Raw genomic sequence first — 53,867 nt, 5'->3', positions numbered from 1 at the left:
GCGCACAGCAGGCCGTTGGCGACACGTGCGGTGAGTCGCATGATTCTCTCTCCTCAGGGTGCCCCGCCACGGATGCGCGGGGGGGCAATCGGGAAGGCCGGCACCGGTGTGGTGCCGGCCGGACGTACCCGGACTCAGAAGCGCAGGTCGTAGGTGGGTTCTTCGCAGTCGCCGCAGACCCAGGGATAGCGCCAGTTCGCCACACGGTCTTCGTTACCTTCGACGTAGTCGCTCCAGGGTTCGGCGCGGACCACGTCATCGGTTTCCCAGACCGGGAAGAACTGACCATCCGGCTGGATTTCGCCAATGATCACGGGCTTGTGCAGATGGTGATTCTCGTCGTCCATGCACACCTCGAATCCCGACGGCGCAGCGACGCACTGCCCGTACACCGCCTGGCGGACGGCGTCGACATCCGTGGTCCCCGCCTGCAGGACCGCCTGGGCCCACATGCGCATGCCGATGTGCGTGGCCTCCATCGGATCATTGGTCACCCGGTCGGAACCACCGGACAGGCCTTCCTGTTCCACGTATTCCATCCACCGCTCGGTGAAGCGTTCGTTCTCCGGGGTCTCGATGGACATGAAGTAGTTCCAGGCGGCGAGGTGGCCCGCGAGGGGGTCGGTGTCCATGCCGCGGAGTTCTTCCTCGCCCACCGAGGTCGCCAGTACCGGAACGTCGATGGGGTCGATCCCCTGGTTCGCGAGCTCCTGATAGAACGCGACGTTGGAGTCGCCGTTGATGGTGTTGATCACCGCGGTGGGGCCATCCTGGGAGAAGCTGTCGATGTCGCTGACCAGGGTCTGGAAATCGGCATGTTCGAACGGGAAGTAGACCTCCTCGATGGCGTCGTCCGAAATCCCGTGGGCATTCAGATAGGCACGCACGATGCGGTTGGTGGTCCGCGGGAAGACGTAGTCAGTGCCGACCAGGAAGAAGCGCTCGGCGCCGCCGCCCTCGTCGCTCATCAGATATTCCACGCCGGGCAGGGTCTGCTGGTTCGGCGCGGCGCCGGTGTAAAAGATGTTGCGCGAGGACTCCTCGCCCTCGTACTGAACCGGGTAGAACATCAGCCCGTTGAGTTCCTCGAGGACCGGCAGGACCGCTTCACGGGACACTGATGTCCACGAGCCGAAGATGACGTCCACGTTCTCGCGCTCGATCATCTCACGGGCGTGTTCGGCGTAGGTGGGCCAGTCGGAGCCGGGGTCCATCACCACCGGTTCGAGTTCGCGGCCCAGCAGGCCGCCGTTTTCGTTGATGTCCTCGATGGTCATCAGGGCCACGTCCCGGAGGGACGTCTCGCTGATGGCCATCGTACCCGACAGCGAGTGGAGGATGCCCACCTTGATCGGATCTTCGTCGGCCTGTGCGGTTATGCCTCCGCCGGTTGCCAGGCCCAGGGCCAGTGCGACACCGGTGGCGGTGCGGGTGGCCCGGCGCGCGAGCGAAATTTGCGGGGGGTGGCTCGTGTTTGGATGCATCGACTGTCTCCGTTCTCCGCTAGGGATCGTTTCCAGGGAACAACCCGGCACTCCGTAATACCGGCGCCGGACATTCCCGGGGCAGCAAGCTGTGTGCCATGAACGGAAAACGGGGTCTTGCGCCCGGTGTCCGCAGTCATCTCCGGTCGGGAGGGGAGGGCGGACTGCATGCACATGGTGCATCTGTCTCGTGATGGGGCGGAGGTTGCCGCACGGGTGTGCATCGTCCGCCGGGCGGTCGCTGCTCAGGCCGATTCCCTGGCGGGGAGCATCCCATGCTCGATGATGAACCGGACGACTTCATCCAGGCCCTCGCCCGTGCGCATGTTCGTGAAGACAAACGGGCGCTCGCCGCGCATGCGCCGACTGTCGCGGTCCATGACCTCCAGCGATGCACCGACCCCCTCGGCGAGATCGATCTTGTTGATCACCAGCAGGTCGGAACGGGTCACGCCGGGCCCCCCTTTGCGCGGGATCTTGTCGCCCGCGCAGACGTCGATCACGTAGATCGTCAGATCGGACAGCTCCGGACTGAAGGTCGCGGACAGGTTGTCGCCGCCGCTCTCGACGAATACCACCTCGAGGCCGGGAAAACGGATGCCGAGGTCGGCCAGGGCCGACAGGTTCATCGAGGCATCCTCGCGGATCGCCGTGTGCGGGCATCCGCCGGTTTCCACCCCGACGATGCGTTCGGCCTCCAGCGCGTCGTGGCGGGTCAGGAACTCGGCATCCTCGCGGGTGTAGATGTCGTTGGTGACCACGGCGATGCTGTACGTCTCGCGCATGCGCTGACACAGGGCCTGGAGCAGGGCCGTCTTGCCGGAGCCGACCGGCCCGCCGATGCCGACGCGCAGGACTCGGGGATTCAGTGACATGGGTGCCTCCCGGGAATTTCGCTAACTGCGGAACAGGCGTGAATACTGGGTTTCGTGCAGGGCGCTGGCGATGGCGACACCGGGGGCCGTGCCGCCAATCGCCGCGTCGTCCCGCGCAAGCCCCTCCCGTGCAGCCCCGCCGATGGTCGAGGCCAGGCGGTGGAGCAGGCGCTGACCGGCGGTCTGCCCCAGCGGGACCAGCTTGATCGCGGCCGCGACCTGGTTCTCGCACCAGGACCAGAGAATCGCCTCGGCTCCTTCCTCGACCGGGATGGACCAGCGCGCCAGCGCCAGCGCGAACAGCGTGGCCCAGGTGGCTTCGGGATGACCCTGCCACCGGTCGGCCTCGTTCAGATCGAGCTCGGACAGCAGACGCGCCAGCGCCTGCCCGAGGTGACGGTCTTCGGCGCGCAGTTCGCGGGTCTCGCGACTGGCGCCCAGCCACGCACTGAACCGTTCGACGGCCTCGTCGTCGTCCTCCAGCCAGGCCCGGTGCAGGCGTGCGAGCAGGGGGATGTCGATCCGGCTCAGGCTGTGGCGGATCTGGCCCTGCATCCAGTCGGCCACCGCGTCCTCGTCCGCGAGCCAGCCCGCTTCGATGGCCCATTCCATGCCGCCGGAATAGCTGTAGGTCCCGACCGGCAGCGTGGGGCTCACCAGTTGCCAGAGACGTCGCCGTGCCAGGCCCGGGTCAGTCAGTTCCGGGTCAGTCAGCCCCGGATCAGTGCGAATGGCCATGGCCGTGACCGCCGTGGGCGTGTCCGTGCCCGTAGGCGCCGGCCTCCGGCTCGAACGGGGCGTGCTCGAAGATCGGATCGAGTCCGATGCCGCGCAGCATGTCGTCCAGCACGTGGTCGTGCAGGTAACGCAGCCGGCCCGGGTCGATCTGCAGGGCAATGTGGCGGTTGCCGAGGTGGTAGGTCGCGCGTGCTAGCAGCAGCGGGTCCTCGCAGTACACGGTGCTGACGGGTTCCGGCGCGGCACGCACTGTGACCCACTCGCCGCTGTCCGCGCGCAGGGCGGACCCGTCGCGCAGCATGCCGCCCCGCTCGAGGAATACGCCGACCTCGTCGCCGGTGTCGAGGGTGGCCCGGAAGCGGCTCTTCATCCGGGTCTCGACCGGCAGATGCAGGGTTCCGGTCACGGTGGTCGGGGCGCTATCGGCGCGTTCGATCAGGTGAATCATGGGGACCTCAGAACAGGAAGTAACGCTGACTCAGCGGCAGCTCGGTAGCGGGTTCGCAGGTCAGAAGCTCGCCGTCGGCACGGACCTCGTAGGTCTCCGGGTCCACTTCCATCTTCGGCAGCCAGTCGTTCAGCCGCATGTCCTGCTTGCCGATCTCGCGGCAGCCGCGGATCGCGACCAGCCTTCGCTCCAGACCCAGCTGGTCGCCGATCCCGGCGGTCAGGGCGGCCTGTGAGACGAAGCTGACGGAGGTGCCGGTCATGGCCGGGCCGTAGCTGCCGAACATCGGCCGGTAATGCACCGGCTGTGGCGTGGGGATGGAGCCGTTGGGGTCGCCCATCGGGGCCGAGGCGATCATCCCGCCCTTGATGATCAGCGCCGGCTTGACGCCGAAAAAGGCCGGATCCCACAGGACCAGATCGGCCAGCTTGCCGGGCTCGACGGAGCCCACTTCGTGGGCCATGCCATGCGCCAGAGCGGGATTGATGGTGTATTTGGCGACATAGCGCCGTGCGCGGAAGTTGTCGTGCTCGGCCGGGTCGCCGGCCAGCGAGCCGCGCTGGGTCTTCATCTTGTGGGCGGTCTGCCAGGTCCGCAGGATCACCTCGCCCACGCGTCCCATCGCCTGTGAGTCCGAGGCGATCACCGAGAACGCACCGAGGTCGTGCAGGATGTCCTCCGCGGCGATGGTCTCGCGCCGGATCCGGCTCTCGGCGAACGCGACGTCCTCCGCGATGTGCGGATCCAGGTGGTGGCAGACCATCAGCATGTCCAGGTGTTCGTCGATGGTGTTCACCGTGAACGGCCGCGTGGGATTGGTGCTGGACGGCAGGACGTGGGCCTCGCCGCAGGCCCTGATGATGTCCGGGGCATGGCCGCCGCCGGCGCCCTCGGTGTGATAGGTGTGGATGGTGCGCCCCTTGAATGCCGCCAGGGTGTCCTCGACAAAGCCGGATTCGTTCAGGGTGTCGGTATGGATGCAGATCTGGATGTCGTGCGCGTCGGCGACCGACAGGGCGCAGTCGATCGAGGCCGGGGTGGTGCCCCAGTCCTCGTGCAGCTTCAGGCCCAGTGCCCCCGCCTTGACCTGCGCGTGCAGGGCGCCGGGTTCGCTGGCGTTCCCCTTGCCCAGAAAGCCCAGGTTCATCGGGAATGCCTCGGCGGCCTTCAGCATCTGCTGGATGTGCCAGGGTCCGGGGGTGCAGGTCGTGGCGTTGGTGCCGGTGGCGGGGCCGGTCCCGCCACCCACCATGGTCGTGATGCCGGAGGTCAGGGCCTCTTCGATCTGCTGCGGACAGATGAAGTGGATATGGGCATCGATGCCACCGGCGGTCAGGATCCGGCCCTCGCCGGCGATGACCTCGGTTCCCGGACCGATGACGATGTCGACACCCGGCTGGGTATCCGGGTTGCCGGCCTTGCCCACCGCGTGGATCCGGCCCTGCTTCAGGCCGACATCGGCCTTGACCACGCCCCAGTAGTCGAGGATGACCGCGTTGGTGATCACGGTGTCCACCACGGCTTCGTCGTGCCGCTGACTCTGGCCCATGCCGTCGCGGATCACCTTGCCGCCGCCGAACTTGACCTCGTCGCCGTAGACGGTCCAGTCGCGCTCCACCTGGATCAGCAGCGCGGTGTCGCCGAGGCGCAGGCGGTCACCGGTGGTGGGGCCGAACATCTCGGCATAGGCGCGGCGGGGAATGGTCTGGCTCATTGCGCATCTCCGTCCAGCGGGCCACCGATGCGGCCCTGGAATCCGAACACCCGGCGCTCCCCGGCGTAGGCCACCAGCTGCACGCTGCGGGTCTGGCCCGGTTCAAAACGCACGGCCGTTCCCGCCGGTATGTCCAGGCGGAAGCCTCGCGCGCGCTCGCGGTCGAAGCGCAGGGCGTTGTTGGTCTCGAAGAAGTGATAGTGAGAACCGACCTGGACGGGCCGGTCGCCGCTGTTGGCCACCTCCAGGGTGACGGTGTCGCGGCCGGCGTTCAGGGTGATGTCGCCGTCCGCGGGCAGGAGTTCACCGGGGATCATCGGGCGCTTCCTCTTAACGGATGGGTTCGTGAACGGTGACCAGCTTGACCCCGTCCGGGAAGGTCGCCTCGACCTGTACCTCCGGAATCATCTCCGGGACGCCTTCGAGTACGTCGTCACGGGTCAGCACCTCGCCGCCCAGGCTCATCAGCTCCGCGACCGAACGGCCGTCGCGGGCCCCCTCGAGGATGGCCGCCGAAATCAGCGCCATGGCCTCCGGGTAGTTCAGCTTCAGCCCGCGCGCCTGGCGGCGTTCCGCCAGCAGGGCGGCCGTGAACAGCAGCAGCTTGTCTTTCTCGCGTGGGGTCAGTTCCATGGATCTTCCGGTGGTCAGGTGTTCCAGATACGGGGTATGCACGGGGGCTGCCCGATGACCGGCTCGCGCAGGAAGGCCCAGGCCCGCTGCAGCAGCGCGCGCACGGTCTCCGCGCCATGGCCCAGACAACGCAGGAACAGGACATCCCCGATCAGCGAGATGCCCAGGCGCAGGGCGTCGGGCGTTCCGAGATGCTCGCGCAGTGCCGGTTCGAGTCCCTCGGGGGCCGGGGTGGCCACCAGCTGGCCCACCACGGGGAAGCCGTCGAGGCCCCAGGGGCGGCTCAGCAGCGGATCGCCGTGGGCCAGATCAAGGCGGTCATGTACCAGCGGTCGGCCGTCGCGCTCGATCCACAGATCCTGGGTGCACACTCCGCCCTCGTAGTGGTCGCCATGCGCCGGGCGTCCCAGGCACAGGACATCCCAGGTGCACAGGCGGGCGCCGGGTCCCAGGCGGAAGTGGTTGTGCAGCATCACGCGGGAGCGACCGTGCAGGATGGTTTCCGTCGGCAGGAACTCCAGGCTCGCGTCGGGCCCCACCGTGAAGCTTTGTTCCTGGCGGGCGCTGGCTGCCTGCGTCCGGTAGAACTTGGCCGCGGCAGGGGTGGTCAGCAGCGCCCGGCTGCCGGCGTCCAGCTCCGCTTCCAGCTGCAGGCGATCGCCGCCGGCGACGCCCCCGGGGGGATGGATCACGTAGCAGTGGCAGACATCGCCTTCGGGGAAGAAGCTTCGCTGCACCAGCAGCGGGCCCTCGTGACGGCGGCGGGCCAGCCGGGTCCGTCCGCCACGCGAGGCGAAGCTCAGCTCCAGGCGCCCGAGCCATCCGTCCCGGGTCTCCGGGACGGTCTCTGTAGCGCCAGCCAGTTCCACGGGGGTCATGTCCACGCCGCTAGACCACCAGCAACAGATAGACGCTGGCGGCGACCATGGCCCCTCCGGCTGCCTGTCCCACCGGGCGATCGAGAGCCGTATCGCGTATCCGGGAGGCGGCCAGTGCGCCGGCGGTCAGCAGCAGGGCGCTGGCCAGCAGGAAACCGGCGGCGAATCTCAGTGCGGACAGGTCGGCCGCCATTTCGGCACCGTGGGCGAAGCCGTGCAGCGCGGCGAAGCCGGCCGCGATCGCGGCGGTCACCACCAGCGGGAGACGCGTGCCGAGAAAGACCAGCACGCCGGTCAGCAACAGCGAGGCGAGGATGCCGAATTCGACGGTCGGCAGTGGTCCTTGCGCCACCCCCACGGCGAAGGCGAGAGCCAGAGTGGCCAGTACCGCCGTGCCGGAGATCAGAGTGCCCGGGATTCGCTGTGAGCGGGCCATCCAGAACCCGATTCCGAGCAGGACCAGCAGGTGATCGAGGCCGGTGAACGGGTGCAGAAAACCCGCAGCGAAGCCCGCTTGTTCGTGGACGTGGTGCCCGTGGTGGGGATGGGCCAGCGCCATCACGGGCGCAAGAAACAGAACAACGAATGCGATGCAGCGTCGATGCAGCATGGTTCTCCTCGCTGGAATCTCGGTGCGGCGCGCAGGAATGCGCCGGCCGTAACCCGTGCAAGCAGGAGCCATGCCATGGCTTCCCGGGAGGGATTGTGGAGCGTGGAGGCGGGTTACGGGGGGGCGATCCGCGCAGCGAATGTTCCGTCGTGGTGCAGCCCGTCTCGGGGTTGCATCAAGATGGATCAGGCTGCCCTGAGAGTGTGCGAGCGCGGGAGGTTTCGAGGCGGTGTCTGCTGATGCCGGGCGGATGCCGGAAGGCATGCAGAGGCGTTACTCCCGGCTGAAGCCGCCACCCCGCGCCGGCCCGGCGCCGGGGTGGCGGACCGGCGCGGCCGGATCAGGCGAACAGCTTGCGGCGGAAGAATTCCGGGGTGGCGCCGGCGGCGCGGTGGATGGCCGCGTTGTAGTAGTGCGTGACGAACGGGATCTCCTCGGCGGCTTCCTCGCGCAGGAAGGCGACCGGGGCGTCCTTGGAGGCGATGGTGCAGGTCCACCAGCCGGAGGGGTAGGTGGGCTGCGGGAAATGCATGGTGAGGGCGTCGATGAAGCCGGTCATGCGCAGGCTGTCATGCATCGGCCGCAGGATGCTGTCGGTGTGCAGCAGCGGGGATTCGCTCTGCTGCACCAGCAGGCCATCGGAGCCCAGCGCCTTTACGCAGTCGCGGTAGAAATCCGCGGAGAACAGGCCTTCGGCCGGGCCGACCGGGTCGGTGGAGTCGACGATGATCACGTCGATGGAGCCCGGTTCCGCGTCCTTGATGTACTGGATGCCGTCGTCGAACAGGAGTTCGGCGCGCGGGTCGTCGTTGGCGTCGCACAGCTCGGGGAAGTACTGCTCGGACAGGCGGGTCACGCGTTCGTCGATATCCACCTGCGTGGCCTTTTCCACCTCGTCGTGCTTGAGTACCTCGCGCAGGGTGCCGCAGTCGCCGCCGCCGATGATCACCACGTTCTTCGGTGCGTTGTGCGAATACAGGACCGGATGCGACATCATTTCGTGGTAGATGAAGTTGTCGCGGCCGGTGAGCATCACGAAGCCGTCGATCACCATCAGGTTGCCGAAGCCCGTGGTCTCGAAGATCTCGATCTTCTGATAGGGCGTCTGCTCCTCGTGGAGCTTTTTCGTGATGCGCAGGGACATCGCGATGTCCTTGTCGGGTTCGCTGAACCAGTGGTCGTCGAGTGCCATCGGGCGGGCTCCCCTTGTGCATGGGTGAACGGTAGGATGCGCCGCCATGATAGTGCCCTGTATCCTGCGGGCAACTCCGAGTCTGCCGTCATTGCGAGGAGCCGCCCTCTGATCCCGTCATTGCGAGGAGGCGCCCTCCCATTCCGGTCATTGCGAGGAGCCGAAGGCGACGAAGCAATCTCCTGAACGACGGGCAGCGCGCCGGAGACCGGCCAGCCCCTCGATGTCCCGGGGGACATGGAAGGCGATTGCCGCGTCGCTTCGCTCCTCGCAATGACGGGACCAGAGGGCCGCTCCTCGCAATGACGGGATCAGAAGGCCGCTCCGGATGACAGAATCAGAAGACCGCCCTCGCAATGACGGGGTATATCCACTGCGAAAGCCGGAATCGCCATGTCTGCCAAACCCTGGAGTCTGGAAGAGGCTCGCGCCACCTACGGCATCGATCACTGGAACGGGGACTTCTTCGAGATCAATGCGTCCGGGCATGTCTGCATGCGCCGGCCGGACTGGCCGGAACACCCCGGCGTGGATCTGCACGCGCTGGCCTGCCGCCTGCGCGAGGAGCACGTGGGCCCGCCGGTGCTGGTGCGCTTTCAGGACGTGCTCGACGGTCGCGTGCGGCGCCTGTCGCGTGCCTTCGCGCGGGCGGCCGAGGAGCTGGATTACCAGGGCGACTTCACCGCGATCTATCCGATCAAGGTCAACCAGCAGCGCTCGGTGGTCGAGCGCATCCTCGCCGCCGGCGATCACGCGGATGCCGAAGGCCACCGGCCGCAGGTGGGGCTGGAGGCCGGTTCCAAGCCGGAGCTGATCGCGGTGCTGGCGCAGTCGCGCCCGGGCTCGGTCATCATCTGCAATGGCTACAAGGACCGCGAGTACGTGCGACTGGCCCTGATCGGGCGGCAGCTCGGCCACCGGGTGTACATCGTGATCGAGAAGCCCTCCGAGCTCGAGGAGGTGATCCGCCAGGCTGAAGCCATGGACGTTTCGCCGCTGCTGGGGCTGCGTGTGCGCCTGGCGTCCATCGGCAAGGGCAAGTGGCAGAACACCGGCGGCGAGAAGGCCAAGTTCGGCCTTTCCGCGGCGGACGTGCTGGCAATCCTCGAGCGCCTGCGCGGGCTCGACTGGCTCGATCGCCTGCAGCTGCTGCATTTCCACATGGGGTCGCAGATCGCCAACATCCGCGACATCCAGAACGGCATGGGCGAGGCGGCCAGTTACTTCGCCGCGCTGCACGAGGCCGGGGCCGGTATCCGCGTGGTCGACGTGGGCGGCGGCCTGGGCATCGACTACGAGGGCTCGCGCTCGCGCAACGAATGCTCCATCAACTACTCGGTGGAGGAATACGCCCTCAATATCCTGCGCCCGCTCAGCCGTATCTGCCACGAGCACGACCTGCCCATGCCCGAGGTGTTCAGCGAATCCGGCCGCGCGCTGACCGCGCATCACGCGGTGCTGATCACCAACGTGATCGACTGCGAGCCGGCCCCCGGGGACGGCCCCGTGCCGCCGCCGGCCGCCGACGAGCCGCCCGAGATCGCGACCCTGCGGGCGCTGCTGGAGGACAGCGCGCGTCCGCCGTCCGAGGTCTTCCACGACGCCGCCTGGCATCTGGCCGAGGTGCAGGCGCAGTTCGCCCGCGGCATGCTGTCGCTGGCCGACCGCGCCCGCGCCGAGGCGCTGTACTTCGCCCTGTGCCAGCGACTGCTGGCGGACCCGGACGCCCTGCCGGCCGAGATCCATGCCGAACTGACCGACAAGCTGGCGGACAAGGTCTTCTGCAACTTCTCCGTGTTCCAGTCCATCCCCGACACCTGGGCGATCGACCAGATCTTCCCCATCATGCCGCTGCACCGGCTGGATCAGGCGCCCACGCGCCGGGCGGTGCTGCAGGACCTGACCTGCGACTCCGACGGCCACGTGGAGTACTACGTGGAGCGCGAAGGCACCCACACCACGCTCGCCCTGCACGAATGGGAGCCCGCGCAGCCGTATTATCTGGGCATCTTCCTGGTGGGGGCCTATCAGGAGATCCTGGGCGATCTGCACAACCTGTTCGGCGACACCGACACGGTGAACGTCGAGCTCACCGCCGACGGCGGCTACCGTCTGGTCGACCCCGAACGCGGCGACACCGTGGACGAACTGCTGTCCTACGTGCATTTCGCCCCCGACGACCTGCGCCGCGCGTTCCGCGCCCGCATCGACGCCGCCGGCCTGCGCGGCGAGGCGGCCGGGCGGCTGCTGGCGGAACTGGAACACGGCCTGACCGGCTACACCTATCTGGAGGACTGAAATGCAGTGCTACGTCTATCGCGCCACGCGGCGCGCCGACACCTATGTCTATCTGCCGGAGAAGGACGATTTCTCCGATCTGCCCGACACCCTGATGAAGGCCCTGGGCAGCCTCGAATTCGCGCTGGAGTTCGAGCTGACCCCCGACCGCACCCTGGCGCAGGAAGACCCGCAGAAGGTCCTCGCCAACCTGCAGGACCAGGGCTTCCACCTGCAGGTCCCGCCGCCGGACGACAAGCTCGACCCGTGGCAGGGCGGGGTGTCGGGCTGATCGGAGCGGACGCTTACCAGAGGCAGCGGATCGGGAATGTCTGCAGGGCCGGGTCCGCGGTGACCAGCGGGACCTGTTCCAGTTCGGCCTGAGCTGCGAGGACCCGGTCGAACGGGTCCCGGTGTTCCTGGGGGTAGGACCCGGCATGGATGGCCTGTCGGTAATTCACGGCCAGATGCGAGAACCCGTCGGCGGTGATCAGCTCATCGAAGTCGCGGAGCACCCTCGCCCCGATCGCGAGCTTGCCCAGACGGCACTTGGTCGCGATCTCCCAGGCGCTGGCCGCACTCACCAGCACCGTGTGTGTTTCGTCCTGGATGGTATTTCTGGCAGTGGTGGAGAGTTTCGGGTCGTCGGTCATCCACCACAAGAGGGCGTGCGTATCCAGCAGGACTCGCATCACTCTTCCCATGCCCGAAGTTCTTCCTCGGGCAGGGGCTCGAAGAAGGATTCCTCCACACGGCCCTTAACCCTGCCGGGCTGCCGTTTCTGCGGTGTGCCCTCCAGCGGGACCAGCCGTGCATAGGGGCGCCCGGCGCGCGACAGGATGATCTCCTCGCCGTCGTGTGCCCTTTTCAGCAGACGCGATAAATGAGTTTTCGCTTCATGCACGTTCACGGTGGTGGTCATCAAGGCACCTGTGCGACCTGGTCATCTGATTAGTCTATGCGAGGGACGCTGTCGCGACAACGCTAGCCAAGCACTGCTCTGCATAAATCTGTATAGTGACGGCCCTTTTGCCAGTACCCAGAGTTCGTATTCCATGACCGAGAAGCTTCGCAACATCGCCATCATCGCCCACGTCGACCATGGCAAGACCACGCTGGTCGACCAGCTCCTGCGCCAGTCCGGCACCCTCGACGAACGTGGCGACCACGGCGAGCGGGTCATGGATTCCAACGCGCTGGAGCAGGAACGCGGGATCACCATCCTGTCGAAGAACACCGCCATCAAGTGGCAGGACTACCGCATCAACATCGTCGACACCCCCGGGCACGCCGACTTCGGCGGCGAGGTCGAGCGCGTGCTGTCGATGGTCGACTCCGTGCTGCTGCTGGTGGACGCGGTGGACGGCCCCATGCCGCAGACCCGCTTCGTGACCCAGAAGGCCTTCGCGATGGGCTTCAAGCCGATCGTGGTGGTCAACAAGGTCGATCGCCCGGGGGCGCGTCCGGACTGGGCCGTGGATCAGGTCTTCGACCTGTTCGACCGCCTGGGCGCCAGCGACGAGCAGCTGGACTTCCCGATCGTCTACGCCTCGGCGCTCAACGGCTTCGCCGGCATGGACTCGGACGTGACCGACGGCGACATGACCTGCCTGCTGGAGACCATCGTCGAGCACGTGTCGCCGCCGGACGTGGACGCCGACGGCCCGTTCCAGATGCAGGTCTCCTCGCTGGACTACAACTCCTACCAGGGCCTGATCGGCGTCGGCCGGGTGAAGCGCGGGCGCATCACCCCGAACACCCAGGTCAAGGTGATCGACCGCGAAGGCGGCGTGCGCAACGGCCGCATGCTGCAGATCATGGGCTTCCACGGGCTGGACCGGGTGGATGTCAGCGAGGCCAACGCCGGCGACATCATCACCTTCACCGGCATGGACAAGCTGTTCATCTCCGACACCCTGTGCGACCCGAGCAATGTCGAGGCCCTGCCGGCCCTGACCGTGGACGAGCCCACGGTGAGCATGACCTTCCAGGTGAACACCTCCCCGCTGGCCGGCAAGGAGGGCAAGTACGTCACCTCCCGCGTGATTCGCGAGCGCCTGGACGAGGAGCTCAAGCACAACGTCGCCCTGCGGGTGGAAGATACCGAGGACCCCGACAAGTTCCGCGTCTCCGGCCGTGGCGAGCTGCACCTGGGCATCCTCATCGAGAACATGCGCCGCGAGGGCTACGAGCTGGGCGTCTCGCGCCCCGAGGTGGTCATCCGCGAGGTCGACGGGGTCAAGCAGGAGCCCTACGAGACCGTGACCGTGGACATCGAGGAAGAGCACCAGGGCACGGTGATGGAGAAGCTGGGCGAACGCCGCGGCGAACTCACCAACATGATGCCGGACGGCAAGGGCCGGGTGCGCCTGGACTACACCATTCCCTCGCGCGGGCTGATCGGCTTTCAGACCGAGTTCATGACCGCGACCTCCGGCACCGGCATCCTGCACCACGTGTTCGACCACTACGGGCCGTTGTCCACGACCGGTTCGGTGGCCTCGCGCCAGAACGGCGTGTTGATCGCCAACGGTCCCGGCAAGGCGATCGGCTTCGCCCTGTTCAACCTGCAGGACCGCGGCAAGCTGTTCATCGGCCCCGGCGAGGAGGTCTACGAGGGCATGGTCATCGGCCTGCACGCGCGTGAGAACGACCTGGTCGTCAATGCGCTCAAGGCCAAGCAGCTCACCAACGTGCGCGCCGCCGGCACCGACGAGAACATCCAGCTGACCCCGCCGGTGCGCATGACGCTGGAGCAGGCGATCGAGTTCATCGATGACGACGAACTCGTCGAGGTCACCCCGAGCGCCATCCGCATCCGCAAGAAGCTCCTGCTGGAGCACGAGCGCAAAAAGGCCTCGCGCGCCGCCGCCAACGCCTGACGCCTGTCCCCGCCCCGGTGCCAGCACCGGGGCGGAGTGCTACCCTGAGCCTTGACGTGTACGCGATATTGGCGCGAGGACGACGTGTGGACTTGAATTTTGGCGATGTCGTCCGTTGAGCCTGACGGCCGCCATTGGACGTCTCATCCGTCCAGTTGCCGCAGTATGCTGTCCAGCTCCCGGGCCATGACCGGGACGTCGGTGGTGGCGGTATTCCAGATAATACGGTCGTCGATCTTCGCATAACCGTGGATCAGCAGGTTTCGCAGATCCACGGCCGCTCTCAATTGCGGGATCTGTCGCGCCACGTCGGGATTGGCTTTTTCCAGCTGGCCCAGCGCCTCGCCCAGAATCTCCAGCTGCCGCTCAACGGCCGAACGCATCAGATCGCTGGCAACGTAGTCCTCTTCATTTGCGTCCTTCACGAATTCCGCCACGCGTCGGGCGGCTTCACGCGCATCCCACAGGTAAGCCCGCGGATCACGCCGCATGGACCGCTTCCCGAGATTTTTCAATATCCGCGAGGACGTACGGATTGGTCACGCTTTCCGGCATCACCAGGTCCACGGGCCGCCCAAGAATGTTGCTCAACTTTCTGCGCAGGGCGAGGAATTGCTCCAGAGAGCATTCGGTCTGGTCCGGACCGAATTCCACCAGGAAATCCACGTCCGAACATTGAGGGTCGAAATCATCCCCACGGGCTGCAGACCCGAAAACCTCCAGCCGCGATACACCGAAGTCGCGGCAGACCGATTGGAGCGCTTTACGATGTTGCTGGATCAATGGATGCATGCCCGAGCCTCCTGTCCTCCTACGATACGACAGTCACGCCCGGGGCGCAGCCACAAGGCGTTGCCCGCCCGAACGCATATGCTGCCGCAGTGCGGCACTCCCCACGGCCAGACCGGCTGGGGCCTCACGCCATGTTGAGGTGTTACTGCGGTTCGGGCTGGTCTTCGGCGTCCATGCGGGCGAGCATGCGCATGCCGCCGGCCATGCAGGTCAGTGCCGAGAGGGTGGCTTCGTCGAATGTGGCCGGGTCGTCGTGCAGCACGCTGGCCGGCGGGAGTTGCCAGTATTTCGGGCGGCAGCCGGGCGGGCGACCGGCCGGCATGGCCTCCGCGGCCTCGGCGTCCACCGCCACCAGCAGGTCCGCCCACTCCAGGTCCTCGCGCGCGAGTTCGCCCATGGCCGGGCGCGGGCGCACCTCCAGCCATTCGGCCACGTCCCTGTCCTGCGCGGCCAGTTCGGCCACGCGATCGGCGCGGCCGTCATCCCCGGCGGCGGCCACCAGCAGCCGCGCCCGGCGCTTAAACATCTCCGCTCCCCTGCGGGTTCATTTGGCGACGGCCCGCGCGGGGCCGCAGGATGCCGGGATCATCATTCATCGCGGAGAACCTCTGATGGCCGAATTCGACTGGTCGCAGTATGCCCTGAGCGAGCTGAAGCTGGTGTATACCACGCTGCATGCCCAGCTGACCCTGCAGCCGGAGCTGATGGACTCGAAACTGATGGAAGACCTGCAGGCCCACCTCCAGCAGGCAGCGAAGGCCGACGGCGTGGACGCCTCCACCCACTCCCAGTGGGCCGCCTGGCTCAACGATCGCTGACGGGGAATTGCTCAAGCTGGATCACCAGTTCGGGCAAATGGGTCTGCACCAGGCTCGCGCGACACCCTTCGCGCCCCCGGGCATCGCGAGCCGAGAAGTCTCCACCGTCATCGCGAGTCGCGAAGCGACGTGGCGATCTCCATCCGAAACCACCTGATCCTGCGTGCAACCAGCGTCGGCCGATTGCCACGTCGCCTTGCGGCTCCTCGCAATGACGGGGTGCCCGGAGTGTCGCCAGGACCCGGTCACGTTCAAGTGGCGATGATGCGAGGGGCTGTCCCGCAAGCGTTGTACCGGTCGCATGAGGCGGCATCATCCCGATTCCCGGTCAGGCGTCGCCGGCGGTTGCCTTGCGGTGCTCGGCGGCGAAGTCGAGCATGCGCTGCGTTGCGGTCAGGGCCTTCAGGCGGGCGTCCTCGTCGATGAAGATCTCGTTGGTGGCCGGTTCGGCGGTGTCTTCCAGCGTATTGGCCAGCGAGACCAGATCGTTCATCGCCATCCACGGACAGTGGGCGCAGCTGGTGCAGGTCGCGCTCTCGCCGCCGGTGGGGGCCTCGATCAAGGTCTTGTCCGGGGCCGCCTCGCGCATCTTATAGAAGATGCCCTTGTCGGTCGCCACGATGAACTCCGGCTCGTCGCGGTCCTTCACCGCGGCGATCAGCTGGCTGGTGGAGCCCACCACGTCGGCCTGATGGATCACCTCGCGCGGCGACTCCGGATGCACCAGCACGGCCGCGTCCGGATGTCGGCTGCGCAGATCCTCCAGCGCCCACGAGCGGAACTCGTCGTGCACCACGCAGGAGCCGTCCCACAGCACCATGTCGGCGCCGGTGGTGCGGCGGATGTAGTCGCCCAGGTGCTTGTCGGGCGCCCACAGGACCTTCTTCCCCTGATCGCGCAGGTGCTCCACCAGCGGCACCGCGATGCTGGAGGTGACCACGTAGTCCGCCTGCGCCTTCACGTCCACCGAGGTGTTCGAGTACACCACCACGGTGTGGTCCGGGTGCTGCGCGCGGAATTTCGCGAACTCGTCGGCCGGGCAGCCCAGGTCCAGCGAGCACTCGGCCTCCAGCGTGGGCATCAGCACGCGTTTTTCCGGGCTGAGGATCTTGGCCGTCTCGCCCATGAAACGCACCCCGGCCACCACCAGCGTGCTGGCCGGATGGTCCTTGCCGAAGCGCGCCATCTCCAGCGAATCCGCCACGCAGCCACCGGTCTCGTCGGCCAGGCGCTGCAGGGATTCGTCCACGTAGTAGTGCGCCACCAGCACCGCGTCGCGCTCGCGCAGCAGGCGCTTGATGCGTTCCACCAGCTCCGCGCGCTCGGCCTCGCCGAGGTGATGCAGCCCGGCGGTCACGTGCGCCGTGGACGGCACGTGGAACAGCGGTTGGTCGGCCACCGGTGCGTTCATGGGAATCCTCGCCGTCATTACAGTCTGCTTATAATACGACAGCCCCCTTTCCGGTGTCGTTCCGGCCCTGTCATGACCGAGCTTGAGCAACAGTATCGACAACTCTCTTTCGACCAGCGCATGGAGATGGCGCTGGCCGCCGACCTCGACTCGTGCTGGCGCCCGTTTCTGGTGCGCGACCAGCATGCCCAGGTCAAGGCGTATTTCTCCCGCCGTCTCGATCTGCAGCCCGACGAAGTGGCCCTGCTGCTGGCGGACCCCAACCAGACCGTGCGCCTGAACTGCGCCAAGCGGCCCGACCTCACCCCGGAGCAGGTGGCCGCCTGCGTGAACGACCGCGACCCCAACCTGCGCTACTTCGTGGCCCGCAACCCGCTGCTGAGCGAAGACCAGCGGGAACAACTGATGGACGACGAGGACGAACTGGTACGCATTGCCGTGCGCAAGGGCCCCAAGCAGCGCGGCACCCGCGCCCGACCCGGCCAGGCCGAGATGATCCGTTGACCGATACCCAGCCCGAAAAACCCGAACGCCCGAAGCCCACCGCGCGCCGCCGTGCGCTCGGCTGGGGCATCCAGATCGCCATCGCGCTGGCCATCTTCCTGCTGGTGCGCGCATGGATGGCCCGCGACATGGTGGAAGGCCCGGCCCCCGAGTTCGAGGCCGAACTGCTCGACGGCTCGCCCGTGGCCCTCGCCGACTACGTGGGCGACGAACCCGTGCTGCTGCATTTCTGGGCCAGCTGGTGCGCCATCTGCCGGCTGGAGGAAGGCGAGATCGTACGCCTGTCGGACAGCCATCCGGTACTGACCGTCGCCATGCAGTCCGGCGAGCGCGAAGAGGTCATCGCGCACCTCAACGAACGCGAGCGCGAACTCGCCACCATCAACGACCCGCAGGGCCAGCTCGCCGCCCGCTACGGCGTCCAGGGCGTCCCCGCCAGCTTCATCATCAACACCGACGGCGACGTCGTCTTCCGCAAGCAGGGCTACGCCCCGCCGCTGGAACTGCGCTTCCGCCTCTGGCTCGCCCGCTGGCTCTGATGGTGCAGCCCCGGGCGGCCTGTTCCACCCGCAGCTCATGGGGCGCGGGCCATGGGATTTGGGCAGTACAGGCCCAAGAGTTACACTGAAAAGTGTAACTCCGGGAGGCAAAGATGGAAGCCACCACCAAGGACATGCGGGTCCACAGCCGCGAACTCCTCGCCGCGATCGATCGCGGAGAGGAGATCGTGATCACCTATCATGGCCGCAAGCGGGCGCGTCTGGTCCCCTTCACCCTCCGCGAGGAAAACGGGCAAGAAGAGGGGGCTCGCAATCCGTTGTTCGGACTCTGGGGTGACCGGACCGGATCGGTAGACGACCAGGTTCGGCGGATGCGCCAACCGAGGGCGTTCGACTGATGCTGGTGGACACGGACGTCCTGATCTAGAACCTGCGCGGGAACCGGAAAGCGGGGGACTGGCTCGACAGTTCGCCCGGATTCGCGGTGTCTGCGGTGACGTACATGGAGCTGGTCCAGGGCCTGCGGAACCAGGTCGAATTCCGGATGCTTCGGCAGGCCATGCGCTACTGGGATGCCACGATTCAGCCCGTCAGCGAAGCGATTTCGACTCGTGCCACCTTCCTGGTCGAGACGTATGCGCTCAGCCACAACATGCAAATGGCCGATGCCCTGGTTGCCGCAACGGCCACCCAGCTTGGCCTGCCTCTGGTCACGGCCAACGATCGCCACTACCGCCACATCGAAGGCCTCGAAATCCATCTGTTCCGACCGGAATAAGGTCTCACTCATGCCGTCTTCGGCCAGAGGACGGGCCCCGCGGCCCGGGGGTGCCTTGTAGGAGCGCAGCCCCCTGCGCGATCCGGTGCTCATTGGTGTCCATCTCGCCCACGTTGCGACGCCGGCGCGCGGTGCCAGCTGGCTACCAGGCGTTCTCCGGGAGGGATGCTTGTCATCGCTGGAGAATGCGTACAGTATTGCGTACATGTACAGGTTCAATGACGGCGAGGTATACCATGGATGCCATTAGCTACACGGCGGCCCGGAGCCAGCTGGCCAGGACGATGGAGAAGGTCTGCGAGGACCATTCGGCCGTCATCATTACCCGGAGCAAGGCTCCATCCGTGGTGATGATGTCGCTGGAAGACTATGAAGCCCTGCAGGAGACCTCGTACCTGCTCCGTGCCCCCGAGAACGCCCGCCGGCTTCTTGAATCCGTGGTCGAACTGGAACGCGGGGGAGGTCTGGAGAAGGACATCGAGGAATGAAGCTGCTCTTCTCCGAGCATGCGTGGGAAGACTATCTCTACTGGCAGCGCCACGAGCGGAAGACCGTCAAGCGCATCAATGAGCTCATTCGCGCCATTCAGCGCGACCCCTTCGAAGGCATTGGCAAACCCGAACCGCTCAGGTACAGCCTTTCAGGCTACTGGTCCCGCCGAATCTCCACCGAACATCGGATCGTCTACAAGATCGAAGAAGACACTGTGCTCATCGCACAGCTCCGTTACCACTACTGACCCGAGCGATCGCCTCAGGCCGCTCGCGGTTCGATCTCGCGGCGCACCCGCTCGGCAAGTTCGAGCTGCGCCTGCCTGAGTTCGAATTCCAGCTGGAGATTGTCTGGCTCGCCGAGAAACATGCCGACAGGCCAGGGGTCGGAGTAAGGAGGCCGTGTTACGCTTCGGCTCTGACCGGACAGGGAGTGTCGGTATGGCGGATCACCACGACAACAGCTACAAGCTCCTGTTTTCGCATCCCGAGATGGTGCGGGACCTGCTGACCGGTTTTGTCCGGGAGGACTGGGTGAGGGAGCTGGATTTCTCCACGCTCGAGAAGGTCAACGGGTCCTATGTGACCGACGAGCTGCGCGACCGCGAAGACGACATCGTCTGGCGCGTGCGCTGGGGCGGCGGCTGGCTTTACGTGTACCTGCTGCTGGAGTTCCAGTCGAGCGTGGACCGTTTCATGGCGGTACGGATGATGACCTATCTCGGGCTGCTGTATCAGGACCTGATCCGGCAGAAGGCCCTGACGCCCGGCGGCCGCCTGCCCCCGGTGCTGCCGGTGGTGCTCTACAATGGAGAGACGCGCTGGACGGCCGCACAGAACGTGGGCGAGCTGGTCGAACGGGTACCGGGTGGTCTGGAGCGTTACCGGCCCGATCTGAGCTATCTGCTGCTGGACGAGGGCGCGATCGTGGATGCGCCCGACTGGTCGGACGAGACGCGCAACGTGGCGGCGGCGCTGTTCCGGCTGGAGCACAACCGCAACGAGCAGGATCTGCTGGAAGTGCTGGGCCGTCTGGTGGAATGGCTGCGGTCCCCGGAGCAGACGGGGTTGCGGCGCTCGTTCGTGGTGTGGATGCGCCGGGTGATGCTCCCGCATCGAGCACCGGGGATGGAACTGCCGCCGTTCAACGACCTTCAGGACTTGCACGAGGTACACGACATGCTGGCCGAACGGATCAAGCACTGGCCCGACCGGTGGATCGAGGAAGGGCGCCAGGAAGGGCGCGAGGAAGGGCGCGAGGAAGGGCGCCAGGAAGGGCGCCAGGAAGGACTTCAGGAAGGACTTCAGGAAGGACGTCGCGAGACCGCGCGCAATCTGATCCGGTCTGCCGAGATGGATGACCGCACGATTGCCGAAATCGTTGGGTTGTCAGTCGAGGAGGTGACCCGGATACGGGAAAATCCTTCGCAGTGACCCGCCCGGTCCGCATCATCCGGTGCGGGTAGATGCCGGACCGAGCACGATGCCTTTAATCGCCGGAAGCGCAGCGACGAACCGCCGGCGCTACCCCTCCAGCTCCCGCAGCACGCGAAATCCCAGGTTGGTGTCCATCTCGTCCACGTTGCGGCGCCGGCGGGCGGCGCTGCGCGTGAGCACCGCCGGGTCGAACCACGAGCCGCCCTTGGTCACCAGCCACTCGTTATCCGGCTCCGGCCCGTAAACCCCGTCGCGCGGCAGGCTGGCGTGGTTGTCGTGCCAGGGCGTCGCGGTGAACTCCTGCACGTTCCCGTGCATGTCGTACAGCCCCCACAGGTTCGGCTGAAAGCTGCCCACATCCAGAGGACGGTTCAGCGGAAAGCACGCCGGGATATACCACTTGCGCCGCTGGCGCCGCTCCTCGTACGGGAACAGCGAATTGAAATGCACGTCGCGGCAGCCCACCACCTCGCCGAACGCGAACGGCGTGGTCGTCCCCGCGCGGCAGGCATGTTCCCACTCGGCCTCGGTCGGCAGGCGGTAACGCTGCCCGGTCTCCTCGCTCAGCCACTCCAGATACTTGCGCACTCCCGCCGGCTTGATGTTGAACATCGGCGTGCGCGGCGTCTTCGGGCGCACCAGCCAGTCCCAGCGCTCGTGCCCGGTGGCCTCCTCGAAGGCCAGCCACTCCTCAAGCGTGACCGTAAAACGGCCCAGCGCGAACGGCCGCTCCAGCGTCACCAGCCGCCGCGGGCCCTCGTGCTCCTGGCGTCCGAACTCCCTGGCATCGGAACCGATCTTCAGCTCCCCCGGCGGGATCACCACCAGCTCCGGCGTGGGCACGCCCGACCGGGCCTCGTCGCGGAAAACCGTGTCCCGGCGCGCCTCCCGCGCGGCCTGCTGCTGCAGCTCCAGCAACTGCGCCTGATCCATCTGCTGAACGTTCTTCGCCATCATCCCTCCGGGTGACGCCACGGCTCTACCCCATAAGGCAGCGCCCGGGGTGCCGGGTTCCCGCGAACCCGCCGGGCCCGCGCCTCGCCACAATGCCCTTGCAGCCACGGCGCCCGCGCGCTAGCTTGCCACCCTGGGCGAGCCAAACGCCCGCAACCATGTCCGGACTCAGGGAGGAGCCGACGTGACCCCTACCCCATACCGCCCGCGGACCCGCGGGCTCACGCTCATCGAACTGCTCGTGGCCCTGCTGGTCTTCGTCCTGCTGGTGACCGTGGGCATCCCGTCGTTTGCGCAACTCGTGGACCGGTTCCGGCTGATCGCCACCACCAACGAACTCGTCACCGCTCTCCATCATGCACGCAGCGAGGCCGTCCGGACCGCTGCGCCGGTTACTCTCTGTGCCAGTGCCAACGGCGTTCACTGTTCCGACGATGCCCGTTGGGAGTCCGGGTGGCTGGTTTTCCACAACCCCGGTCTCGCAACCCAGCCTGCCAGTGCGAACGACATCCTTCGCCGGCGGCAGGGGAACCCCGACGGGGGCCTGGAAATCCGTGGCAATCTCCCGGTGCGGCATCGCGTCACCTACGGAGCGCTCGGCGCCACCCGGCGCCTCTCCGGCGCGCTCCAGATGGGTACGCTGAGAATTTGCAACGAAGCAGCAGGCCGGGCCGTCGTCATCAACCGCGCCGGTCGCCCTCGCGTCGCCCATCAGGGCTGCCCGTTCGATCCATAACCATTCGGTAGCCTTTGCCGACCGTTCGGCACTGAAACCCTTGCTCGTCACATGGCTTGCGCTCATAGTGAAATCGACCGATTCCACAAGGACTCCCGGCATGTCTCGTAACGCTACCGGCTTCACCCTGATCGAGCTGATGGTCACCATCGCGGTGGCGGCCATCCTGCTCACGGTCGCCGTTCCCGGTTTCCAGAGTCTGGTACAGAACAACCGGGCCACGACGGCTGCGAACCAACTCAGTACAGCGTTTAATTTCGCTCGCAGCGAAGCGGTCACTCGCGGGGTCGAGGTTTCTGTCTGCCCGGTCGATGCCGGCGGCGACTGGCACCCGGACGGCTGGCGGGTGGTTCTGGGGAATGATTGTGCCCCGGCCGAAATGGCCAATCCCTTGCGCCGCTGGGAGGACATCTCCGGTCGGGTCGTCATCGACGACAACATCGAGGACCAGAGCCACGTCACCTTCGGCCCGCTGGGTGGGCGCGAAAGCCCCGGGCGGGATGATCAGAGCGATCCCATGTTCTACGTCTATGCCGAGAACTGCTCCGGCGAACGTGCACGGGATCTGAACATTGGACCTGGCGGCAAGGTCGGCATCGTCCGCTCCGATTGCCCCTGATCCGCGAGGACCGAAGAATGCAAGGCAAAACCGCAATGACCCAATCGCGATTCCAGCAACGCCCGTCGCTCCGAAAGTCCAGGGGCGTCACCCTCATCGAGGTGCTCGTTGCCGTACTCGTCCTGTCGATCGGCCTGATCGGACTCGCTGCCCTGCAGGCCAACGCGCTGCAGGCCAATCACAGTTCGTACATGCGTTCCCAGGCCACCAACCTGGCCTACGACATCGCCGACCGCATGCGGACCAATCGCGAAGCGGCGCTGGACGGTGATTACGACACCGATTTCGATGACGACGAGCAGACTGACGGGATCTGCAACGACGACCTGAATCCGAGCGGGGGGCTCGCTTCCCAGGACCTCGCGGAATGGAAAAACGCCCTCCTTTGCACGCTGCCCTCGGCGCAGGCCAGCGTCTCCCGCAGTGGTGACACCTTCACGATCACCGTTCGCTGGCAGGAAGACCGCATCGACGATGACGACGACGCTCCGGCCGATGGTTACACCGAAGACTTTACCACGGAGACCGAGATATGAACGACGCCAACGGGAAACGGATACCGGCGGTCGTCTCTTCGGTGCGAGGTCTTACGCTCGTCGAACTGATGGTCGCGATCCTGCTCGGTCTGTTGCTCACGGCCGGCGTGATCAACGTGTTCATCGGCACGCAGCAGACCAATCGCACCCAGGAGGCGATGTCCAGCGTGCAGGAAACCGGCCGCTTTGCCCTCGATATTATCGCGCGCGACGCGCGCGAGGCTGGGTACGGTGGGTGCCCCGGATCGGTCAATAACCTCCTCAATACCGCTAGCGCCGATTATGACCCCGATCTGCATGAGCCCGGGGCCGGCTTTATCAATGCCGATGAGCCGGACAACCCGAGCCCCGAGCGGGGAGACATCCTGACCGTCTCATCCATGGGTTCGGTCGGCGGTGGTCCGTTCGAAGCGGAGGGTGGTACGCAGCAAGAATTTGAACTCAGTGAAGGGGATCCCACGCAGGTTAGTCAGGGACAGATTCTTCTCATCGCCGATCCTTCCACGGGAGTGTGCGAACAATTCCAGAACGTCCCGGATCAGCAGGGTGTGATCAACCGTGGCCCCGGACAGGATGAGGATGTCGATCCTGGCAACATCGAGGTGGACTATGTCGATTTTAATGGCCCGATTGATATCCTCGCGCTGTCCAGCAGGACCTATTATGTCGGGCAATCTCCAGACGGCGAGACCTACAGCCTTTACCGCAGGACGACGACTTCGGGCGGCGATGGAAATCCCGTTCACGAAACCGTCGAGATTGTCGCCGGTGTATACGACATGAGTGTGGAGTATGGTCTCGACACGAACGACAATGGCCATGTAGACGAATTTGAGTGGGCCAGCGACATGGGGACGGGCGACTGGGAGAATGCCGTTGCGGTGCGTGTCCATCTCCTCGTTTACAACGGTCAGGCAGACAACGTCGTCGATCAGGCCCGACAGGGGCATTTTTTCCCCACGTCCGGAGATAATCTCTTTAATGCGCCAGACCGGCGGCTCTATCAGACGTTCAGTACCACCGTCGGTGCCCGGAACCTGCTCGACTGATCCCGAGGTCATGATATGAGAACCCAACCAACCCAAGCGGCCTGTGCCAACCGCGGGAAGCAGCACCAGCAGGGGGCCGCGCTGGTCGTCGGCCTGATCCTCCTGGTCGTGATCACGCTACTCGCGGTCGCCGGCATGCAGAACACCGTGCTGCAGGAACGCATGGCCGGCAACATGCACGATCGCAACCTTGCCTTCCAGCAGGCCGAGGCCGGTTTGCGTGCGGCTGCGCGGAACCAGGTCCCGGGGTCTCCGGATGGCTCGATCAGCTTTTCACCGCTCGATGTGGAGGAGTGGCTCGATCACCTGGATCCCGGTGATACCGAGGCGCATGCCACGCATGTGGAACTTCTGTCTCTGGTCGGTGAGGACTCCTGCCCGCCCGGGCAGGTCTGTGATGAAGAATTCGGGCCTGCGGAGTCCGTCAGCGCGTATCGCATTACATCCGTGGGTGTTGGTGGGACGGATCAGACTCGGGTTGTGCTCCAGGCCGTCATCCGCGTGACGAATTGAACGATAGAAAGGGAAAAGAGGTGACTGCGATGAAAACCAGAGAAGCAGGGATGGAACGGACTCCTGGTGCCCGGCGAACCTTTCGCAAGAGTGCCCTGACGCTGGCCCTGGCAACCGCATTTGTAGGCATTGCAGGGCCGGCGCAGGCGCAGACTCCCGCGCAGGTTCCTCTTTTCCTCACCAGCCCGGTGGACCCGAACGTCCTGTTCCTGATTGACGACTCGGGTTCCATGCAGTGGGAGACCATGCCGGACGAGCTCACCACCCGGTTCGGATCCGGGATTAACAGCAACTATGTGATGTGGACCTTTCCCCGTGTCGCAAACCTTCACGGCGGCTCCTCTCAGTATTCGAATCGTCGAACGGTGCGCTTTTCGAGCACTGATATGGCAGCGATGTACCGGTCTTCCGACTTCAATACCGTTTATTACGATCCTTCGGTGACGTATGAGCCCTGGTCCCTCCCTGACGGTTCCCGGATGCCGGATGCAGATCCGGCCAGTGCACCCAATCGCCCGCTTTTTTCTGATTATGGTGAGCGTGATCTGACGAGCTGGAATCAGCAGTGGGCACGCTGGCTAAATGATAACGGTGGACACTCATCAGGGACTAAATGGTTTTGGCCTGCAGCGTACTACTATTACACAGGCGGCCCGGAAGACGATCGATCAAGTTACGAGTTTGTTCAGATACACAGCGGAAATGATACCTATTCAGGCCATGGAAGGGAAAGCCGGGTCGATTGCGACGGTGGAGTATGCACGTACGAGCAGGAGATCCAGAATTTTGCGAACTGGTATTCGTATCATCGGAACCGGATCTTTGCATCTCGGGCCGGAATCGGCGCTGCGTTTGCAGATCAGGGTGAAGAGTTCCGGGTGGGTTATGGAAGTATAAATAGAGGCGTATTATCGGGGGTCCGGCCGTTCGCAGGGTCTGACAGAGAAGAATTTTTCGAGGAACTTTATGAGCAGGATGTCCCGGCTGCAGGGACGCCGCTCAGGACCGCATTGCAGGCCGCTGGTACCTATTTCGGCCGGGATGATGATCGTGGTCCATGGAGCGAAACTCCAGGTGAGTGGGGAGACCCTAGAGGAGCGCATCTCGAGTGCCGCCAGAGTTACACCATTTTGATGTCGGACGGATATTGGAATGGTACGACGAGCCCTGGTGTTGGTAATGCCGATGATACCCAGGGGACGGAACACCATAGGAGTGACGGTCAAGAGACTTACCAGTATATACCATCTGCCCCCTTCAGGGATGGCCATTCAAATACGCTTGCAGACGTTGCGATGGAGTACTGGAAGAACGACCTGCGCGATGATTTGGAAAATGCGGTTCCGACTGACGCACGCAACCCGGCATTCTGGCAGCATATGGTGACTTATACCGTGGGGTTGGGCGTGGAGGGAGAAGTCGATCCGCAAGAGGCGTTTGCAGCGATCGCGACCGGGGAAGAGATCGACTGGCCCGATCCCCATTCGTCGGATTCGGCTAAGATTGATGACATGCTGCATGCTGCAGTTAACTCGCGCGGCGACTTCTTCTCTGCACAGGAACCCGGTGCGTTCGCTAATGAGCTCTCCGGGGTTCTTCAGGATATATCGGATCGTTCCGGGGCGTCCCGGACCTCACTGGCGACCGAGTCGACCCAGGTGAGTGTCGATGAAGGGGCGCGGGTCTTTCAGGCCCATTTCAATTCGGCGGACTGGTCGGGTGATCTGGTGGCGCTGGAGGCCGATTTCGAGACGCTTGAATTCGTGGAGGCCTGGTCGGCTGCGGATTTGCTGGATGCGCGGGTTGAGGCAAACGGCTTTGGGGATCGGAGCGTGTTTACCTTTGACCGCGATTCGGGCGAGGCGGTGTCGTTTGAGTGGGGTGAAATCCCGGATGCGGATCAGATCTTCGGGGATGAAGAAGATGGCCTGGTCGACTATCTGGCAGGGGATGACTCGAACGAAATCGCCAACGGTGGCCCTTATCGTAATCGTGGTTCGGTGATGGGCGACATCGTCAATTCGGATCCCACTTACCAGGGGCCCAACCTGAACATGGGGTACAGCAACCTGACGGGATACTCGGGCTTCCTGGAAGACAACGAAGACCGGGCGGAAGTCGTCTACGTCGGCTCCAACGCCGGCATGCTGCATGCGTTCGATGCCGAAACGGGCGACGAGCTGTTCGCCTACGCACCGTCCATGCTGCTGGAACATCTGCCCGATCTGGCGGACCCGGACTATCAGCACCGGTACTACGTGGACGGCAGCCAGCACATCACCCACGCTCAGGTGGACGGGGAATGGAAGACCATCCTGATCGGGACACTCGGCGCAGGGGGTAAGGGGCTGTACGCACTGGATGTTACGGATCCGGAAACCTTTGGTCAGAACCCGGATGAGGACGTTTTCTGGGAGTTCACTGCCGACGACTCGGAGCATCTGGGTTACACGATTGACGGTGAGCCAACTGTCGCGCGAACGGGCCCTGATGAATGGAGCGTGCTCTTCGGGAACGGCTATGACAGCGATAGTGGCGATGCGGTGCTGATGATCCTTGACCTCGAACACGGGACGGTGCGGAAGGAGATCGAAACGGAGTCCGACGGTGACAATGGACTGTCGCCGGTGGTGTTCCGCGCGGGTTCCGGGAATATCCTCGAGGCGGGGTTTGCGGGTGATCTGAAGGGCAACATGTGGGCATTTGATGTTGACCCGGGCCAGCAGGATCCCTCGGCAGATGACTGGGACGTGACCTTTATTGGGCAGGGGAACGCCCCGGTTCCGCTGTTCGAGGCGGATCGGCCGATTACGGCCAAACCGGCGGTGGGAAGTTTCCCCGAGGGAGGCTCCATCGTGCTGTTCGGAACCGGACAGTATTTCGCCGAGGGCGACAATGAAGTGTCCGGGGAAACGGAAGCCTTTTACGGGATCCGGATCCACGAGGATACGGATGCCCCGGTGGATGCGGACGATGATCTGCTGACACAGGAAATCGAGGGGTATGGCATGACCGGCGACGGGATTCGCTGGCGCGTGACCTCGGAGGAAACGCTCGATCCCGATGAGCACGAAGGCTGGAAACTGGCGCTCGATGCCGCGGACGCCGAAGGGGAGCGGGTGGTTACCCAGCCGGTCCTGATCGATGGTCGGGTCGAATTTGTTACTCTGATCCCGTTCGATGATCCGTGTCGCGGTGGTGGAACTTCGTTCCTTTTTGCCCTGGATGCGGCCAGTGGGGGGCGGCCTGATGACCCGGTTTTCGACATCGGAGGCAGTTCCGGCAGCTTCGGCGAAGAGGATCTCGTCGAACACGATGGCGAAGAGATTCCCCCGAGCGCGGTGGACCCGGGTGTCGGCATCGCCGGACGGCCGACGGTGGTCCGCGATCCGGAGACCGGGCAGGTCTTCCGCCTCATTAGCGGGACGGAAGACGAGAAAATTGACGAAGCGCCGGGCGCCGCCGGGCTGGGACCGCGCAGTTGGATTCAGTTGCGCTGATCATGAGAGGTGGAGCAATGAAAACATTTGTCTGGATCTCAAGAAGTGCCCTGGTCGGGGTGCTGCTGGTCCTTATGCTGGCTTCCCCGGCGGCCGCCGATATGGAGGGGGGCTATATGGGGCAGGTGACGGATGTGGATGTGGTCGAGCATGCCATCGAGATTGACGACCATTGGTTCCGCGTCCCCACGTCCGTGAGGCTTGCCACGGAGGATGGAGGTTCCACAAGCCTGGGCCGGGTGGAGGCGGGGCAGTGGATCGAGTATCGGGTTGTCGAGGATGCCCGAGCCGACAGGCCCTCTGTCCGTGACGTCATTCTGTACAGCTCGCCCCAGGAGTGATCCATGACGCTTCTACGCAGAAACGAAGGTTTCACTCTGATCGAACTGATGATCGTGATCGCGATTCTGGCGATCATCGTGTCGATTGGTTACCCGGCTTATTTGAACCACGTGGATAACTCGTGGCGGGCCAAGGCTACCGGGTGTCTTGCGGAGCTGGCACAGGCAATGGAGCGCGAGCGCACCAGCAGCATGAGTTATCCGGGATCGCTCCCGAACCGTGGCTGCCGCAGTGAGATCGAAGACGAAGGCCGTTACACCTTTGAGCGGGTTGATGCGCAATCGGATGACACTAGCTTTTTGATCCGGGCCAATGCGCAAGGGCGCCAGGCGAATGATGGCTGTGGCAACCTTTCGCTCGACCATACTGGAGACCGCACCACGCAGAACGGCAGCGTATCCCAGTGCTGGTAACCGCAGACCGACGAGACTGATTGTCTCGTCGGTCCGGGCGATGTCTCGCCATCGCGGAACGGAGAGCTGCCCCTCGGCTCCAATTCACTCGCCCTCTGACGGGGTGCCGTGTAGTTCGGCGAGGTGCTGCTCGTACAGTGCCCAGATCCGCGGAGCGATCGCCCCGCGTGATCCGGGGTAGGTGAGGCGGTCGGGGTCGAAATCGGTGAGGTATTCGATCTCGGTGCAGCGCAGTTCGCCGGCGATCACGTTGAAGATGAGTAGCTGGGTCCCGCGTTCGGCCAGCGGGACCAGGGCACCGATCACGCCGGTGTCGTTCAACCCGGGTTCGCCCCGGGCGTCGCCTTCCTCGGCCGGCGGGCGCACCAGCGTGCCCAGCAGTTCCTGGAACGCCTGGTCGCAGGCGTAGCATACCTCCGGAGCGCGCAGACCCTGTACCCGTTCGCAGGCCGCGCGGATGTCGTCATCCGGCAGCATGGTGCGTTCTGGCGGCAGGGTCACGCGGTTGGCGCTGCCGTTGGGCAGCAGCCGCGGCACCGATTCGCGGCAGGAGGGACAGTGCCAGGTGGCTACGCGAGGGCCTTCGACGATATTGCTCGGGGGCATGCGACACCGCTGGTTGCGTATACGTCCGGCGAGTATACGACCCCGCCGCACCCGCCCAAAATCGCGCCGCATCGCGCAGGGGGCTGCGCTCCCACAAGGTAACCCCGGCCCGTAGGAGGCCAGCCCTCTGGCCGATTGGGGTATCCTGCGATGCCGCATCGCGTTGAGGCTCGCACTCCTCGCTCGTTCCCGTGTCCGGCTCTTGACATTGGGGCGATCCGGTCGCAGCATCCATTATGCGAGTCGGGTAGCGTTGCCTTATCCTGCAATGTTTGGAGTTCCGTTACTCCCTCGGCTCCCTCAAAAATGTCTGAATGGCCGCCATCAGGGCGGCCTTTTTGTAAGCGGGCAGGGAAGCCATGCATCTCCTTTACCTGGATGAGTCAGGGAGCGTCGCGAATTCGGCCGAGGATTTCTTCGTCCTGGCTGGCGTGAGTGTCTTCGAGCGCAAGGCCCATTTCCTCGAGGACGAGCTTAACGCGATTGCGGCCCGCTTCGATCTGTTCCTGAAGCGCTGTTATGCCCGGCACGGCGATCCTCAGCGGGGCCTGATCCTTCTGGATAAATCCTCTACCGAGCAGCGGATTCAGTCTCTGGCGCGAGATTTCAAGCACTACGGACACGCTTGGGGAAAGACGTACAACTACGCCGAAGTCCCGGTGTTCCTTGATTCGAGAGCGTCGCGTTTGATCCAGCTGGCGGATCTGGTGGCCCATGCGATCTATCGGCATCACGAACGCGGGGACAGCGCGCTGTTCAACCGAATTTCGCACTGTTTCGATTCGCAGGGACCGACGCGACACGGGTATTACGTGCGTGATTGACCGCGCGCTGGATCGCGCAGGGGGCTGCGCTCCCACAAGGTAACCCCGGCCCGCAGGAGGCGAGCCCTCTCGCCGATTTGGGTGTTGGACAGGCCCGATCGGCCAGAGGGCTGACCTCTTACGGGGAAGGCTTCGGAATGTAGTGAACAGCCGGAAGCCCGTCGAAATCGGCGTCCTGGGTCCAGAGGTCGGCCTGATGGGCGCGCGCGGTGGCGTAGATGATGCTGTCGGCGAGCGGGAGACCATGCTGGTTGCCGAGACTCGCGGCGGACAGGGCCAAAGGCCCCGTGAGTTCGACGAGTTCGCCCTGCTGCATCAATGCGGCTGCCTGCAAGGCTGCCGCCTCGCCTCGTTGCTGGAGTACCCGTTTGAAGACTTCGTAGAGGCTGATCGTTGGGACGATCAGTTCTCGCGTGGTCTCGATGGCGTCTGCAAAAGCTTCGGCATTGGGACCGTCGGCAAAGTATTCCAGCCACGCGGACGAATCGACCACGTTCACACGCGATCTCCCTCGCGCGGGACATCAGGGTCAATGCCCTTGAGGAACCCCCGCATGTCGCTCATACGCCGCTCGGGAATCAGTTCGATACGGTCGTCGTACGCAATAATCTGAACCTTCTGGCCTGCACGAAGATCCAGCGCCTCGCGTACCGCCCTGGGGATGACGACCTGATATTTCGGAGAGATGGTGAGGCCTTCCATTTTTAGCACCCTGATCGATCGATAATTCGTTTTACCAATGTATCATCGATCCCGAAGATGGGCGAAGGTTCCCGCACTCCCCCTCCTCTCGTGGAGGCCCGCTCTCTGGCCGATCGGGCCAGCCCCGGTGCCGGATCGCGCAGGGGGCTGCGCTCCCACAAGGCGCCCCCGGCCCGCAGGAGGCGAGCCCTCTCGCCGATCGCGGCGTTCGTCGACGGGTTTCAGGCGAAATAGGCGGGTTCGTTGCCGGGCTTCCACTTGATGTTGCAGCCGAGGCTGGGGTGCTGGGGCTCGGGCGCGGGCTGGCCGGCGAGCAGGGCCTCGGTGGCGTTGCGCAGGTCTTCGCCGGTCACGGGGCGGTCGCTGCCGGGGCGGGTGCTGTCGAACTGGCCGCGGTAGTAGAGCTTGCGGTCGGCGTCGAACAGGTACAGATCCGGAGTGCAGGCGGCCTGGTAGGCCCTGGCCACGGACTGGTCTTGGTCGAGGCAGTAGGGGAACTTGTAGCCGAAACGGCGGGCGTCGTCGCGCATCGCGTCGGGGGCGTCTTCGGGGACGGCCTCGATGTCGTTGGAGTTGATGGCGATCACCGCAATGCCCTTTTCGGTGTATTCACGCCCGTAGCGCGCGAACTCGTGGCGGATGAGCTGCACGAAGGGGCAGTGGTTGCAGATGAACGCGATCATGTAGCCCTTGGCGTCGGGGAAGCTGTCCAGGCTGATGGTCTCGCCGGAGACGACATCGGGCAGCTGGAAGTTGGGGGCTTCGGTGCCCAGCTCGATCATCTGCGAGGGGGTGCGTGCCATCGGTTGTGCTCCTGTCTGTGGTTTTCAGAGATGCCCGCTATTATAGGGGCCGCCCCGGGGTTGCTTGAAATGCCCGGGCGCCGCCCGCATGCTTGCCTTTAACCAAGTACAGGAGTCAGGAATATGGGCTGGGTGACCGGCACCGTGCAGGAACGCAAGCAGTGGACCGACCGCCTGTTCTCGCTGCGCATCGATGCGGACGTGGAACCGTTCGTGGCCGGGCAGTTCAATCGTCTGCGCATGGAGATCGACGGCGAACTGGTGGGGCGGCCGTACTCGTACGTGAACGCCCCGGACGAGCGCCCGCTGGATTTCTACATGATCACCGTGCCGGACGGGCCGCTGTCCAACCGCCTGGTGCAGCTCGAACCCGGCGACACGGTGGAGCTGATGCCGCGTGCCACGGGGTTTTTCACCCTGAACGAGATCCCTGACGGGCGCGATCTGTGGCTGCTGTCGACGGGGACCGGGATCGGGCCGTTCCTGTCCATCCTGAAGACCGACGAGCCCTGGGAGCGCTTCGAGAATATCCGTCTGGTGCATGCGGTGCGCCACGCCGAGGAGCTGACCTACCAGGGCACCATTGCGGGCTTTTCGGAGCGCGATGCGCAGCGGTTTCAGTACATCCCCTTCGTCAGCCGTGAGGCACACCCCGGTGCCATCCAGGGGCGCATCACCACGGCGCTGTCGGAGGGCGAGCTGGAGGCGCAGGCGGGGATCGATTTTGCGCCGGAGCACTCCCAGGTGATGCTCTGCGGCAACCCCGACATGGTCTCCGACACCCAGGCCCTGCTGCGCGAACGCGGCCTGCAGAAGAACCGCCGGCGCAAGCCGGGGCATCTCACCACCGAGAGCTACTGGTAGCCCCGATCGGCCAGAGGGCTCGCCTCCTGCGGGCCGGAGGCGCCTTGTGGGAGCGCAGCCCCCTGCGCGATCCGGCGCCGGGGATGGCCCGATCGGCCAGAGGGCTGGCCTCCTACGGCCGGGGGAGGGTCTGGTAGGAGCGCAGCCCCCTGCGCGATCCGGCGCCGGGGATGGCCCGATCGGCCAGAGGGCTGGCCTCCTACGGCCGGGGAGGGTCTGGTAGGAGCGCAGCCCCCTGCGCGATCCGGGGCGGTGTCAATCGGTCAGGTTGGCGGACCAGGCGCGGATCAGGCCGGCGACGTAGCGGGTGTGTTCCGGGCGTGAGAGCAGGTGGTCGACGCGGTTGAGGGCGACGAAGCTGCGCGGGTGCTGCGCCATGCGGAAGATATGCCCGGCGTGGTCCACGTTGACCACGGTATCCCCGGGGGCATGCAGCAGCAGGATCGGCCGGTTGAGCTGCGCCAGCGCGGTCTCCAGCGTGGGCTCCTCGATGGACTCCAGCAGCGCCCGGCCAATGGTGACCGGGCGCCCCCCTATGATCAGCCGGGCGTGTCCCTCCCGCGCGATCTCTTCGGCGTGATCCTGGAACAGGTGGCGCACGTGCCCGGGGCGGCTGGGGGCGGCGATGGTGACCACGGCGTCGACCTCTGGACGTTCGGGGGCGACGAGAATGGCCAGCGCTCCGCCGAAACTGTGGCCGAGCAGCAGGGTGGGCTCCGTGTCCGGATGATGCGCGGCGAGGGTGTCCAGTGCCGCTTCGAGGTCTTCGTGGCCGGTCTGGAGGGTGGAGTCCGCGAACGTCCCTTCGGATTCGCCAAGGCCCGCGAAATCGAAGCGCAGGGTGGCGTAGCCCTCCTCGGCCAGCGCGCGGGCCAGGCGCACGGTGGCGGGGAAGTCCTTGGAACAGGCGAAGCAGTGGGCGATGCAGGCCTTGCCGCGCGGTGGCCCCTCGGGTTCCACCAGGACGCCGCTCAGCCGGACTCCGCGCGGCGTGGGGATGGACAGCGAGGTGTTGCGTATGGCCATGTTCCGGTCTCCGAAGTGGCGGGATGGTCGGGGCTGTGGCCCCGGCCGGACCGGTCTGGGATGATACGCGAGGCGACGGACTCCGGGGAGCGGACGTGGAATACGACAGCGAGATCAGGGCACGACTGACGGAACTGGAGGCGGAGCACCGGGCGCTGGATTCGGCGATCGCCGCCATGCACGCCGGGCCGTCCCCGGATTTTCTCGAGATCCGTCGGCTGAAGAAGCGCAAGCTTCAGCTCAAGGACACTATTGCGCGGCTGCGCAGCCGCCTGATCCCGGATCTGAACGCCTGAGGAGGGGCCAGGGCCGGGGGAAGGGCAGCAAAAAAACGGCGCCCCGGAGGGCGCCGTCAACGGGATCCTTCCCGTTCGTGTGATGAGGCGAAGCGGGCCGATCAGCCCCAGATGTCCGCCGTGATGCCGGCGTACCAGCCGCGGGTGTACTGCGCTTCCTGCTCGCGGAAGCGGCTGGATGCACCCGTCGGGCTGACACCGCCGGCGCCTTCCACGCCGGCCATCTGGCCGTCCTTGAACTGGTACACCGCCGCCACGCTGATGCCGTAGTCCGGCGTGACCAGGCTGTAGCAGGTGTTCACTGCAGTCGGGGTGACCGGGTCGCGGCCGGCCAGTTCGTGGCTGATCGCCGCGGCGACCATCTTGCCCTGGGTGTTGGCGGAGTGGCCCGACTTCGGCATCGCACCGGCCACGGAGGCGTCGCCCAGCACGTAGATGTTGTCGTCACGCTCGGACCTGAAGGTGTCCTGGCGCACCGGGCACCAGCCCTCCGCGTTGGTGAGTCCGGCGTCGTGCATGACCTGGTTGGCGTGCTGGGCCGGGATGAAGTTCATCACGTCGGCCTCGACCCGTTCGAAACCGGCTTCGGTCACCGCGGTCATGTTGCGGACGTCGATCTCCTCGACCAGACCGCCGTCCGAGGCCGGGCGCCATTCGATCATGTCGCCGTATTCCTGTTCCCAGCCTTCCTCGAACAGGCCCTGCTTGGAGAAGCCGTCCTTGGCGTCGAGGATGATGATCTTGGAGCGGGGCTTGTGCTGCTTGAAATAGCTCGCGATCAGCGACACGCGCTCATACGGCCCGGGCGGGCAGCGGAACGGGTTCGGCGGGGCCACCATCACGAACGTGCCGCCATTGGGCATGTCTTCGAGCTGCTGGCGCAGGATACGGGTCTGGTCACCGGCCTTCCAGGCGTGCGGGATGCGCTCGGCGTCGGCCTCGCTGATGCCCTCGGTGCGGTCGTAGCGGAAATCGATGCCCGGGGACATGACCAGCTTGTCGTACTGCAGGGTCTCGCCACTGGCGAGACGGACGTTGCGGCCGTCGGCGTCCACCGCGGTCACGCGATCCTGCACGACCCGGACCCCGTGGCGGCTTTCCAGCGCGCCGTAGGTCTGTTCGATGAAGTCCATGTCGACGATGCCGCCCAGCACCCAGTTACTGCCATAGCAGGTGTAATAGCGGGCGTTGGGCTCGACCAGGGTGACGTTGAGTTCCGGCGAATACTTCTTCAGGTATTTCGCGGCGGTGGCGCCACCGGAGCCACCACCGACCACGACGACATGGGCCTTTTCGGGGGCACGCGTCTTGTGCGGCGCACAGCCGATGCCGGTCAGGGCCACGGCGCTCCCCGCGCCGACGACCTTGATGAAATTACGGCGGGAAAATTCCTGCATGATGTCTCTCCCTCTCTTGTGTTCTGGGCCGTTCACTGACCGAAGTACGCGGCCAGGGCCTCGATTTCCTCATCGGTGTAGCCGGTGGCGTGACGGTCCATGACCGTGGCCGGGCGTTCGCCATCGCGGAACGCCTTCATCTGGCTGACAATGAGGCTGGAGGGATAGTTACTGAGATCCGGGGCACCCCCGGCCTCGGCGGACGCGGCACTGTGGCAGTTCACGCAGGTGTCGGCCATCAGCTGTCCACGCGTGATTTCGTCGCCGGCCGTGGCCTGAGCGAACGGAATGGCAAGGGCCACGGCCCCGACCAGCCCCGCGAAAGTAAGGCGCGATTTCTTCATTGTTACGGACTCCTCCGTCTTGAAGGTTTGCTGTTTTAGCGGCGACAGCCGTGATGCGCTGCCTTCATCCTCCGGCCCGGTGTGACGATCCGGGCTCTTCATTGGCGCGGCCGGGTTCATGCCCGGCCTTGCGCATGATCTCGCCTTGGGTCGATCATTGCCTCGACGGTATAGCACAAAAAAAAATCGTTTTCGATTAGCGTTTTCTAAGACAGCAAGGGGATGGAACCATGATCGAGGAGCGGCGACGTCATCCGCGGATACCGATGACGGTCAACGTGGTGGTATCGGCGGGCGATGGCGAGCCGGTGACCCTGACCACCAATGACATCTCCGGTGGCGGGGCCTTCCTGCGCTGGGAGGAGGGGCAGAAACCGGACCTCAGGGGCTTGCTCGAGCTCGAGTCGGACGACGAGCTGATGCTGCAGGTCTTCGGCCTGCTGGGGGATGGTGACGCGCCACCGAAGGTTCGTGCCCAGGTCGTGCGTGTGCACGAGGACGGCATTGCGGTGAGGTTCGACCCCGAGGCGATGGGGGGTTGATCGCGCGGGGTCGGCCGCGGGGTAACCCAATCGGCCAGGGGGCTGGCCTCCTACGGCTGGGGGCTTGTAGGAGCGCAGCCCCCTGCGCGATCCGGCGCCGGGGGTGGCCCCTGATCGGCCAGAGGGCTGGCCTCCTACGGTCGGGGGGTAGGAGGCCGGCCCTCCGGCCGATCAGGGCCGACCCGCCTAATGCGCCGTCGTCCGCTCCTGGGCCAGCACCCACGGTGCGGCCACGATCGCGGTGAACACCGGATCGGCCTCGGTCCAGCGGCGGGCGTCCTCGTCGGAGGCGCGCGCCACCTGGCCGCTGGCCAGCCAGGCGCTGACCTCGTGGGTGGAATCGTCACGGAAGGCGCGGGCCACCTCGATCAGGTCCAGTTCGGGGGCCACGCGAATCACGACACCGCGGGCGAAATGGGGCATCAGCTCGCTCCAGCGGATGGGCCCGGCCTCCTCCTCGATGGGGATTTCGGCTTCGGGGTCGGCCGGTGGTTCGACGGGAAGATCGCTGGGTTCGGACATGGTCGCTCGGCTGTGTCGCATGCGGATTTCAGATGCGGTTCAGGCTAGGCGGATACCCTTGGCACTGCAACCGTCCGTCGAACTCAGTCAGGGAGAGATTGTTGATGTTGTCCAGTGTGTGGGGAATCCGAATGACCCGTCTTGCCCCCGTGGTGTTCCTTCTGATCCTGTTGCTGGCGGGAGGCGCCGGTGCGCGCGAGGACGGGGCGGATCGCAACCCGGTGTGGACGCTGGACGAGGCGGTCGAGCAGGTGGAGGCGCTGTATCCCGGGCGGATCCTTTCGGCCCGGGAAAATGACGGCGAGGGCAGCGTGCGGGTCTTCGTGGTGCGTATCCTGACCGAGAATCAGGAGGTCCGGACGCTGCGGATCGAACAGGGCACGGAGGTGCGGCGATGAACCTGCGAATCGTGCTGGTGGAGGATGATTCGGCGCTGCGCGGCCAGCTGGCCGGAGAGCTGCAGGAATCGGGCTGCCGGGTGGACACCGCTGCCGATGGCGACACCGGGCTGTATCTGCTGACCGAATACAACTGTGACATCGCCGTGGTGGACCTGGGTCTGCCCGGGATGGACGGCCTGGACGTGATCCGCCGGACCCGTGAACACAAGCCGCGGCTGCCGATCCTGGTGCTGACCGCCCGTGACCGCTGGCAGGACAAGGTCGAGGGTCTGGAGGCAGGCGCCGACGACTACCTGACCAAACCCTTCCATGTGGAGGAGCTGGTGGCGCGCCTGCGCGCGCTGGCGCGCCGCAGCCTGCAGTCGGGGCACGAGGCGCTGCGCTTTGGCCCGCTGGTGATCGACACTGCCTCCGATGCCGTGTGGCTGAACGGCGAGGGCGTCAGCCTGACCACCTTCGAGTACCGCCTGCTGCTGCATCTGGCGCGCCAGCCCGGCCGGGTGCTGAGCAAGGACGCCCTGGCCGACTATCTCTACGAGCACGACGACGACCGCGAGAGCAACGTGATCGAGGTGCTGATCGGGCGCCTGCGGCGCAAGCTGGACCCGGACGGCGGGCTGGGCGTGATCGAGACCCTGCGCGGCCGCGGTTATCGCTTCGCCCTGCAGCCCGACGCCGCTTCGGCCGACGCCTGAACGGTTACGTCACGCCCCTCCATGGCCCTTGCCGAGCGTTCCCTGGCCGATCGCGCCGCCCGCGCGCCGTTGCTCCTGCGCATGGGACTGGTGGCGGTGGCGGTGGTGCTGCTGTTTTCGGTGCTGACCGCATGGGTGCTGGAAACGGCCTTTCGCGACAATGCCGCGGACGCAGCCGAAACCCGGCTGGAGGCGCAGGTGCTGCTGCTGATGGGCATGGTCGAGGTGCTCGCGGAAGACGACGTGCGGGTGCCGCAGATGCTGCCGGAGAGCCGGCTGCAGTTGCCCGGCGGCGGGCTGTACGCGCGCATCCTCGGGCCCACCGGCGATACCGTCTGGCGTTCGCCGTCGGCGGTGGCCACCGAACTGAATGACTGGACGCGCGACGAATACTTTGCCTACAGCATGACGGTGCGCTGGCAGCTGGATGGCGAATCGGTGCCGCTGGTGTTCCAGATGCTGGAGGATCGCAGCGCATTCGACGAGCAGGTCGAAAGCTACCGCTACAGCCTGTGGCAGGGCCTGCTGACCATGACCCTGTCGCTGATCGTGGCCCTGATCCTGGCGCTGTGGTTCTGGGGACTGCGCCCGCTGCGGCGGGTGCGCGCGGAGCTGGACGCCCTGCGCCATGGTGACCGGGTGCATCTGGAGGGGCCCTACCCGCGCGAGATCGGGGCGCTGACCGGTTCCATCAACGACCTGATCGACTTCGAGCGCGAGCGTCTGGTGCGCCAGCAGAACGCACTCGCGGATCTTGCCCACAGTCTCAAGACCCCGATCGCCTCGCTGCGCCTGAATCTGGAAGGGCACGCCCCCGATCACGAAGACCTGCGGCGCCAGGTCGACCGCCTGCAGGCGATGGTCCAGCACCAGCTCAACCAGGCCCAGCGGGTGGGCCCGGTGCCGTTCCAGACGCCCGAGCCCCTGGCCCCGGTGATCGAGCGCACCTGCCGCGCCCTGCGGCGGCTGGCGGAGCACCAGGGGGTGTCGCTGGAGACCGATGTGGCGGAGGGCTGTGCCCTGCGCATGGATTCGGGCGCGATGCTTGAACTCCTGGGGAATCTGCTGGACAACGCGGTGCGCCACGCCCGCTCGCGGGTGCGGATCACCACACACTGCGATGAGCGGGAAACCGTGCTGACGGTGGATGACGACGGGCCCGGGATCGACCCGGCCGATCGCGAGCGGGTTCTGGAACGCGGCCAGCGGGCCGACACGCGCGAAGACGCGGACGGACAGGCGGCGGGCCAGGGCCTGGGGCTCAGCATCATCCACACCCTGGTCAGCGATCATGGTGGTCAGCTGGAGATCGAGCGTGCGCCGGAGCTGGGTGGCGCGCGGCTGCGGCTGGTGTTCGCCCCGGTCGGCGACTGAGGCCCGTGTGCGCCCGTCTCAGAGCCGGAAGTCCTCCAGCGAGGCCTCGGGCGCCCGCCCCAGCAGCCCGTCGCGCACCAGCGCCGCCGCGCCGCAGGCAAAGGTCCAGCCGAGATGCCCGGCGCCGGTGTTGAGATGCAGACCCGGTACCGCCGTGGGCCCCAGGATCGGCGTACCGCGATCGCTCATCGGGCGCAGCCCGGCCCACGGGGCCATGGTCTCGCGGTCGAGCTCCGCCGGCAGCGCGGTCAGCGTGCGCCGGCACTGGGCCAGCACGTTGGCTGCGCGTCGGGGTTCCATGCGCGCGTCGGTGCCGGCGAACTCGGCGGTGCCGGCCAGCCGCAGCTGATCGCCCAGCGGGGTCATGACCACCTTGTTGGCGTCGTCGATCAGCGGCAGGTTCAGTCGCCGTTCGGCATCCATCGGCAGGCTCAGGGAATAGCCCTTCACCGGGGCCACCGGCAGGTGCAGCCCGAGCGGGCGCAGCAGCGCCGGGGCCTCGTGTCCGCTCGCGACTACGCAGGCATCGGCTGCAATCGGTCCCTCATCGGTCTCGATCGCGTCGATTCGCCCCTGGAACGTGCGCAGCCGCCGCACCCGTGTCGCGGGCCGGTAGCGCAGGCTGCGGTCCCGCGCCAGCTCGAGCAGTCCGGTGGTGAAGCGGCGCGCATCCCCGATGGCATCATCCGGGAAATACAGCCCGCCGCAGAGTTCGTCGCGCACCCCGGCCAGCGCCGGTTCGCGGTTGATCACCTGCTCGGTGTCCCAGGCCTCGAACCGCACGCCCTCGTCCTGCATGGCCTCGGCCGCATGCCGGTTGCGGGCGAGGCTGTCCGGATCGCGGAAGACCTTGAGGATGCCGGATTCACGGAAGTCGAAGTCCAGGCCGGAGCCGGCCAGTTCCCGATTCAGGCGCCGGGTCTCGCGCAGGGAGAAAGCGGCCAGGCGGGCGTTGACCAGGGCGTGCCGCTGGAAGGCCGAACGCCGGCTGTGCCACAGAAAACGCAGACCCCAGCCGGCCAGTCCCGGCAGGGCGCGCGGGCGCATCAGCAGCGGGGAGTCCTCGCGCCCCAGATAGCGCAGCAGGTCGAGGCCCACGCCGGGGGTGTTCCAGGGCTCGGCATGGCTGGCGTGCAGCATGCCGCCGTTGGCATGGCTGGCGCCGGCCGCCGGTTCCGTCGCGGCGTCCAGCAGGGTGACATCGCATCCGGCCTCGCGCAGATACCACGCGGTGGTGACCCCCATCACGCCGGCTCCGATGACCACCACATGCATGCGCTCCCCTCCCGTTGCCTACAAAGATCCGGCAAAGCGTTTGATCAGCGTGTCGTACTCGCGTTCCAGGCGCTGTGCCGAGACCTTTTCGCGGGTGCCCAGCTCCTGGGCGAACTGCGATACGCGGAACTCCTCGATGCGATAGCGAAAGGCGAGGACATCGGGGTCATCGGGGCGACGCTCCAGCAGGTTGCGGGCCTTCTGCCACAGCGGTTCCACGGCCACCCGGCCGGCGCGGTCCTTGTCCGGGGCCCGGGTCAGGCGCTCCAGGCGCCGGTCGATGGCCTGCAGGTAGCGCGGGAACTCGGGCAGCACGTCGGGCGGGGTGCTCAGCAGGAAGTCCGGCGGTACCAGGGCGTCGAGCTGATCGCGGATGTCGCGCGCCGCCTCGATCCAGGACAGTGGCAGATCGCCGTGCAGCCGGCTGCGCAGGTCGTGCCAGCGGGCGAGGATGTCGGCCGCCAGGCGGGCCAGTTCGGTGGCGGTCGGGCCCAGTTCGCTGCGCCCGGCTTCCAGACGCTCGGCGAAGGCCTCGGCATCGCGCGGCCATTGTTCCGGGGCGTCGGCGAGGAACACCCGGTCGGCCGCCGCCTCCAGCACCTGGTCACGCAGGGCGATGCCCTCACCCCGGCCTTGTCCCAGCGTGGCGTAGTGCAGGCTGGCGCGGTCCATGTCCGGCAGCTGGCGCTTGAGATCGCGCACCGCCGGGCGCAGGGCCAGCAGGAACAGCCGGCGCAGCCCGGCGCGATGGCGGCGCTCGGCCGCGGCGGGGTCGGGTTCCAGCTCCAGTGACACGCTGTCACCGCGGTCCACCAGCACCGGGAAGGCGCGCATGCGGGCGCCCTGGTGTTCGTGCTCCACGCTCTCCGGCAACGCGCCGAAGTCCCATTCGGTGATGCCCTCGCGCTGGGGGCCGCTCGTCGGGCCGGGGTCGAAGGTGGCCTCCGCGGTGCCGCCGAGTTCGGCCTTGAGCGCCGGCAGGTCGCGCCCGGCGGTCAGCTCGTTCCCGTCCGGGTCGAGGATGCGAAAGCGCAGGATCAGGTGCGGTTCGAGCGTGTCCGGGCGCCAGGCGTCGGGCGGGATGGCGGTGCCGGTCATGCGCTCCAGTTCTTCCGCCAGCGCCGGCAGCAGCGGGCCCTGGCGGCGCTCCAGCCGGGCCAGCGCGGCGCGGGCGAAGTCCGGCGCCGGCACGAACTGGCGCCGCAGGCTCTTGGGCAGGCTCTTCAGCAGCGCCGTGACACGCTCCTCCAGCAGGCCCGGCACCAGCCAGTCGCCCAGCCAGTCCGGCACCGCGTTGAGTGCGGCCACCGGGACGTCCACGGTCACCCCGTCGTCTTCCTGCCCGGGCTCGAAGCGGTAGTGCAGCGGCAGGCGCAGGCCCTCCAGTTCGAGGTGGTCGGGGTAGGCGCCCTGCGGCAGGGACGCTTCGGGTTCGTTGCGCAGCTCGGCGGGGTCGATGCGCAGGCTGTCGGGGTCCTTCTGCTCGCGTTTGCGCACCCAGCGTTCGAACGACGGGCCGTCACGCACGTCCTCCGGGATGCGCGCGGCGTAGAATTCGAACAGCCGGTCCTCCTCGGCCAGCAGGTCGCGGCGCCGGCCGCGGGCCTCCTCTTCGGTGATCGCGGCCACCGCCTCGCGGTTGGCGCGCACGCCGCGCGAACGGGTGCGCAGCTGGCCGCCGACCAGCCCCTCGCGGATGAAAATCCGCCGGGCCTCCTCGGGGTCGTGGCGGGCGAAGTCCACCGGCTTCTTCGCCGCGACCACCAGGCCGTAGAGCGTGATGCGGTCGTAGGCGCCCACGCGCCCGCTGCGGCGCTGGAAATGGGGCTCGAAGATATGATGGCGCAGCAGGTGCGGGGCCACCACCAGCAGCCAGTCGGGTTCGATGCGCGCGTTCTCGCGGGCATACACCCGGGTGGTTTCGGCGATCTCCGCGCTGACCACCCAGTTGGGCTTTTTCTTCGCCAGCACCGAGCCCGGATGGATCTGGAAGCGGCGGTTGCGCGCGCCGAGGTAGTCGCCGCGTTCGGTCTTCTGCCCGATCTGGCTGACCAGCCCGCTCAGCAGGGCGCGATGTACCGCCTCGGGTTTGACGGACGCGGGCTCGGCGGTCGCGCGGCCCGGGTGCAGTTCCATGTCGCGCGCCAGGCGCAGCAGCTGGCTGCGCAGTTCCTGCCATTCGCGCATGCGCATGAAGTTGAGGAAGTGCTCGCGGCACCAGCGCTTCAGGGCGTTCGAGCCGCGCGCCTCGCGCGCGTCGTGCCAGGCCTGCCACAGCCGCAGCATGCCCATGAAGTCGGAGCCCTCGACGCGGAACTCGGCATGCGCGGTGTCGGCCGCCTGCGTGGCGTCGGCGGGCCGCTCGCGCGGGTCCTGCAGGGACAGGAACGCGGCGATGGTGGCGGTCTCGGTCACGCAGCCGTGCTCGGCGCCGGCCAGCAGCATCGCCCCGTGACGCGGATCCACCGGCATGCGCGAGAGCTGGCGGCCGCGCTCCTGCAGGCGATGGCCGGCATCCACCGCCCCCAGTTCCTCCAGCAGGCGGTAGCCGTCCTTGATCAGGCGCGAATCCGGCGGGTCGACGAACGGGAAGCGCCGCGGGTCGCCCAGTTTCAGCGCGGCCATCTGCAGGATCACCGAGGCCAGATTGGAGCGCTGGATCTCCGGGTCGGTGAAGGCCGGGCGCTGCTGGTAGTCCTCCTCGGAGAACAGGCGGATGCAGACCCCCGGCCCGAGGCGGCCGCAGCGGCCGGCGCGCTGGTCGCAGGCGGCCTGCGATACCGGTTCGAGGCTCAGCCGCTGCACCCGCGTGCGCCACGAATAGCGCGACACCCGGGCCAGCCCGGAGTCGATCACGTAGCGGATGCCGGGCACGGTCAGCGCGGTCTCGGCGACGTTGGTGGCGAGCACGATGCGCCGGCCCGAGTGCGCCTGGAACACCCGCGACTGCTCGCGCGCCGACAGCCGGGCGTACAGCGGCAGGACCTCGGTGTCGGGCGCGGATTCCTCGCCGCGCAGGGCGCGGTGGGCATCGCGGATCTCGCGTTCGCCCGGCAGGAACACCAGGATGTCGCCGGGGCCGGCGCGGCGGCATTCGCGCACCGCGTCGCGGATGCCGGTGAACAGGTCGCGTTCGCCGCCGTCCTCGTCTTCGTCGTCGTCTGCGGTATCCGGTTCCAGCGGGCGGTAACGCAGCTCCACCGGATAGGTGCGTCCGGGCACGTCGATCATCGGGGCATCGTCGAAGAACCGCGACAGGCGTTCCGGGTCCAGGGTGGCCGAGGTGATGATCACCCGCAGCTCCGGGCGCTTGCGCACCAGGCGCTGCAGGACCCCCATCAGGAAGTCGATGTTGAGGCTGCGCTCGTGGGCCTCGTCGACGATGACGGTATCGTAGGCCAGCAGCTCGGGGTCGTGGGCCATCTCGGCCAGCAGCATGCCGTCGGTCATCAGGCGGACGAAGTTGTCCGGCCCGGTGCGGTCGGAGAAGCGGACCTTGCAGCCCACCGCGGCGCCGGACTCCTCGCCCAGCGGGGTGCCCAGCTCCTCGGCGATGCGCGCGGCCACCGAGCGTGCGGCAATGCGCCGCGGCTGGGTGTGGCCGATCAGGCCGCCGCGTCCGCGTCCGGCCTCCAGGCACAGCTTGGGCAGCTGGGTGGTCTTGCCGGAACCGGTCTCGCCGGAGAGCACGATCACGGAGTGGGTGCGGATCGCCTCGATGATCCGCTCGCGTTCCGCGTGCACCGGGAGATCCCCGGTATATACGGGCTGCGGCCGACGCGCCTCGGCCGCGGCCTCGCGTTGCTGTTCGGTCGCGAGGCGCTGCTGCAGGTTGCGGGCCAGGCGGTCGAACGCCTGGCCACGGTCGCGCCGGCGTCGCGCGCGGCGGAGCAGGTCCTGCAGGTCGCGCCGTTCGGCAATGCGCTGGAGACCGTCGACTTCGGCGGACAGCGCGTCGAGATCCGGCGCGGCGCTCTCCCCGGTCTCCATGGTCAGCCCCGGTCGCGCAGGCGCAGGGCCTCGATGCCTTCCGAGCGCAGCCGCTCGAGGACTTCGCGGGTGCGGTCGGGATCGCTGTACGGCCCGAGGTACACGCGGTACCAGGTGTCGCCGTCGATCTCGGCTTCGCGGACCTCGGGGGAAAGGCCCAGCAGGGTCAGCCGGGCGCGCATCTCGTCCGCCTGCTCCGCGCGCCGGAACGAGCCGGTCTGCAGCACCACCGGCCCGTCGGCATCCGGTGTATCCAGTGGTGCGGGCGGGGCGTCCGTATCCGCATCGTCGCGGGCGGGCGCGTCGGGCACCGTGACTTCGTCCTCGGGCAGGAGTTCGTAATAGCGAAAGCGCGGCTCCTCGCGCTCGGGCTCGCGTTCGGAAGCGGGGTCGGGCACGGGTTCCGGGCGCGGTTCGGCCGCCGGGCGATCGCGTTCGCTCAGCCAGTCGCTCAGGCTGTCGGGGCGATCCGCCCCCTGGAGGTACAGCACTGCGGCCACGCCCAGCCCGATCAGCAGGCCGGCCAGCAGCCAGATCCAGCCGGGCAGCGGACCGCGTTCTTTCTTTTGTGCCGGCTTGCGGCGTACCTTGCGGGCCTGGGCCATGGGGTTACATCTGCTCCGGGGCGTGCACGCCCAGCAGGCGCAGGCCGTTGCCCAGCACCTGCTTGATGCCGGTCACCAGCGCCAGGCGGGCCCGGATCAGCTCGTCGTCTCCGGCGTTGAGGAACGGCACGGCGTTGTAATAGGTGTGGAAGCCACCGGCCAGTTCGCGCAGGTACTGGGCGATCTGGTGCGGCTCGCAGGCCTGCGCGGCGGCCGCGACCACCTCGGGGAAGCGGTCCAGGCGGTCCAGCAGCTCGTCCTCGTGCGGTTCGACGAGCCGTTCGGCGAGGCCGTCGGCCTGTGCCGCCGCGGGCTGGTGGCCGCGTTCGCCCGCGGTGCGCAGCACACTGGCGATGCGCGCGTGGGCGTACTGGATGTAGTACATCGGGTTGTCGTTGGACTGCGACTTGGCAAGGTCGAGGTCGAAGTCCAGGTGCTGGTCGCAGCGGCGCTGCACGTAGAAGAAGCGAGCTGCATCCGATCCGACTTCGTCGCGCAGCTCGCGCAGGGTCACGAACTGCCCGGCGCGGGTGGACATCGGCAGGCGCTCGCCCCCGCGATAAAGGATCGCGAACTGCACCAGCAGCACGTCCAGGCGCTCGGCTTCCAGGCCCAGGGCCTGCAGTGCGGCACGCACGCGCGGGACGTAGCCGTGGTGGTCGGCGCCCCAGATGTTGATCACCCGGTCGAAGCCGCGCTGGAACTTCTCGCGGTGGTAGGCGATGTCCGAGGCGAAGTAGGTGTAGTCGCCGTTCTCGCGGCGTACCACGCGGTCCTTGTCGTCGCCGTAGTCGCTGGAGCGAAACCACAGCGCGCCGTCCTGTTCATACAGCGCGCCGCGCGCCTGCAGGTCTTCCACCGCCGCGTCGATCGCGCCGGAGTCGGCCAGGCTGCGTTCGGAGAACCAGCACTGGTATTCCACCCCGAACTCGCGCAGGTCGTCGCGGATGTCCTCGAGGATGGCGTTCAGGCCGCCCTCGAAGAACTCGTCCCACAGCGCCTCGCCCAGAAGGTCCCGCGCGCGCGTCACCAGCGCGTCGATGTAGGTCTCCTTGTCGCCGCCGTCGGGTTCGTCGGGCGGCAGGTCACGGGTGACGTCCGCGGCCGGATGCACGCCGCGATCGCCGATGTGCCGGGTCAGGGTATCGGCGACGGGGTAGATGTAGTCGCCCCGGTAGCCGTTGGCCGGGAACGGGAGTTCCACGCCGTGGCGCTCCAGATAGCGCATCCACACGCTCACCGCGAGGATGTTCATCTGCCGTCCGGCGTCGTTGACGTAGTACTCGCGGGTGACGTCGTAGCCGGAGAAGTCCAGCAGGTCGGCGACCGTCGCGCCGAACGCCGCCCCACGGCCATGACCCACGTGCAGCGGCCCGGTGGGGTTGGCGGAGACGAATTCCACCTGCACCGGGCGTCCGCCGCCGGCGTTCGAGCGGCCGAAATCGCCGGCCCGTTCCGCGATGTGCCCCAGCACCTGCGTGCGCGCATCGGCCGCCAGGCGGAAGTTGATGAAGCCGGGGCCGGCGATCTCGGTGCTGGCCAGGCCGGGGACCTCGGGCATTGCGGCGGTCAGGGCCTCGGCCAGGTCGCGCGGCTTGCTGCGCGCGGGTTTGGCCAGCTGCATGGCGAGGTTGCTGGCGAAGTCGCCGTGCTCGCGGTCGCGCGCGCGGCTGACCTCCACCGATACACCATGATCGGCCGGCACGCGGCCGTCGGCGACGAGGGTTGCGAGGGCGGTTTCCAGGGCCTGGGTCAGGGTGTCTTTCAAGGGTCGCGGGTCCGTGCTGGCAAAACGCGTATTCTAACCCCTTGGGGCCCTCGATGCCGCCCTGTTCGCCTGCTTGCAGGCGAACAGGGCGGGTTCAGGCGAGACTGACCGGGTCCACATCCAGGGCGATGCGCACCTCGCGCGGCAGGGTCAGCCCCTCCCAGGCCCGGCGCGCCTGATGCAGGGTCGCGTGCAGGGCACGGCGGTCGCCGGACTGCACCAGGATCTGCTCGCGGTAGCGCCGGTTCACGCGGTGGCGCGGGGCCGGGGCGGGACCCAGGACGCGCACGCCGGGCGCGGCCGCGCGGCGCAGGGGCGCGGCCACCTCGCCGGCGCGGTTTTCCGCGGTGTTCGCGTCCTCGGCCTCCACCCGCACCAGAGCCAGATGACCGAAGGGCGGGAAGCCGCTCTCCGCGCGTTCGTCCAGCAGGGGACGCACCATGGCGGTGTAGTCTGCGGCGTCCAGACCGCGGATCAGCGGATGCTCCGGGTGCCCGGTCTGCAGCAGCACCCGTCCGCCGGCTTCGCCGCGTCCGGCGCGCCCGGCGGCCTGCACGATCAGCTGCAGGGTGTGTTCGGCGGCGCGCAGGTCCACCGAGTACAGGCCCTGGTCCACGTCGATCACGCCCACCAGGCCCACGCGCGGGAAGTCGTGGCCCTTGGCCAGCATCTGCGTGCCGACGACGATCGCCGCGTCCAGCGAGCGGATGCGCTCCAGGGCCTCCTCCAGCGCCCCCTTGTGGCGGATGCTGTCGCGGTCCAGCCGGATCAGCGGGGTCTGCGGGAAATGCCGCGCCAGGGCCTGTTCCAGGCGCTGGGTGCCCAGCCCCCGGCGGGCCAGTTCGGCCCCGCAGTCCGGGCAGCGGTCGGGGACCGGTTCGTGGTGCCCGCACAGGTGGCAGACCGCCCGCGGGTTGCCGGCGTGCACGGTGAGGCGGGCGTCGCAGTGGCGGCAGTCGGCCACCCAGCCGCAGTGATCGCAGGCCAGCGTGCGGGCATAGCCGCGGCGGTTGAGCAGCACGAAACATTGCTGACCGCCGGCGAGGGTGGCCTGCATGGCGTCCAGCAACGGCGAGGTCAGCCCCTCGTCGGGGGTGTGGACCCGGGTGTCCACGGCCTCGATCCGAGGCGGGGCCGTGCCGTCGGGGCGGGTGCGCAGCGGACAGTGGGTGTAGCGGCCCTGGCGCGCGGCCTGCAGGGTCTCCAGGGTCGGCGTGGCCGAGCCCAGCACCACCGGGATGGCCTCCAGCTGGCCGCGCTTGATCGCGAGGTCGCGGGCATTGTAGCGAAAGCCGTCCTGCTGTTTGAACGCGGCGTCGTGCTCCTCGTCGACCACGATCAGGCCGGGTTCGGGCAGCGGCGTGAACAGCGCCGAACGGGTGCCCACCACCACCCGGGCCTCGCCGCGCGCCGCGCTGGCCCAGGCCCGCAGCCGTTCGCCCTCGGCCAGGCCGGAGTGCAGCAGCGCGACCCGGCCGGGGAAACGCGCCTGGATACGGGCCGCCAGCTGCGGGGTCAGGGCGATTTCGGGGATCAGAACCAGGACCTGCTCGCCACGCGCGACGACCCGTTCCGCCATTCGCAGGTAGACCTCGGTCTTGCCGGACCCGGTAACGCCCTCCAGCAACAGGGGGCGGGCTTCGCCGGGGGTGAGCGCGTCCACCGCGGCCTGCTGTTCGGGGGTCAGGGGGCGCCCCGCCGCGCTATCGGCCTCCGGCGGGACGTCTGTCGGGTGTTCCGGGGGGCGGCACTCCAGCCAGCCGCGTTCGGCGAGGCGTTCCAGCTCGCGCGGGGCGGGTCGGCGGCCGAGGATGCCGGCCAGGGTCGGACGATCGAGGCGACCACCGGGGGCGCTGTCGGGGTCGGCCAGCGCCGCGAGGATGGCGCGCTGGCGTTCGCCGCGCACGGCGCCGTCGGCCAGGGCGCGGTGTCCCTGCTCGGTTACCGCCCACAGCGGTTCGGGCGTGGCGGCTTGCGGGAGTGGCCGGCCGCGACGCAGGGCGGGTGGCAGGGCCCCCAGCACCACCTCGCCGATCGGGTGGTGGTAGTACCGGCCACCGAAGCCGAGCAGTTCACGCAGCGAGTCGGGGAGGATCGGGGTGGCGTCCAGCACTTCGCTGACCACACGCAGGCGCTCGGGTTCCATCTCGCTGGTGACCCCCGTTTCGATCACCACCCCGGTCAGGCGGGTGGGGCCGAACGGGACCCGCACGCGCATGCCGGGCCGCACGTCGCGATCCGGCGGCGTGCGATAGTCGAACAGGCGGTCCAGCGGGCGGTCGATGGCGACCCGGACGATGGACGGTGTGGATGAGGGGGTGTCGGGCATGGGGTCAGTGTACGCGACGTGGCCACGCCTCCCGAGTCCGTGGGTGGGGTGAGGTTTTCCACAGAACCTGTGGATAACTCTGTGGAAGAAGCGGTGGGAAACTTCCTAAACCCTTGTACTGTCGCGGACGATGACAGATTGGTTACGGAATGACCATCTTTCTAATAAAAACCGAAAAAACAAATACATATCGGGATTATGTGAGCCCGTTTGAGCGCACGTTGCTGCAAGTGCGCCATGGTCGCCGGGCGAGCGCGGGACCTGTAGGGGTTGTGTACAAGTTGTGGGCCCCGCACGGCGCGCGGGCACAAAAAAACCCGGCCACAGGGGCCGGGTCTCCGGGTCCGTCCGGGGCGTCCCGGAGGAGCGGCGATGCCGCCCTCCGGCCGCGGGCTTCAGCCGAGCGCCTTGACGCTGGCCACCAGCTCCGCGGCGACCTTCTGGCCATCGCCGTACAGCATGCGGTTGTTCTCGGCATAGAACAGGTGGTTCTCGATGCCGGAGAAACCGGAACCGCGGCCGCGCTTGACGCAGATGACGTTGTGCGCCTCGTCTGCGTTGAGGATCGGCATGCCGTAGATCGGCGAGTCGGGGTTGGTCCGGGCGACCGGATTCACCACGTCGTTCGCCCCGATCACCATCGCGACATCGGCGGTCTTGAACTCGTCGTTGATCTCGTCGAGGTCGTAGATGATGTCGTAGGGCACCCCGGCCTCGGCCAGCAGCACGTTCATGTGCCCGGGCATGCGGCCGGCCACCGGGTGGATCGCGAACTTCACGTCCACGCCGCGCTTCTGCAGCAGCTCGGTCAGCTCCCAGATCTTGTGCTGCGCCTGGGCCACGGCCATGCCGTAGCCGGGCACGATGATCACCTTGCTGGAATAGGCCATCATGATCCCGGCGTCGTTGGCCTGGATCTCCTTCATCGTGCCTTCGATCTCTTCTTCCGCGGCACTGGAGCCGCCACCGAACTGGCTGAACAGGATGTTCTTCAGCGGCCGGTTCATGGCCTGGGCCATCAGCTGCGTCAGCAGCGAGCCGGCCGCACCGACCACGATACCGGCGATCATCAGGGCCGGATTGTCCAGCACGATGCCCTTGAAGCCGACCGCCAGGCCGGTGAGGGCGTTGTACAGCGAGATGACCACCGGCATGTCGGCGCCGCCGATCGGCAGGGTCATCAGCACGCCGAAGGCCAGCGACAGGACGAAGAACGCGAACAGCGTGCCGCCGCCGATGGTGCCGTCGCCCAGGGCCATCATGAAGCCGAGGACCACCACCAGGACGATGATCACCAGGTTGAGCAGCTGCTGCCCGGGGAAGTTCAGGGTCTTCTTCATCAGGCCCTGCAGCTTGGCGTAGGCCACCAGCGAGCCGGAGAACGCCACCGAGCCGATCACCGAACCGATCACCGCGATGGCGAGGCCGGTGGTGGTGACCGTTTCGGGGGTGGCCTGCAGCAGGTAGATCGCACCGATGCCGGCCGCGGCGCCGCCGCCCATGCCGTTGTACAGCGCGATCATCTGCGGCATGTCGGTCATCTGGACCTTTTTGCCGCTCCACCAGGCCAGCGCGCCGCCGATGGCGATACCCAGAACGATCAGGGTGTAGTTCACGCCGCCGGAGATCTCCGGGTGCACGAAGGTGATGAGAGTGGCCAGCAGCATGCCGACACCGGCCCAGATGATGCCGGGCCGGGCGGTGGTCGGCGACGACATCTGCTTCAGGCCGACGATGAACAGCACCGCCGCCACGAAGTAGGCGAGGTTGATGATCAGACTCATGCCTTGTCTCCCTTGTCGTCCTTGCTGGACTTGAACATCTCCAGCATGCGTTCGGTGACCACGTAGCCGCCGGCCGCGTTACCCGCGGCGAGGATCACGGCGACAAAGCCGATCGCCTGCTCCAGCGGCGTCTGGGCGTGGCCCAGTGCGACCATGGTCCCGACCAGGACGATCCCGTGGACGAAGTTGGAACCGGACATCAGCGGGGTATGCAGGATGACCGGCACCTTGGAGATCACCTCGAAGCCCGTGAAGGCCGCGAGCATGAAGATATACAGCGCTACGAAACCTGAGATCTCGATCATGAGGAAGCTCCCTGGATGGCATCACGGGTGGCGGCATGCACGATCTCGCCGTCACGCGTGAGCACGCTCTGGGCGATGACCTCGTCTTCCCAGTCGGGCTGGAATTCGCCCTCGGGAAGCATCGGGGTCAGGAAATTCAGCAGGTTCTTGGCATACATCTCGGAGGCATGCAGCGGAACCTGCGACGGCACGTTCAGCGGGCCGTGGATGATCACGCCGTGCTGGGTGATGGTCTCGCCGGGCTGCGTCAGCACGCAGTTGCCACCGCCCTCGGAGGCCAGGTCGACGATCACCGCGCCGGATTTCATGCCCTTGACCATGTCCTCGGGCACCAGCTTCGGTGACTCGCGGCCCGGGATCGCCGCAGTGGTGATCAGCACGTCGGCCTGCGCGATGTACTCGCCCAGCGCATCCTGCTGCTGCTTCTTTTCCTCGGCGGTCAGTTCGCGGGCGTAGCCGCCCTCGCCCTCGGCGGATACGCCCAGGTCGAGGAACTTCGCGCCCAGCGATTCCACCTGCTCCTTGGTCGCCGAGCGCACGTCGTAGGCTTCGACGATCGCGCCCAGGCGCTTGGCCGTGGCGATGGCCTGCAGCCCGGCCACGCCGGCGCCGATCACGATCACCTTGGCCGGACGGATGGTGCCGGCCGCGGTGGTCAGCATCGGGAAGAAGCGGCAGGCCAGGTCGGCGCCCTGGATGGCGCCCTTGTAGCCGACCACGGCCGCCTGCGAGGACAGCGCGTCCATGCTCTGCGCGCGCGAGATGCGCGGAATCAGCTCCATCGCGAAGCTCTGGATGCGCCGCTCCTGCATGGCCCGGACGACCTCGGGATGACGATGGGCGTGGAACAGCCCCACCAGCGTCGAGCCTTCCGGCAGTCGGTTGACCTCATCGACCGTGGGCGGCGCCACGCGGACCATGATGTCCGACTGTGAATAGGCGGCCTCGGTGTCCAGCAGGGTGGCGCCCTCGTAGGCCGAATCGGGGAAACCGGCGGCTTCGCCGGCGCCCTTCTCGACCTGAACGGTTACGCCCAGCTGGCCGAATTTGCCGGTGACCAGCGGATCCAGTGCGACACGGCGTTCGCCGCTGGCACTCTCCTTGGGTACGGTTAGTCTGATTGCCATGCGCTTTCTCCCCGGGCCGTGCGTTCCCGCAATCCCGATGGCCCCAATGGCAAAGGGAGGCACGACCGCGCTCGCGGGTGGTGGAAAAACCGGATGCCGCGGGGCCGAAAGCGCCCCGCAGCGTAAAACGAGCCCGTGAGTGTAGCGGAATCGCCGTCGCGCATAAACCGGAGTCCGGGCCGGAGTATGGCGACGGGACGATTCATGTGGATGAAATTGTATTGCGCGCCGACGCCGTTTATTGTGCGTATACGTGCCGAGGAAGCACCGGTTTGTTCACGGGCGCGGGGGTCGCCGGAACCGTGAGCCGCGTGAGGAAATCCGTGTTTCCTTGAGGGTGGGCGAGGTCATGTTACCGACCGAGCATCAGGTCCTGCGCACGGATGCCTCCGGGATGCCGCTGGAGTGGATCGGCCTGGAACAGGCCGTGCGGCTTTATTACTGCGAGCAGGTGGCCTACGCCTGCGGCCGACCGCTTTATCGCGTGCGCGGCGGCATCAACGCGCGTTCCGGCCGTCAGTCCTCGGTGGAGGTCAACTCCATCATCGCCACCCACGGTACCCGCGCCCGCCAGGGCGATAACTACGTCCCCCCGCTCAACAATCCCACCCTGTTCCGGCGCGACGCCCACCTGTGTCTCTACTGCGGCCGCCATTTCCCCGCCCGCGAGCTGTCGCGCGATCATGTGACCCCGGTCAGCCAGCAGGGGCAGGACATGTGGAAGAACGTGGTCACCGCCTGCAAGCGCTGCAACAACCACAAGGCCGACCGCACACCGGAACAGGCCGGCATGCAGCTGCTGGCGATCCCGTTCACGCCCACGCATGCCGAGTACATCTACCTGAAGGGACGCCGGGTGCTGGCGGACCAGATGGAATTCCTGCAGGCCCATTTCCCGCGGACCAGCCCGCTGCGGGGACGTCTCGAGGGCGACGCGCTATCCTGATGCGTTCCGGTCGAACCTTTGACGGTGGCCGGGACTCCCATGCATCGCCGGATCCAGCCATTAAGGAACGTCATGAAGTACTTCGGAGAGTCGGATTACCGCCACGGCCAGGCGCGCGACGCCGGCGTGCTGCTCACCAACCTGGGCACCCCCGATGAACCCACCGCCCCGGCACTGCGGCGCTACCTCAAGCAGTTCCTGTGGGATCCCCGCGTGGT

At 66.8% G+C, this 53,867-nt stretch carries 62 protein-coding genes and 1 pseudogene (1 of these 63 running past the window's edge); 28 read left to right on the top strand and 35 right to left on the bottom strand.

The features are described 5' to 3' along the window. From urtB to speE, 11 genes are all read right to left on the bottom strand, one after another. Positions 1–41, bottom strand: partial view of an urea ABC transporter permease subunit UrtB gene (gene urtB / locus F790_RS0109705; RefSeq protein WP_019591533.1) — the 5' end (the start) only. It extends 1,693 nt beyond the left edge of the window; the window shows 41 of its 1,734 coding nt (coding positions 1–41); the start codon lies at positions 39–41; its stop codon lies off the left edge, out of view. Between the two features lie 93 nt (positions 42–134). Then, complete coding sequence (urtA, locus tag F790_RS0109700; RefSeq protein ID WP_019591532.1) at positions 135–1,484, bottom strand: urea ABC transporter substrate-binding protein; 1,350 nt, start codon at positions 1,482–1,484, stop codon at positions 135–137. Between the two features lie 245 nt (positions 1,485–1,729). Further along, entirely contained in the window at positions 1,730–2,359 is a 630-nt protein-coding gene (gene ureG / locus F790_RS0109695) for an urease accessory protein UreG (RefSeq protein WP_019591531.1), read from the bottom strand. Between the two features lie 21 nt (positions 2,360–2,380). Then, entirely contained in the window at positions 2,381–3,097 is a 717-nt protein-coding gene (locus F790_RS0109690) for an urease accessory protein UreF (RefSeq protein ID WP_019591530.1), read from the bottom strand. Then, a complete protein-coding gene (gene ureE, locus F790_RS0109685) occupies positions 3,081–3,545 on the bottom strand; it encodes an urease accessory protein UreE (RefSeq protein ID WP_019591529.1) in 465 nt (154 codons plus the stop codon). The genes F790_RS0109690 and ureE overlap by 17 nt, the downstream gene beginning before the upstream one ends. A 7-nt stretch (positions 3,546–3,552) precedes the next feature. Further along, on the bottom strand, positions 3,553–5,259 hold the full coding sequence (gene ureC / locus F790_RS0109680) for an urease subunit alpha (RefSeq protein ID WP_019591528.1): 1,707 nt from the start codon (positions 5,257–5,259) through the stop codon (positions 3,553–3,555). Then, the gene (locus F790_RS0109675; RefSeq protein ID WP_019591527.1) at positions 5,256–5,576 is read right to left on the bottom strand and encodes an urease subunit beta; all 321 of its coding nucleotides are present in this window, start codon (positions 5,574–5,576) and stop codon (positions 5,256–5,258) included. The genes ureC and F790_RS0109675 overlap by 4 nt, the downstream gene beginning before the upstream one ends. Before the next feature lie 13 nt (positions 5,577–5,589). Then, a complete protein-coding gene (gene ureA / locus F790_RS0109670) occupies positions 5,590–5,892 on the bottom strand; it encodes an urease subunit gamma (protein ID WP_018869210.1) in 303 nt (100 codons plus the stop codon). A gap of 14 nt (positions 5,893–5,906) precedes the next feature. Next, complete coding sequence (locus F790_RS0109665; RefSeq protein WP_019591526.1) at positions 5,907–6,770, bottom strand: urease accessory protein UreD; 864 nt, start codon at positions 6,768–6,770, stop codon at positions 5,907–5,909. Positions 6,771–6,780: 10 nt separating this feature from the next. Beyond that, on the bottom strand, positions 6,781–7,380 hold the full coding sequence (locus F790_RS0109660; RefSeq protein ID WP_019591525.1) for a HupE/UreJ family protein: 600 nt from the start codon (positions 7,378–7,380) through the stop codon (positions 6,781–6,783). 340 nt (positions 7,381–7,720) lie between these two features. Next, positions 7,721–8,572, bottom strand: coding sequence for a polyamine aminopropyltransferase (speE, locus tag F790_RS0109655; RefSeq protein ID WP_019591524.1), 852 nt, complete (start codon positions 8,570–8,572; stop codon positions 7,721–7,723). Positions 8,573–8,965: 393 nt separating this feature from the next. On the opposite strand from speE, the gene speA reads away from it, so the two are divergent. Together speA and F790_RS0109645 are read left to right on the top strand one after the other, a co-directional pair. Further along, positions 8,966–10,870: a biosynthetic arginine decarboxylase gene (speA, locus tag F790_RS0109650; protein ID WP_019591523.1), complete on the top strand. Its 1,905-nt coding sequence runs from the start codon at positions 8,966–8,968 to the stop codon at positions 10,868–10,870. A 1-nt stretch (position 10,871) separates the two neighbouring features. Beyond that, positions 10,872–11,141, top strand: a complete 270-nt coding sequence (locus F790_RS0109645) for a YcgL domain-containing protein (protein WP_019021675.1) — start codon at positions 10,872–10,874, stop codon at positions 11,139–11,141. A gap of 13 nt (positions 11,142–11,154) precedes the next feature. On the opposite strand, the gene F790_RS0109640 is transcribed toward F790_RS0109645, so the two are convergent. Together F790_RS0109640 and F790_RS0109635 are read right to left on the bottom strand one after the other, a co-directional pair. Continuing rightward, on the bottom strand, positions 11,155–11,541 hold the full coding sequence (locus F790_RS0109640; protein ID WP_019570243.1) for a type II toxin-antitoxin system VapC family toxin: 387 nt from the start codon (positions 11,539–11,541) through the stop codon (positions 11,155–11,157). After that, entirely contained in the window at positions 11,541–11,771 is a 231-nt protein-coding gene (locus F790_RS0109635; protein ID WP_018869217.1) for a type II toxin-antitoxin system Phd/YefM family antitoxin, read from the bottom strand. The genes F790_RS0109640 and F790_RS0109635 overlap by 1 nt, the downstream gene beginning before the upstream one ends. Before the next feature lie 133 nt (positions 11,772–11,904). On the opposite strand from F790_RS0109635, the gene typA reads away from it, so the two are divergent. Next, positions 11,905–13,731, top strand: a complete 1,827-nt coding sequence (typA, locus tag F790_RS0109630) for a translational GTPase TypA (RefSeq protein ID WP_018869218.1) — start codon at positions 11,905–11,907, stop codon at positions 13,729–13,731. Positions 13,732–13,874: 143 nt separating this feature from the next. On the opposite strand, the gene F790_RS0109625 is transcribed toward typA, so the two are convergent. From F790_RS0109625 to F790_RS0109615, 3 genes are all read right to left on the bottom strand, one after another. Beyond that, the gene (locus tag F790_RS0109625) at positions 13,875–14,222 is read right to left on the bottom strand and encodes a DUF86 domain-containing protein (RefSeq protein ID WP_019021678.1); all 348 of its coding nucleotides are present in this window, start codon (positions 14,220–14,222) and stop codon (positions 13,875–13,877) included. Beyond that, complete coding sequence (locus F790_RS0109620) at positions 14,212–14,523, bottom strand: nucleotidyltransferase family protein (protein WP_019021679.1); 312 nt, start codon at positions 14,521–14,523, stop codon at positions 14,212–14,214. Before F790_RS0109620 ends, F790_RS0109625 begins: the two co-directional genes overlap by 11 nt. Positions 14,524–14,665: 142 nt before the next feature. Further along, complete coding sequence (locus F790_RS0109615) at positions 14,666–15,049, bottom strand: hypothetical protein (protein ID WP_019591522.1); 384 nt, start codon at positions 15,047–15,049, stop codon at positions 14,666–14,668. An 85-nt stretch (positions 15,050–15,134) separates the two neighbouring features. Here F790_RS0109615 and F790_RS0109610 point away from each other — a divergent pair, with 85 nt between their 5' ends. After that, entirely contained in the window at positions 15,135–15,341 is a 207-nt protein-coding gene (locus F790_RS0109610; protein WP_018869220.1) for a hypothetical protein, read from the top strand. A 328-nt stretch (positions 15,342–15,669) separates the two neighbouring features. Here F790_RS0109610 and nadA read toward each other — a convergent pair whose 3' ends face one another. Then, a complete protein-coding gene (gene nadA, locus F790_RS0109605; protein ID WP_019591521.1) occupies positions 15,670–16,752 on the bottom strand; it encodes a quinolinate synthase NadA in 1,083 nt (360 codons plus the stop codon). A gap of 72 nt (positions 16,753–16,824) precedes the next feature. Here nadA and F790_RS0109600 point away from each other — a divergent pair, with 72 nt between their 5' ends. The 6 genes from F790_RS0109600 to F790_RS0109575 all read left to right on the top strand — a co-directional run bounded on the left by F790_RS0109600 (position 16,825) and on the right by F790_RS0109575 (position 19,273). Further along, on the top strand, positions 16,825–17,256 hold the full coding sequence (locus tag F790_RS0109600; RefSeq protein WP_026331381.1) for a hypothetical protein: 432 nt from the start codon (positions 16,825–16,827) through the stop codon (positions 17,254–17,256). Continuing rightward, on the top strand, positions 17,253–17,795 hold the full coding sequence (locus F790_RS0109595) for a redoxin domain-containing protein (RefSeq protein WP_018869224.1): 543 nt from the start codon (positions 17,253–17,255) through the stop codon (positions 17,793–17,795). The genes F790_RS0109600 and F790_RS0109595 overlap by 4 nt, the downstream gene beginning before the upstream one ends. A 113-nt stretch (positions 17,796–17,908) precedes the next feature. Next, positions 17,909–18,154 (top strand): type II toxin-antitoxin system Phd/YefM family antitoxin, encoded by a 246-nt coding sequence (locus tag F790_RS0109590; protein WP_019591520.1) that lies wholly within the window; start codon positions 17,909–17,911, stop codon positions 18,152–18,154. Positions 18,155–18,186: 32 nt separating this feature from the next. Beyond that, positions 18,187–18,534: a type II toxin-antitoxin system VapC family toxin gene (locus F790_RS13830; protein ID WP_232199264.1), complete on the top strand. Its 348-nt coding sequence runs from the start codon at positions 18,187–18,189 to the stop codon at positions 18,532–18,534. A gap of 236 nt (positions 18,535–18,770) precedes the next feature. Then, positions 18,771–19,022 carry a type II toxin-antitoxin system Phd/YefM family antitoxin gene (locus F790_RS0109580; protein ID WP_026279434.1) on the top strand — a complete coding sequence of 84 codons (252 nt, stop codon included), beginning with the start codon at positions 18,771–18,773 and terminating at the stop codon, positions 19,020–19,022. Next, the gene (locus F790_RS0109575; protein WP_018869228.1) at positions 19,019–19,273 is read left to right on the top strand and encodes a Txe/YoeB family addiction module toxin; all 255 of its coding nucleotides are present in this window, start codon (positions 19,019–19,021) and stop codon (positions 19,271–19,273) included. Before F790_RS0109580 ends, F790_RS0109575 begins: the two co-directional genes overlap by 4 nt. A 14-nt stretch (positions 19,274–19,287) precedes the next feature. Here F790_RS0109575 and F790_RS14680 read toward each other — a convergent pair. Beyond that, positions 19,288–19,374: pseudogene (locus F790_RS14680) on the bottom strand (transcriptional regulator); the annotation flags it as partial. A gap of 92 nt (positions 19,375–19,466) precedes the next feature. Between F790_RS14680 and F790_RS0109565 the strand changes: the two are divergent. Continuing rightward, positions 19,467–20,459: an Rpn family recombination-promoting nuclease/putative transposase gene (locus F790_RS0109565; protein ID WP_019591518.1), complete on the top strand. Its 993-nt coding sequence runs from the start codon at positions 19,467–19,469 to the stop codon at positions 20,457–20,459. A gap of 90 nt (positions 20,460–20,549) precedes the next feature. On the opposite strand, the gene F790_RS0109560 is transcribed toward F790_RS0109565, so the two are convergent. Next, positions 20,550–21,416: a formylglycine-generating enzyme family protein gene (locus tag F790_RS0109560; RefSeq protein WP_026332916.1), complete on the bottom strand. Its 867-nt coding sequence runs from the start codon at positions 21,414–21,416 to the stop codon at positions 20,550–20,552. Between the two features lie 184 nt (positions 21,417–21,600). Here F790_RS0109560 and F790_RS0109555 point away from each other — a divergent pair, with 184 nt between their 5' ends. The 8 genes from F790_RS0109555 to F790_RS0109520 all read left to right on the top strand — a co-directional run bounded on the left by F790_RS0109555 (position 21,601) and on the right by F790_RS0109520 (position 29,124). Then, complete coding sequence (locus tag F790_RS0109555) at positions 21,601–22,152, top strand: GspH/FimT family pseudopilin (protein ID WP_019590468.1); 552 nt, start codon at positions 21,601–21,603, stop codon at positions 22,150–22,152. A gap of 100 nt (positions 22,153–22,252) precedes the next feature. Continuing rightward, positions 22,253–22,771, top strand: coding sequence for a GspH/FimT family pseudopilin (locus tag F790_RS0109550; protein ID WP_019591516.1), 519 nt, complete (start codon positions 22,253–22,255; stop codon positions 22,769–22,771). A gap of 35 nt (positions 22,772–22,806) precedes the next feature. Further along, positions 22,807–23,307 carry a type IV pilus modification protein PilV gene (pilV, locus tag F790_RS0109545; protein WP_026332915.1) on the top strand — a complete coding sequence of 167 codons (501 nt, stop codon included), beginning with the start codon at positions 22,807–22,809 and terminating at the stop codon, positions 23,305–23,307. Then, positions 23,304–24,356 (top strand): PilW family protein, encoded by a 1,053-nt coding sequence (locus F790_RS0109540; RefSeq protein WP_019591514.1) that lies wholly within the window; start codon positions 23,304–23,306, stop codon positions 24,354–24,356. The genes pilV and F790_RS0109540 overlap by 4 nt, the downstream gene beginning before the upstream one ends. Before the next feature lie 15 nt (positions 24,357–24,371). Beyond that, positions 24,372–24,869 carry a PilX N-terminal domain-containing pilus assembly protein gene (locus F790_RS0109535; RefSeq protein ID WP_019591513.1) on the top strand — a complete coding sequence of 166 codons (498 nt, stop codon included), beginning with the start codon at positions 24,372–24,374 and terminating at the stop codon, positions 24,867–24,869. Positions 24,870–24,898: 29 nt separating this feature from the next. Beyond that, positions 24,899–28,369, top strand: coding sequence for a pilus assembly protein (locus F790_RS13825; RefSeq protein ID WP_232199262.1), 3,471 nt, complete (start codon positions 24,899–24,901; stop codon positions 28,367–28,369). 17 nt (positions 28,370–28,386) lie between these two features. Further along, entirely contained in the window at positions 28,387–28,710 is a 324-nt protein-coding gene (locus F790_RS0109525) for a hypothetical protein (protein ID WP_019591511.1), read from the top strand. Between the two features lie 3 nt (positions 28,711–28,713). After that, positions 28,714–29,124 carry a type IV pilin protein gene (locus tag F790_RS0109520; protein ID WP_019591510.1) on the top strand — a complete coding sequence of 137 codons (411 nt, stop codon included), beginning with the start codon at positions 28,714–28,716 and terminating at the stop codon, positions 29,122–29,124. 84 nt (positions 29,125–29,208) lie between these two features. Here F790_RS0109520 and F790_RS0109515 read toward each other — a convergent pair whose 3' ends face one another. Further along, positions 29,209–29,730, bottom strand: coding sequence for a hypothetical protein (locus F790_RS0109515; RefSeq protein ID WP_018869240.1), 522 nt, complete (start codon positions 29,728–29,730; stop codon positions 29,209–29,211). Between the two features lie 359 nt (positions 29,731–30,089). Here F790_RS0109515 and F790_RS0109510 point away from each other — a divergent pair, with 359 nt between their 5' ends. Continuing rightward, positions 30,090–30,554, top strand: a complete 465-nt coding sequence (locus tag F790_RS0109510) for a DUF3800 domain-containing protein (RefSeq protein ID WP_019591509.1) — start codon at positions 30,090–30,092, stop codon at positions 30,552–30,554. A 118-nt stretch (positions 30,555–30,672) separates the two neighbouring features. Here F790_RS0109510 and F790_RS0109505 read toward each other — a convergent pair whose 3' ends face one another. The 3 genes from F790_RS0109505 to F790_RS0109495 all read right to left on the bottom strand — a co-directional run bounded on the left by F790_RS0109505 (position 30,673) and on the right by F790_RS0109495 (position 32,059). After that, entirely contained in the window at positions 30,673–31,053 is a 381-nt protein-coding gene (locus F790_RS0109505; protein ID WP_019591508.1) for a type II toxin-antitoxin system VapC family toxin, read from the bottom strand. Next, on the bottom strand, positions 31,050–31,256 hold the full coding sequence (locus F790_RS0109500) for an AbrB/MazE/SpoVT family DNA-binding domain-containing protein (protein ID WP_019591507.1): 207 nt from the start codon (positions 31,254–31,256) through the stop codon (positions 31,050–31,052). Before F790_RS0109500 ends, F790_RS0109505 begins: the two co-directional genes overlap by 4 nt. Before the next feature lie 221 nt (positions 31,257–31,477). Further along, positions 31,478–32,059: a thioredoxin family protein gene (locus F790_RS0109495; protein WP_019591506.1), complete on the bottom strand. Its 582-nt coding sequence runs from the start codon at positions 32,057–32,059 to the stop codon at positions 31,478–31,480. A gap of 123 nt (positions 32,060–32,182) precedes the next feature. Here F790_RS0109495 and F790_RS0109490 point away from each other — a divergent pair, with 123 nt between their 5' ends. Continuing rightward, on the top strand, positions 32,183–32,923 hold the full coding sequence (locus F790_RS0109490; protein ID WP_019591505.1) for a ferredoxin--NADP reductase: 741 nt from the start codon (positions 32,183–32,185) through the stop codon (positions 32,921–32,923). A 255-nt stretch (positions 32,924–33,178) separates the two neighbouring features. Here the strand turns inward: F790_RS0109490 and F790_RS0109485 are convergent, their stop codons facing one another. Further along, positions 33,179–33,949, bottom strand: coding sequence for a S9 family peptidase (locus F790_RS0109485; protein ID WP_019591504.1), 771 nt, complete (start codon positions 33,947–33,949; stop codon positions 33,179–33,181). A 95-nt stretch (positions 33,950–34,044) separates the two neighbouring features. On the opposite strand from F790_RS0109485, the gene F790_RS0109480 reads away from it, so the two are divergent. Then, positions 34,045–34,245 (top strand): YdcH family protein, encoded by a 201-nt coding sequence (locus F790_RS0109480; protein ID WP_018869247.1) that lies wholly within the window; start codon positions 34,045–34,047, stop codon positions 34,243–34,245. 101 nt (positions 34,246–34,346) lie between these two features. Here F790_RS0109480 and F790_RS0109475 read toward each other — a convergent pair whose 3' ends face one another. Together F790_RS0109475 and F790_RS0109470 are read right to left on the bottom strand one after the other, a co-directional pair. Further along, positions 34,347–35,642 carry an NAD(P)/FAD-dependent oxidoreductase gene (locus F790_RS0109475; RefSeq protein WP_019591503.1) on the bottom strand — a complete coding sequence of 432 codons (1,296 nt, stop codon included), beginning with the start codon at positions 35,640–35,642 and terminating at the stop codon, positions 34,347–34,349. Positions 35,643–35,674: 32 nt separating this feature from the next. Further along, complete coding sequence (locus F790_RS0109470; RefSeq protein ID WP_018869249.1) at positions 35,675–35,986, bottom strand: c-type cytochrome; 312 nt, start codon at positions 35,984–35,986, stop codon at positions 35,675–35,677. A 230-nt stretch (positions 35,987–36,216) separates the two neighbouring features. On the opposite strand from F790_RS0109470, the gene F790_RS0109465 reads away from it, so the two are divergent. After that, entirely contained in the window at positions 36,217–36,528 is a 312-nt protein-coding gene (locus tag F790_RS0109465) for a PilZ domain-containing protein (RefSeq protein WP_019591502.1), read from the top strand. Positions 36,529–36,714: 186 nt separating this feature from the next. On the opposite strand, the gene F790_RS0109460 is transcribed toward F790_RS0109465, so the two are convergent. Further along, complete coding sequence (locus tag F790_RS0109460; RefSeq protein WP_019570462.1) at positions 36,715–37,050, bottom strand: DUF2288 domain-containing protein; 336 nt, start codon at positions 37,048–37,050, stop codon at positions 36,715–36,717. Positions 37,051–37,181: 131 nt separating this feature from the next. Between F790_RS0109460 and F790_RS0109455 the strand changes: the two genes are divergently transcribed. Genes F790_RS0109455 through F790_RS0109445 form a run of 3 tightly spaced genes read left to right on the top strand, consistent with a single transcriptional unit; the run spans position 37,182 to position 39,520 of the window. After that, positions 37,182–37,448, top strand: a complete 267-nt coding sequence (locus F790_RS0109455; protein WP_019570463.1) for a hypothetical protein — start codon at positions 37,182–37,184, stop codon at positions 37,446–37,448. Beyond that, positions 37,445–38,146 carry a response regulator transcription factor gene (locus tag F790_RS0109450; protein WP_018869253.1) on the top strand — a complete coding sequence of 234 codons (702 nt, stop codon included), beginning with the start codon at positions 37,445–37,447 and terminating at the stop codon, positions 38,144–38,146. Before F790_RS0109455 ends, F790_RS0109450 begins: the two co-directional genes overlap by 4 nt. A gap of 21 nt (positions 38,147–38,167) precedes the next feature. Next, the gene (locus tag F790_RS0109445; protein WP_019021702.1) at positions 38,168–39,520 is read left to right on the top strand and encodes an ATP-binding protein; all 1,353 of its coding nucleotides are present in this window, start codon (positions 38,168–38,170) and stop codon (positions 39,518–39,520) included. Positions 39,521–39,538: 18 nt separating this feature from the next. Here the strand turns inward: F790_RS0109445 and F790_RS0109440 are convergent, their stop codons facing one another. The 8 genes from F790_RS0109440 to F790_RS0109405 form a co-directional block, all read right to left on the bottom strand. Beyond that, positions 39,539–40,795 carry an FAD-dependent oxidoreductase gene (locus F790_RS0109440; RefSeq protein WP_019591501.1) on the bottom strand — a complete coding sequence of 419 codons (1,257 nt, stop codon included), beginning with the start codon at positions 40,793–40,795 and terminating at the stop codon, positions 39,539–39,541. 18 nt (positions 40,796–40,813) lie between these two features. Next, the gene (hrpA, locus tag F790_RS0109435) at positions 40,814–44,785 is read right to left on the bottom strand and encodes an ATP-dependent RNA helicase HrpA (RefSeq protein WP_019591500.1); all 3,972 of its coding nucleotides are present in this window, start codon (positions 44,783–44,785) and stop codon (positions 40,814–40,816) included. Positions 44,786–44,787: 2 nt separating this feature from the next. Then, positions 44,788–45,390 carry an SPOR domain-containing protein gene (locus F790_RS0109430; protein WP_019589830.1) on the bottom strand — a complete coding sequence of 201 codons (603 nt, stop codon included), beginning with the start codon at positions 45,388–45,390 and terminating at the stop codon, positions 44,788–44,790. A 4-nt stretch (positions 45,391–45,394) separates the two neighbouring features. Continuing rightward, entirely contained in the window at positions 45,395–47,158 is a 1,764-nt protein-coding gene (gene argS / locus F790_RS0109425) for an arginine--tRNA ligase (protein WP_019591499.1), read from the bottom strand. A 94-nt stretch (positions 47,159–47,252) separates the two neighbouring features. Beyond that, positions 47,253–49,487 (bottom strand): primosomal protein N', encoded by a 2,235-nt coding sequence (locus F790_RS0109420; protein ID WP_019591498.1) that lies wholly within the window; start codon positions 49,485–49,487, stop codon positions 47,253–47,255. Between the two features lie 395 nt (positions 49,488–49,882). Then, on the bottom strand, positions 49,883–51,271 hold the full coding sequence (locus tag F790_RS0109415) for an NAD(P)(+) transhydrogenase (Re/Si-specific) subunit beta (RefSeq protein WP_019591497.1): 1,389 nt from the start codon (positions 51,269–51,271) through the stop codon (positions 49,883–49,885). Continuing rightward, positions 51,268–51,576: a proton-translocating transhydrogenase family protein gene (locus F790_RS0109410; protein WP_019570471.1), complete on the bottom strand. Its 309-nt coding sequence runs from the start codon at positions 51,574–51,576 to the stop codon at positions 51,268–51,270. Before F790_RS0109410 ends, F790_RS0109415 begins: the two co-directional genes overlap by 4 nt. Beyond that, a complete protein-coding gene (locus F790_RS0109405) occupies positions 51,573–52,703 on the bottom strand; it encodes a Re/Si-specific NAD(P)(+) transhydrogenase subunit alpha (RefSeq protein WP_019591496.1) in 1,131 nt (376 codons plus the stop codon). Before F790_RS0109405 ends, F790_RS0109410 begins: the two co-directional genes overlap by 4 nt. A gap of 349 nt (positions 52,704–53,052) precedes the next feature. On the opposite strand from F790_RS0109405, the gene F790_RS0109400 reads away from it, so the two are divergent. Next, entirely contained in the window at positions 53,053–53,649 is a 597-nt protein-coding gene (locus F790_RS0109400; RefSeq protein WP_019021709.1) for an HNH endonuclease, read from the top strand. 72 nt (positions 53,650–53,721) lie between these two features. Continuing rightward, positions 53,722–53,867 (top strand): ferrochelatase (locus F790_RS14505; RefSeq protein WP_198004664.1); only part of this gene is annotated, 146 nt, incomplete at its 3' end.

It is taken from the genome of Thioalkalivibrio sp. ALE20 (assembly GCF_000381405.1).
Taxonomy (GTDB): domain Bacteria; phylum Pseudomonadota; class Gammaproteobacteria; order Ectothiorhodospirales; family Ectothiorhodospiraceae; genus Thioalkalivibrio.
This window is presented reverse-complemented; position numbering and strand designations above follow the sequence as displayed.

Excerpts from the sequence above, each read along its gene's own strand:
- F790_RS0109420 (WP_019591498.1), bottom strand. The coding sequence starts at position 49,487 with ATGCCCGACACCCCCTCATCCACACCGTCCATCGTCCGGGTCGCCATC.
- F790_RS0109465 (WP_019591502.1), top strand. The coding sequence starts at position 36,217 with ATGATCGAGGAGCGGCGACGTCATCCGCGGATACCGATGACGGTCAAC.
- F790_RS0109500 (WP_019591507.1), bottom strand. The coding sequence starts at position 31,256 with ATGGAAGGCCTCACCATCTCTCCGAAATATCAGGTCGTCATCCCCAGG.
- F790_RS13825 (WP_232199262.1), top strand. The coding sequence starts at position 24,899 with ATGAAAACCAGAGAAGCAGGGATGGAACGGACTCCTGGTGCCCGGCGA.
- F790_RS0109690 (WP_019591530.1), bottom strand. The coding sequence starts at position 3,097 with ATGGCCATTCGCACTGATCCGGGGCTGACTGACCCGGAACTGACTGAC.
- F790_RS0109400 (WP_019021709.1), top strand. The coding sequence starts at position 53,053 with ATGTTACCGACCGAGCATCAGGTCCTGCGCACGGATGCCTCCGGGATG.
- F790_RS0109515 (WP_018869240.1), bottom strand. The coding sequence starts at position 29,730 with ATGCCCCCGAGCAATATCGTCGAAGGCCCTCGCGTAGCCACCTGGCAC.
- typA (WP_018869218.1), top strand. The coding sequence starts at position 11,905 with ATGACCGAGAAGCTTCGCAACATCGCCATCATCGCCCACGTCGACCAT.
- F790_RS0109550 (WP_019591516.1), top strand. The coding sequence starts at position 22,253 with ATGTCTCGTAACGCTACCGGCTTCACCCTGATCGAGCTGATGGTCACC.
- F790_RS0109615 (WP_019591522.1), bottom strand. The coding sequence starts at position 15,049 with ATGTTTAAGCGCCGGGCGCGGCTGCTGGTGGCCGCCGCCGGGGATGAC.
- hrpA (WP_019591500.1), bottom strand. The coding sequence starts at position 44,785 with ATGGAGACCGGGGAGAGCGCCGCGCCGGATCTCGACGCGCTGTCCGCC.
- F790_RS0109405 (WP_019591496.1), bottom strand. The coding sequence starts at position 52,703 with ATGGCAATCAGACTAACCGTACCCAAGGAGAGTGCCAGCGGCGAACGC.
- pilV (WP_026332915.1), top strand. The coding sequence starts at position 22,807 with ATGACCCAATCGCGATTCCAGCAACGCCCGTCGCTCCGAAAGTCCAGG.
- F790_RS0109510 (WP_019591509.1), top strand. The coding sequence starts at position 30,090 with ATGCATCTCCTTTACCTGGATGAGTCAGGGAGCGTCGCGAATTCGGCC.
- urtA (WP_019591532.1), bottom strand. The coding sequence starts at position 1,484 with ATGCATCCAAACACGAGCCACCCCCCGCAAATTTCGCTCGCGCGCCGG.
- F790_RS0109590 (WP_019591520.1), top strand. The coding sequence starts at position 17,909 with ATGGAAGCCACCACCAAGGACATGCGGGTCCACAGCCGCGAACTCCTC.
- F790_RS0109490 (WP_019591505.1), top strand. The coding sequence starts at position 32,183 with ATGGGCTGGGTGACCGGCACCGTGCAGGAACGCAAGCAGTGGACCGAC.
- F790_RS0109540 (WP_019591514.1), top strand. The coding sequence starts at position 23,304 with ATGAACGACGCCAACGGGAAACGGATACCGGCGGTCGTCTCTTCGGTG.
- F790_RS0109580 (WP_026279434.1), top strand. The coding sequence starts at position 18,771 with ATGGATGCCATTAGCTACACGGCGGCCCGGAGCCAGCTGGCCAGGACG.
- F790_RS0109620 (WP_019021679.1), bottom strand. The coding sequence starts at position 14,523 with ATGCATCCATTGATCCAGCAACATCGTAAAGCGCTCCAATCGGTCTGC.
- F790_RS0109675 (WP_019591527.1), bottom strand. The coding sequence starts at position 5,576 with ATGATCCCCGGTGAACTCCTGCCCGCGGACGGCGACATCACCCTGAAC.
- F790_RS0109560 (WP_026332916.1), bottom strand. The coding sequence starts at position 21,416 with ATGGCGAAGAACGTTCAGCAGATGGATCAGGCGCAGTTGCTGGAGCTG.
- F790_RS0109625 (WP_019021678.1), bottom strand. The coding sequence starts at position 14,222 with ATGCGGCGTGATCCGCGGGCTTACCTGTGGGATGCGCGTGAAGCCGCC.
- F790_RS0109410 (WP_019570471.1), bottom strand. The coding sequence starts at position 51,576 with ATGATCGAGATCTCAGGTTTCGTAGCGCTGTATATCTTCATGCTCGCG.
- F790_RS0109455 (WP_019570463.1), top strand. The coding sequence starts at position 37,182 with ATGACCCGTCTTGCCCCCGTGGTGTTCCTTCTGATCCTGTTGCTGGCG.
- ureE (WP_019591529.1), bottom strand. The coding sequence starts at position 3,545 with ATGATTCACCTGATCGAACGCGCCGATAGCGCCCCGACCACCGTGACC.
- F790_RS0109460 (WP_019570462.1), bottom strand. The coding sequence starts at position 37,050 with ATGTCCGAACCCAGCGATCTTCCCGTCGAACCACCGGCCGACCCCGAA.
- F790_RS0109575 (WP_018869228.1), top strand. The coding sequence starts at position 19,019 with ATGAAGCTGCTCTTCTCCGAGCATGCGTGGGAAGACTATCTCTACTGG.
- F790_RS0109535 (WP_019591513.1), top strand. The coding sequence starts at position 24,372 with ATGAGAACCCAACCAACCCAAGCGGCCTGTGCCAACCGCGGGAAGCAG.
- F790_RS0109635 (WP_018869217.1), bottom strand. The coding sequence starts at position 11,771 with ATGACCACCACCGTGAACGTGCATGAAGCGAAAACTCATTTATCGCGT.
- speE (WP_019591524.1), bottom strand. The coding sequence starts at position 8,572 with ATGGCACTCGACGACCACTGGTTCAGCGAACCCGACAAGGACATCGCG.
- F790_RS0109445 (WP_019021702.1), top strand. The coding sequence starts at position 38,168 with ATGGCCCTTGCCGAGCGTTCCCTGGCCGATCGCGCCGCCCGCGCGCCG.
- F790_RS0109470 (WP_018869249.1), bottom strand. The coding sequence starts at position 35,986 with ATGAAGAAATCGCGCCTTACTTTCGCGGGGCTGGTCGGGGCCGTGGCC.
- F790_RS0109475 (WP_019591503.1), bottom strand. The coding sequence starts at position 35,642 with ATGCAGGAATTTTCCCGCCGTAATTTCATCAAGGTCGTCGGCGCGGGG.
- F790_RS0109565 (WP_019591518.1), top strand. The coding sequence starts at position 19,467 with ATGGCGGATCACCACGACAACAGCTACAAGCTCCTGTTTTCGCATCCC.
- ureA (WP_018869210.1), bottom strand. The coding sequence starts at position 5,892 with ATGGAACTGACCCCACGCGAGAAAGACAAGCTGCTGCTGTTCACGGCC.
- nadA (WP_019591521.1), bottom strand. The coding sequence starts at position 16,752 with ATGAACGCACCGGTGGCCGACCAACCGCTGTTCCACGTGCCGTCCACG.
- F790_RS0109485 (WP_019591504.1), bottom strand. The coding sequence starts at position 33,949 with ATGGCCATACGCAACACCTCGCTGTCCATCCCCACGCCGCGCGGAGTC.
- F790_RS0109525 (WP_019591511.1), top strand. The coding sequence starts at position 28,387 with ATGAAAACATTTGTCTGGATCTCAAGAAGTGCCCTGGTCGGGGTGCTG.
- F790_RS0109495 (WP_019591506.1), bottom strand. The coding sequence starts at position 32,059 with ATGGCACGCACCCCCTCGCAGATGATCGAGCTGGGCACCGAAGCCCCC.
- F790_RS0109450 (WP_018869253.1), top strand. The coding sequence starts at position 37,445 with ATGAACCTGCGAATCGTGCTGGTGGAGGATGATTCGGCGCTGCGCGGC.
- F790_RS0109430 (WP_019589830.1), bottom strand. The coding sequence starts at position 45,390 with ATGGCCCAGGCCCGCAAGGTACGCCGCAAGCCGGCACAAAAGAAAGAA.
- ureG (WP_019591531.1), bottom strand. The coding sequence starts at position 2,359 with ATGTCACTGAATCCCCGAGTCCTGCGCGTCGGCATCGGCGGGCCGGTC.
- F790_RS0109415 (WP_019591497.1), bottom strand. The coding sequence starts at position 51,271 with ATGAGTCTGATCATCAACCTCGCCTACTTCGTGGCGGCGGTGCTGTTC.
- speA (WP_019591523.1), top strand. The coding sequence starts at position 8,966 with ATGTCTGCCAAACCCTGGAGTCTGGAAGAGGCTCGCGCCACCTACGGC.
- F790_RS0109600 (WP_026331381.1), top strand. The coding sequence starts at position 16,825 with ATGACCGAGCTTGAGCAACAGTATCGACAACTCTCTTTCGACCAGCGC.
- F790_RS0109440 (WP_019591501.1), bottom strand. The coding sequence starts at position 40,795 with ATGCATGTGGTGGTCATCGGAGCCGGCGTGATGGGGGTCACCACCGCG.
- F790_RS0109660 (WP_019591525.1), bottom strand. The coding sequence starts at position 7,380 with ATGCTGCATCGACGCTGCATCGCATTCGTTGTTCTGTTTCTTGCGCCC.
- ureC (WP_019591528.1), bottom strand. The coding sequence starts at position 5,259 with ATGAGCCAGACCATTCCCCGCCGCGCCTATGCCGAGATGTTCGGCCCC.
- F790_RS0109610 (WP_018869220.1), top strand. The coding sequence starts at position 15,135 with ATGGCCGAATTCGACTGGTCGCAGTATGCCCTGAGCGAGCTGAAGCTG.
- F790_RS0109665 (WP_019591526.1), bottom strand. The coding sequence starts at position 6,770 with ATGACCCCCGTGGAACTGGCTGGCGCTACAGAGACCGTCCCGGAGACC.
- F790_RS0109640 (WP_019570243.1), bottom strand. The coding sequence starts at position 11,541 with ATGCGAGTCCTGCTGGATACGCACGCCCTCTTGTGGTGGATGACCGAC.
- F790_RS0109645 (WP_019021675.1), top strand. The coding sequence starts at position 10,872 with ATGCAGTGCTACGTCTATCGCGCCACGCGGCGCGCCGACACCTATGTC.
- F790_RS0109520 (WP_019591510.1), top strand. The coding sequence starts at position 28,714 with ATGACGCTTCTACGCAGAAACGAAGGTTTCACTCTGATCGAACTGATG.